Annotated in this window: 41 protein-coding genes, 2 tRNA genes and 1 other RNA gene (2 of these 44 only partly in view); 23 read left to right on the top strand and 21 right to left on the bottom strand. The window is 73.7% G+C overall.

The genetic code is table 11. The features are described from left to right. From ACSP97_RS14770 to ACSP97_RS14760, 3 genes are all read right to left on the bottom strand, one after another. Positions 1–1,844, bottom strand: partial view of a CDP-glycerol glycerophosphotransferase family protein gene (locus tag ACSP97_RS14770; protein ID WP_358681596.1) — the 5' portion only. Its footprint begins 352 nt before the window's first position; only the first 1,844 of its 2,196 coding nucleotides appear in the window; the start codon lies at positions 1,842–1,844; the stop codon falls past the left edge of the window. Positions 1,845–2,022: 178 nt separating this feature from the next. Continuing rightward, complete coding sequence (locus tag ACSP97_RS14765) at positions 2,023–2,829, bottom strand: ABC transporter ATP-binding protein (protein WP_180333373.1); 807 nt, start codon at positions 2,827–2,829, stop codon at positions 2,023–2,025. Between the two features lie 85 nt (positions 2,830–2,914). After that, complete coding sequence (locus ACSP97_RS14760; protein WP_180330795.1) at positions 2,915–3,826, bottom strand: ABC transporter permease; 912 nt, start codon at positions 3,824–3,826, stop codon at positions 2,915–2,917. 208 nt (positions 3,827–4,034) lie between these two features. On the opposite strand from ACSP97_RS14760, the gene ACSP97_RS14755 reads away from it, so the two are divergent. Beyond that, positions 4,035–4,673, top strand: coding sequence for a TetR/AcrR family transcriptional regulator (locus ACSP97_RS14755; RefSeq protein WP_355153569.1), 639 nt, complete (start codon positions 4,035–4,037; stop codon positions 4,671–4,673). On the opposite strand, the gene ACSP97_RS14750 is transcribed toward ACSP97_RS14755, so the two are convergent. The 4 genes from ACSP97_RS14750 to ACSP97_RS14735 all read right to left on the bottom strand — a co-directional run bounded on the left by ACSP97_RS14750 (position 4,645) and on the right by ACSP97_RS14735 (position 9,907). Then, the gene (locus ACSP97_RS14750) at positions 4,645–5,601 is read right to left on the bottom strand and encodes an ADP-ribosylglycohydrolase family protein (RefSeq protein WP_440557860.1); all 957 of its coding nucleotides are present in this window, start codon (positions 5,599–5,601) and stop codon (positions 4,645–4,647) included. The two genes, ACSP97_RS14755 and ACSP97_RS14750, sit on opposite strands and share 29 nt — an antisense overlap. A gap of 260 nt (positions 5,602–5,861) precedes the next feature. Further along, entirely contained in the window at positions 5,862–6,857 is a 996-nt protein-coding gene (gene galE / locus ACSP97_RS14745) for a UDP-glucose 4-epimerase GalE (protein WP_070022679.1), read from the bottom strand. 78 nt (positions 6,858–6,935) lie between these two features. Next, positions 6,936–8,591: a glycosyltransferase family 2 protein gene (locus ACSP97_RS14740; protein ID WP_355325039.1), complete on the bottom strand. Its 1,656-nt coding sequence runs from the start codon at positions 8,589–8,591 to the stop codon at positions 6,936–6,938. 44 nt (positions 8,592–8,635) lie between these two features. Next, a complete protein-coding gene (locus ACSP97_RS14735; RefSeq protein ID WP_440557857.1) occupies positions 8,636–9,907 on the bottom strand; it encodes a glycosyltransferase 87 family protein in 1,272 nt (423 codons plus the stop codon). A gap of 202 nt (positions 9,908–10,109) precedes the next feature. Here ACSP97_RS14735 and ACSP97_RS14730 point away from each other — a divergent pair, with 202 nt between their 5' ends. Next, positions 10,110–11,600, top strand: coding sequence for a glycosyltransferase family 39 protein (locus ACSP97_RS14730; RefSeq protein ID WP_440557855.1), 1,491 nt, complete (start codon positions 10,110–10,112; stop codon positions 11,598–11,600). On the opposite strand, the gene ACSP97_RS14725 is transcribed toward ACSP97_RS14730, so the two are convergent. Beyond that, positions 11,548–12,030 carry a MarR family winged helix-turn-helix transcriptional regulator gene (locus ACSP97_RS14725; RefSeq protein WP_355153562.1) on the bottom strand — a complete coding sequence of 161 codons (483 nt, stop codon included), beginning with the start codon at positions 12,028–12,030 and terminating at the stop codon, positions 11,548–11,550. The genes ACSP97_RS14730 and ACSP97_RS14725 overlap by 53 nt on opposite strands. 112 nt (positions 12,031–12,142) lie before the next feature. On the opposite strand from ACSP97_RS14725, the gene ACSP97_RS14720 reads away from it, so the two are divergent. Then, positions 12,143–12,556 carry an organic hydroperoxide resistance protein gene (locus ACSP97_RS14720; protein ID WP_382010506.1) on the top strand — a complete coding sequence of 138 codons (414 nt, stop codon included), beginning with the start codon at positions 12,143–12,145 and terminating at the stop codon, positions 12,554–12,556. A 22-nt stretch (positions 12,557–12,578) separates the two neighbouring features. Here the strand turns inward: ACSP97_RS14720 and ACSP97_RS14715 are convergent, their stop codons facing one another. The 7 genes from ACSP97_RS14715 to ACSP97_RS14685 form a co-directional block, all read right to left on the bottom strand. Beyond that, positions 12,579–14,786, bottom strand: a complete 2,208-nt coding sequence (locus ACSP97_RS14715; RefSeq protein WP_440557853.1) for a bifunctional glycosyltransferase/CDP-glycerol:glycerophosphate glycerophosphotransferase — start codon at positions 14,784–14,786, stop codon at positions 12,579–12,581. Beyond that, the gene (locus ACSP97_RS14710) at positions 14,768–16,990 is read right to left on the bottom strand and encodes a bifunctional glycosyltransferase/CDP-glycerol:glycerophosphate glycerophosphotransferase (RefSeq protein WP_440557851.1); all 2,223 of its coding nucleotides are present in this window, start codon (positions 16,988–16,990) and stop codon (positions 14,768–14,770) included. The genes ACSP97_RS14715 and ACSP97_RS14710 overlap by 19 nt, the downstream gene beginning before the upstream one ends. Before the next feature lie 115 nt (positions 16,991–17,105). After that, positions 17,106–19,346 (bottom strand): bifunctional glycosyltransferase/CDP-glycerol:glycerophosphate glycerophosphotransferase, encoded by a 2,241-nt coding sequence (locus ACSP97_RS14705; protein ID WP_355153556.1) that lies wholly within the window; start codon positions 19,344–19,346, stop codon positions 17,106–17,108. Between the two features lie 154 nt (positions 19,347–19,500). Beyond that, the gene (locus tag ACSP97_RS14700; protein ID WP_355153554.1) at positions 19,501–20,403 is read right to left on the bottom strand and encodes a carbohydrate ABC transporter permease; all 903 of its coding nucleotides are present in this window, start codon (positions 20,401–20,403) and stop codon (positions 19,501–19,503) included. Continuing rightward, entirely contained in the window at positions 20,400–21,743 is a 1,344-nt protein-coding gene (locus ACSP97_RS14695; RefSeq protein ID WP_355325018.1) for a carbohydrate ABC transporter permease, read from the bottom strand. Before ACSP97_RS14695 ends, ACSP97_RS14700 begins: the two co-directional genes overlap by 4 nt. Before the next feature lie 7 nt (positions 21,744–21,750). Further along, positions 21,751–23,142 carry an ABC transporter substrate-binding protein gene (locus tag ACSP97_RS14690; protein ID WP_440557848.1) on the bottom strand — a complete coding sequence of 464 codons (1,392 nt, stop codon included), beginning with the start codon at positions 23,140–23,142 and terminating at the stop codon, positions 21,751–21,753. 165 nt (positions 23,143–23,307) lie between these two features. Then, positions 23,308–26,487, bottom strand: a complete 3,180-nt coding sequence (locus ACSP97_RS14685; RefSeq protein WP_440557846.1) for an FHA domain-containing protein — start codon at positions 26,485–26,487, stop codon at positions 23,308–23,310. A 369-nt stretch (positions 26,488–26,856) separates the two neighbouring features. Here ACSP97_RS14685 and ACSP97_RS14680 point away from each other — a divergent pair, with 369 nt between their 5' ends. From ACSP97_RS14680 to ACSP97_RS14665, 4 genes are all read left to right on the top strand, one after another. Further along, complete coding sequence (locus ACSP97_RS14680) at positions 26,857–28,545, top strand: serine/threonine-protein kinase (RefSeq protein WP_440557845.1); 1,689 nt, start codon at positions 26,857–26,859, stop codon at positions 28,543–28,545. 135 nt (positions 28,546–28,680) lie between these two features. Continuing rightward, a complete protein-coding gene (locus tag ACSP97_RS14675) occupies positions 28,681–29,907 on the top strand; it encodes a serine/threonine-protein kinase (protein ID WP_355153544.1) in 1,227 nt (408 codons plus the stop codon). Between the two features lie 297 nt (positions 29,908–30,204). Continuing rightward, complete coding sequence (gene prfB, locus ACSP97_RS14670; protein WP_070022692.1) at positions 30,205–31,311, top strand: peptide chain release factor 2; 1,107 nt, start codon at positions 30,205–30,207, stop codon at positions 31,309–31,311. A gap of 303 nt (positions 31,312–31,614) precedes the next feature. Further along, entirely contained in the window at positions 31,615–32,415 is an 801-nt protein-coding gene (locus tag ACSP97_RS14665; protein ID WP_440557843.1) for a hypothetical protein, read from the top strand. Between the two features lie 146 nt (positions 32,416–32,561). On the opposite strand, the gene ACSP97_RS14660 is transcribed toward ACSP97_RS14665, so the two are convergent. Then, positions 32,562–32,753 carry a hypothetical protein gene (locus ACSP97_RS14660; RefSeq protein ID WP_070022694.1) on the bottom strand — a complete coding sequence of 64 codons (192 nt, stop codon included), beginning with the start codon at positions 32,751–32,753 and terminating at the stop codon, positions 32,562–32,564. A gap of 239 nt (positions 32,754–32,992) precedes the next feature. Between ACSP97_RS14660 and ftsE the strand changes: the two genes are divergently transcribed. The 5 genes from ftsE (at position 32,993) to ssrA (ending at position 36,940) form a co-directional block, all read left to right on the top strand. Then, the gene (gene ftsE / locus ACSP97_RS14655) at positions 32,993–33,682 is read left to right on the top strand and encodes a cell division ATP-binding protein FtsE (protein ID WP_070022695.1); all 690 of its coding nucleotides are present in this window, start codon (positions 32,993–32,995) and stop codon (positions 33,680–33,682) included. Positions 33,683–33,725: 43 nt separating this feature from the next. Next, positions 33,726–34,643: a permease-like cell division protein FtsX gene (gene ftsX / locus ACSP97_RS14650; protein ID WP_355153539.1), complete on the top strand. Its 918-nt coding sequence runs from the start codon at positions 33,726–33,728 to the stop codon at positions 34,641–34,643. A gap of 67 nt (positions 34,644–34,710) precedes the next feature. Next, on the top strand, positions 34,711–35,877 hold the full coding sequence (locus tag ACSP97_RS14645; protein WP_355153537.1) for a S41 family peptidase: 1,167 nt from the start codon (positions 34,711–34,713) through the stop codon (positions 35,875–35,877). A gap of 57 nt (positions 35,878–35,934) precedes the next feature. Beyond that, positions 35,935–36,477, top strand: a complete 543-nt coding sequence (gene smpB / locus ACSP97_RS14640; protein WP_440558433.1) for an SsrA-binding protein SmpB — start codon at positions 35,935–35,937, stop codon at positions 36,475–36,477. A 94-nt stretch (positions 36,478–36,571) separates the two neighbouring features. After that, positions 36,572–36,940, top strand: a transfer-messenger RNA (tmRNA) gene (gene ssrA / locus ACSP97_RS14635). 61 nt (positions 36,941–37,001) lie between these two features. On the opposite strand, the gene ACSP97_RS14630 is transcribed toward ssrA, so the two are convergent. Together ACSP97_RS14630 and ACSP97_RS14625 are read right to left on the bottom strand one after the other, a co-directional pair. Beyond that, positions 37,002–38,471: a glycosyltransferase family 39 protein gene (locus ACSP97_RS14630; RefSeq protein WP_440557840.1), complete on the bottom strand. Its 1,470-nt coding sequence runs from the start codon at positions 38,469–38,471 to the stop codon at positions 37,002–37,004. Between the two features lie 175 nt (positions 38,472–38,646). After that, positions 38,647–39,474: a class I SAM-dependent methyltransferase gene (locus ACSP97_RS14625; RefSeq protein WP_440557839.1), complete on the bottom strand. Its 828-nt coding sequence runs from the start codon at positions 39,472–39,474 to the stop codon at positions 38,647–38,649. 163 nt (positions 39,475–39,637) lie between these two features. Between ACSP97_RS14625 and ACSP97_RS14620 the strand changes: the two genes are divergently transcribed. The 4 genes from ACSP97_RS14620 to ACSP97_RS14605 all read left to right on the top strand — a co-directional run bounded on the left by ACSP97_RS14620 (position 39,638) and on the right by ACSP97_RS14605 (position 45,095). After that, positions 39,638–40,204 (top strand): CGNR zinc finger domain-containing protein, encoded by a 567-nt coding sequence (locus tag ACSP97_RS14620; RefSeq protein WP_355153531.1) that lies wholly within the window; start codon positions 39,638–39,640, stop codon positions 40,202–40,204. A 121-nt stretch (positions 40,205–40,325) separates the two neighbouring features. After that, a complete protein-coding gene (locus ACSP97_RS14615) occupies positions 40,326–42,686 on the top strand; it encodes a HelD family protein (protein ID WP_440557837.1) in 2,361 nt (786 codons plus the stop codon). Between the two features lie 420 nt (positions 42,687–43,106). Then, a complete protein-coding gene (locus ACSP97_RS14610) occupies positions 43,107–44,522 on the top strand; it encodes an NAD-dependent malic enzyme (RefSeq protein ID WP_355153527.1) in 1,416 nt (471 codons plus the stop codon). Between the two features lie 291 nt (positions 44,523–44,813). Continuing rightward, a complete protein-coding gene (locus ACSP97_RS14605; RefSeq protein ID WP_023550134.1) occupies positions 44,814–45,095 on the top strand; it encodes an HU family DNA-binding protein in 282 nt (93 codons plus the stop codon). A 214-nt stretch (positions 45,096–45,309) separates the two neighbouring features. Here the strand turns inward: ACSP97_RS14605 and murA are convergent, their stop codons facing one another. Further along, positions 45,310–46,650: a UDP-N-acetylglucosamine 1-carboxyvinyltransferase gene (gene murA / locus ACSP97_RS14600; RefSeq protein WP_440557836.1), complete on the bottom strand. Its 1,341-nt coding sequence runs from the start codon at positions 46,648–46,650 to the stop codon at positions 45,310–45,312. Positions 46,651–46,921: 271 nt separating this feature from the next. Here murA and ACSP97_RS14595 point away from each other — a divergent pair, with 271 nt between their 5' ends. From ACSP97_RS14595 to ACSP97_RS14565, 7 genes are all read left to right on the top strand, one after another. Then, positions 46,922–47,494: a YqgE/AlgH family protein gene (locus ACSP97_RS14595; RefSeq protein WP_355153522.1), complete on the top strand. Its 573-nt coding sequence runs from the start codon at positions 46,922–46,924 to the stop codon at positions 47,492–47,494. Between the two features lie 28 nt (positions 47,495–47,522). Beyond that, the gene (locus tag ACSP97_RS14590; protein ID WP_070022705.1) at positions 47,523–47,813 is read left to right on the top strand and encodes a DUF3039 domain-containing protein; all 291 of its coding nucleotides are present in this window, start codon (positions 47,523–47,525) and stop codon (positions 47,811–47,813) included. 230 nt (positions 47,814–48,043) lie between these two features. Continuing rightward, positions 48,044–49,717 carry a beta-N-acetylhexosaminidase gene (locus tag ACSP97_RS14585; protein ID WP_440558432.1) on the top strand — a complete coding sequence of 558 codons (1,674 nt, stop codon included), beginning with the start codon at positions 48,044–48,046 and terminating at the stop codon, positions 49,715–49,717. A gap of 292 nt (positions 49,718–50,009) precedes the next feature. Next, positions 50,010–50,903, top strand: coding sequence for an FAD binding domain-containing protein (locus ACSP97_RS14580; RefSeq protein WP_440557833.1), 894 nt, complete (start codon positions 50,010–50,012; stop codon positions 50,901–50,903). Continuing rightward, complete coding sequence (locus ACSP97_RS14575; protein ID WP_440557831.1) at positions 50,900–53,542, top strand: 2Fe-2S iron-sulfur cluster-binding protein; 2,643 nt, start codon at positions 50,900–50,902, stop codon at positions 53,540–53,542. Before ACSP97_RS14580 ends, ACSP97_RS14575 begins: the two co-directional genes overlap by 4 nt. Next, a complete protein-coding gene (locus ACSP97_RS14570) occupies positions 53,539–55,848 on the top strand; it encodes a xanthine dehydrogenase family protein molybdopterin-binding subunit (protein ID WP_440557829.1) in 2,310 nt (769 codons plus the stop codon). Before ACSP97_RS14575 ends, ACSP97_RS14570 begins: the two co-directional genes overlap by 4 nt. A gap of 224 nt (positions 55,849–56,072) precedes the next feature. Further along, positions 56,073–57,230 carry an SUKH-4 family immunity protein gene (locus ACSP97_RS14565; RefSeq protein ID WP_355153514.1) on the top strand — a complete coding sequence of 386 codons (1,158 nt, stop codon included), beginning with the start codon at positions 56,073–56,075 and terminating at the stop codon, positions 57,228–57,230. Between the two features lie 306 nt (positions 57,231–57,536). On the opposite strand, the gene ACSP97_RS14560 is transcribed toward ACSP97_RS14565, so the two are convergent. Both ACSP97_RS14560 and ACSP97_RS14555 read right to left on the bottom strand, forming a co-directional pair. After that, positions 57,537–57,611, bottom strand: a tRNA-Cys gene (locus ACSP97_RS14560). Positions 57,612–57,631: 20 nt separating this feature from the next. Next, a tRNA-OTHER gene (locus ACSP97_RS14555) sits at positions 57,632–57,671 on the bottom strand (it continues 58 nt past the right edge of the window).

The raw sequence follows: 57,671 nt of genomic DNA, 5'->3' as shown, positions 1-57,671 counted from the left end.
ATCGACGAGTAGTCCGTGACCAGCGCGTCGGCGGCCAGGCACAGCTCCTCGACGGGGTCGTAGGAGGAGACGTCGATGATCCGGCCGGAGCGGCGCAGACCGGTCAGCGGGGAGGTGGCGCCGCCGTAGAAGTAGTGGGCGCGCACCAGCAGGACCGTGTCCTCGCCGAGCCGGTCGGCGAGTTCGGCGAGGTCCAGGCGCGGGGTGAAGCCGGCCTCGTAGTCGCGGTGGGTGGGGGCGTAGAGCACGGCCGTCTTGCCGGGCGCGATGCCGAGCCGTTCGCGGGCGGCGCGCACCGCGGCGGCGTCGCTGGTGTAGAAGACGTCGTTGCGCGGGTAGCCGTAGTCCAGCGAGGTGTAGCGGGCCGGGTAGGCGCGCTCCCACATCCGGGTGGAGTGGCTGTTGGCGCTGACGCTGTAGTCCCAGCGGTCGATGCGGGCCAGCAGCGCGGCGAAGTCCAGGCCCTTGGCGGCGGCCGGGTGCTCGATCTGGTCCAGGCCCATGCGCTTGAGCGGGGTGCCGTGGTGGGTCTGGAGGTGGATCGCGTCGGGCCGCTTGACCACCGCGTTGGGGAAGTTGACGTTGTTGACGAGGTACTTGGCGGTGGCCAGTACCTCCCAGTAGCGGCGGGTGCCGGGGACCACGTGGTCGGTGCCGGGCGGCAGCAGGGCCGTGTTGTCCTTGGACACCACCCACACCGGGTGGATGTGCGGGGCGAGTTCGGTCAGCTTGGCGGCGATCGCGGCCGGGTTGCAGGCCACCCCGCGCTCCCAGTAGGCCGCGAACACCGCGAGGTGGGGATCGACGGGCCGGCTCAGGGCGCGGCGGTACTGCTGGTCGCGCAGCTTGGTGCCGACCTGGCGCTTGCGGGTGCGCACGGCCTTGCGCGCGGCGCGCCGGGTGCGGTTGGCGGCCTGGAACGCGCGGTACTTGGTGTACGCGCCCTCCTCCAGCAGCGCGTGCCGCACGCCCTCCACGCCCGAGGGGCGCTCGTACCGCTCGGGGCGCCAGCGCACCGCGGCGAGGGAGGCGCGGCGGAAGAACTCGCGGGCGACCGCGTCGGGCAGGTTCTCGCCGGCGAAGGTGCGCACCAGGTCGCGCATCATCAGGTCGTAGAGCACCACGCGGGGGGCGCGGCGGTCCTTGGCGAGCGGCATCAGCGACTCGTAGCGCTCGATCAGCCCGTAGCGGTCCTCGGGGGCCAGCGGCGGCAGGCTTTCGGGCCGCAACTCGCGGTTCTCGTAAGCCACTTGGTTCAGGCAGGCGACGCGGCCCGCGTGCAGCAGGGCGGCGCGGGCGGCGCGCGGCTCGTCGTCGGTGGTGAGCTGTTGCTCGTGCGCCTGCCAGAACTCCCGGCGCAGGGCGCGGTTGCCGAGCAGCGGGGTGAGCCGCAGCAGGTCGGCGGCCTCGTCCAGGGGCAGGGCGGCGCGGCCCACGGCGGCGAGGAAGCGGCCGTCGCGCGAGGGGCGGGCGGCGCTCTGCCAGGTGGTGGTGAGGTGGTCGAGCAGGAGGACGTCGACGGAGTCGTCCAGTTCGGCGGCGCGTTCGGCGATCAGCCGGGGCGCGCCGGCGGGCAGGCCGTCCTTGGCGTGCACGAAGTGCAGCCAGCGGCCGGAGGCGCGGGCGGCGCCGGCGGACCGGGCCTGGGCGTCACCGGTGCCGTCCGGAAGCGGCACGACGATCGTCTCGGGGGCGTGGCCCGCGGCGGTCTCCCGTGCCCAGTCGCCGACCGCGGCGACGATGATCTCGGCGTCGGACAGCGGATGCGCTTCGAGCGTGTCGAGCAACTCCGTCAGATGCCCCTGCGCGTTGGGTCCGTAGACGATGACGCTGAGTTGGGGCATCGCGGAGGACTCCTTCGGCTCGTGGTGGAGGGTCACCCTTCATAACATACTGTCACTAAGAGGATGAATGGGGTGACCACGTTCGGGGTAAGAGGAGGACCCTGCTGATGAGAGCGACTTCCCGGCCTCCTGGTTTCACGCCGCGCCGTTTTTACGGCGTGACATGTTTCATGGTGCGTTACGCGGCCTTCTTCTGTGCGGGCTTCTTCCCCGTCTTGTCCGACTTGTCACCGGTGAAGGCCTCGTACTCCTTCATGACCTCCTCGGTGGGGCCGTCCATGCGCAGCTCGCCGCGCTCCAGCCACAGTGTGCGCTCGCAGGTGTCGCGGATCGACTTGTTGTTGTGGCTGACCAGGAAGACGGTGCCCGCCTTCTCGCGCAGCTCGCGGATCCTGTCCTCGGAGCGCACCTGGAACCTGCGGTCGCCGGTGGCCAGGGCCTCGTCGATGAGCAGGACGTCGTGGTCCTTGGCGGCGGCGATGGAGAAGCGCAGCCGGGCGGCCATGCCGGAGGAGTAGGTGCGCATCGGCAGGGTGATGAAGTCGCCCTTCTCGTTGATCCCGGAGAAGTCGACGATGTCCTGGTAGCGCTCCCTGACCTGCTCGCGGGACATGCCCATGGCGAGGCCGCCGAGGTAGACGTTGCGCTCGCCGGTGAGGTCGTTCATCAGGGCCGCGTTGACGCCCAGCAGGGAGGGCTGGCCGTTGGTGTAGATGTGGCCGCTCTCCACCGGCAGCAGGCCGGCGACGGCCTTCAGCAGGGTGGACTTGCCGGAGCCGTTGGTGCCGATGAGCCCGATCGCCTCGCCCTTGTAGGCGATGAACGACACCTTCTTCACCGCGTGCACCCGGCGCACGCCGGCCGCCTTCTCGGCCTGCTCGCGGCGCAGGATGCGGTTGAGGGCGGCGGTGGCGGAGCCGCGGCCGGCGCCCGTGCCGTTGACCCGGTAGACGATGTCGACGCTGTCGGCGACGACGGTCGGGATCCGGTCGGCCGGTGCGGCGGGCGTGGTGTACGCGGTCCGCCCGTGCCCCTCGGGACCTTCGTTCAGCGGGGTGTGCTCGTTGTGCTCAGCCACGGCCGTACGTCTCCTCAGCCTTCCAGAAGTAGATGAAGCCGCCGATGCCGGCGAGCAGCGCCCAGCCGGTCGCCGCCGCCCACACGTGCGGGGGCAGCTGCTTGGCGTGGAAGCTGTCGATCAGCGCGAACCGCATGAGGTCGATGTAGACCGCGGCCGGGTTGGTCTCCAGCGCGACGGTGACCAGGTGCGGCAGGTGGTCCTTCGCGGTGAGCTTGTCGATGCTCCACATGACGCCGGACACGTACATCCAGGTGCGCAGGATGAACGGCATCAGCTGGGCGATGTCCGGGGTCTTGGCGCCCATCCGCGCCATGATCATCGCCATGCCGGCGTTGAAGGTGAACTGCAGGACGAGCGCGGGGATCACCAGCAGCCAGGAGGCGGAGACCGGTACGCCGAAGCAGAGCAGGATGACGACCAGCGCCGCCATCGAGAACAGCAGCTGCTGGAGCTGCTGGAGGCAGAAGGAGATCGGCAGGGCGGCGCGCGGGAAGTGCAGGGCGCGCACCAGGCCGAGGTTGCCGGAGATCGCCCGGGTGCCGACCTGGATCGAGCTCTGCGTGAACGTCCACACGAACACGCCGGTGACCAGGAACGGGATGTAGTCCGGTACGCCGCGCTTGGTGCCCAGCAGCACGCCGAAGATGAAGTAGTAGACCGCCGCGTTCAGCAGCGGGGTCATGACCTGCCAGACCTGGCCGAGCTTCGCCTGGCTGTACTGCGCGGTGAGCTTGGCGGTGGCGAAGGCGGTGATGAAGTGGCGCCGGGCCCACAGCTGGCGGATGTACTCCGGCAGCGAGGGGCGGGCGCCGCTGACGGTCAGGCCGTGCCGGGCGGCCAGCGCCTTGAGGTCGTCGGCCGGGGCCTGGGTCGGGGGCGGTGTGTCGAGGACCTGGCTCACATCCGCTGCTTTCGCTCGGGGGGAGGGGGGTGCCACGTCTTCCGACTGTGGCCGGATCGGTGGCGGGCCGGTCCCGTCGTCCGGCGTTTCCTTACGGTTCTCTTCACATTCTCTTACGTCGGGACGGGACCGTATCGTCGCAACGTGAGCGTAGAACCAAGTGACGTCGCAACGCAACCGTTTCGTCGTAACGCCCTATGCTGGAGCCATGACCACGAACGCCGCCGAGCCCGCCGACGAATCGCCGACGCGTGCGCGCCGCCGGGCCCCTGCCGGGGCCGCGGTGCTGCGTGAGGATGTGACCGAGGCCATCCGGGCGGCGGTCTTCGAGGAACTGGCCGCGGTCGGGTACGCCCGCATGAGCATCGAGGGGATCGCGCGGCGGGCCGGTGTCGGCAAGACGGCGGTGTACCGGCGCTGGCGCTCCAAGCTCCACCTGGTCCTCGACGTGGTCTCGGCGATGGCGGTGCTCGGCCTGCCGGTGCCGGACACCGGCTCCCTGGAGGGCGACCTGCGGCTGCTCTACGAGGTGACCTCCCGCGCCCTGCGCCACCCCGTCGCCTCGCAGGTCATCCCCGACCTCCAGGCCGAGGCGGCCCGCAACCCCGACATCGCCGAGGCCTTCCAGAGGGCGCTGCGCGACGGCCAGGAGAGCGTGGCCAGCAGGATCGTCGCCGCGGCGGCGGAACGCGGCGAGGTGAGCCCCGGGCTCGACCCCGACCTCGCTCTCGACCTCATCTCCGGGCCGCTGTACTGGCGCTCGGTGGTCATCCGCTCCCCGAAGCCGCCCAAGGGGTACCTGGAGCGGCTGGCACGGGCTACCGCGGGGGCGCTGAAGGCACTGTGAGCCGGCGGCCGAGGTCGGCCGGCTCCGGGGCGCGCAGCACCCGCCCGCCGAAGCCGGGCAGCGGGACGCGCAGGGCGCCGGACCACCGCTCGGGCACGGCGCCGATCCCGTACACGGCGCCCGCCGGCGTCCCGGTGACCGCGGCCACGGTGTCCGTGTCGCCGCCCAGGTCGACGGCCGCGCGGACCGCCGCCTCGTAGGACGCCGTCGTCCGCAGCGCCCAGACCGCCGAGCCGAGGCAGGGCCAGACCGCGCCGTTGAACTCGGTGGCCAGGTCCGGGTGCCAGTCCGGGGCGAGCACCGCGGCGTACCGCGCGCGGTGCTCCGGGCGCAGGGCCGCCAGCGCGCCGGGTACGGCGGCCAGCGGGTCGGCGCCCGCCAGCGCGACCCGGACCAGTTCGTGCAGCATGGCCGTGCCCTCGCCGGCGGCCGGGTCGCCGTGGGTGAGGGCGGACAGGCGGCGGGCGGCGTCCAGGGTGGCGGCGCGGCCGTGCCGGGCGAAGTAGACGGCCGAGGGCGCGGCGCGCATCAGGGCGCCGTTCCCGGCGGCCCGCTGGTTCACCCGGAAGTGCTCGGCGGCGGTGTCCCACGGGTCCCCGCCGGTCAGCACCGCCTCCGTCTGCAGCCCGATGTCCTTCGGACCGGCCGCGGCCCAGCGCCGGAAGCGGCGGAAGACGTCGGGAAGGTCCAGGCCGCCGTGCGCCGGCAGCGACTCGGCGACGAGCACGGCCATCTGCGTGTCGTCGGTGGCCTCGCCGGGGTCCCAGCCACCGCCGCCGCACATCTCGGCGGCGGCCCCCGGGACCGGCAAGCGGGCCGAGAAGGCGCCCTCGGGCCCGAACGCGAAGGGTGCGCCCAGGGCATCCCCGACGGCGGACCCGACGACGGCACCGACGGCTCGGTCGACGGGGGACGGGGACGGGGCCATGGGCGCAGGTTACCGGGACGGCCGGGGGCCGGGGCGGGAGCCGGTTCGGTTCAGGGGGTGCGCCCACGGCGGCACGGCCTGCCGGGGCCAGCGGACGGCCCGGACCCGTGACAGGGGCGGGACCCGTGCCGAGAATCGGCCCCCCCCGCCGGGCGCATGGGTCCGTGGATGGAGCCGGCTCCCTGCGCGGGAGCCCCCGGGGGGCGACGGCCCTCGGCAGGAGCCGGCCCCCGGACCGAGGGCCCCTGGCGGGAAGCGGCTCAGTCCTTCAGCATCTCGTCGCGTACCGGGATCCAGTCCAGGGCCGAGCGGATGCCCTCCTCCAGGGACAGCTTCGGCGTCCAGCCGAGCAGTTTCGCCGCGCGGTCGCTCGTGGTGTAGCCGCCGGCGACGTCGCCGGGGCGGGGATCGGTGTCGACGGTCCGCAGGGGCGTGCTGACGACGTTGTTGAACGCGGCGCACAGCTCGCGGACCGTGGTGCCGGACCCGGTGCCCAGGTTGATCGCGATCGACGGCGCCGACGCGGTGAGGACGGAGTCGAAGCGTTCGATCGCCGCGACGTGGGCCGCGGCGAGGTCCCAGACGTGCACGTAGTCCCGGATGCCCGTGCCGTCGCGCGTCGGGTAGTTCACGCCGGTGACCGGGAACGCCGTGCCCTCCTGGTGGGCCTCGATCAGCTTGCCCAGCGCGTGGCTGGGCCGCTTGAGCTGGAGGCCGGTGCGCAGCAGGGGGTCGGAGCCGACCGGGTTGAAGTACCGCAGGGACAGCACCCGCAGCTGCCCGGCCGCGGCGATGTCGGCGAACATCCCCTCGCAGACCGCCTTGGTCCGCGCGTAGGGGCTCTGCGGCGCCAGCGGCGACTCCTCGGTGACGGGGGAGCCGTCCTCGGCCCGGTAGATGGAGGCCGAGCTGCTGAAGATGAGCCGGTCGCAGCCGTTGCGGTGGAGGTGGCGGACGAAGGCCAGGCTCTTGGTGACGTTCGCCTCGTAGTAGCCGATCGGGTCCGCCACCGACTCCGGCACCACGATCAGCGCCGCGCAGTGCACCACGGCGGAGATGTCCGGGTGCTCCGCGAAGATCCGGTCGACCAGGGCGCCGTCCGCGATGTCACCCTCGTAGAAGATCCGCCCGTCGGTGAACTCGGCGCGGCCGCGCACGAGGTTGTCGAGGATCACCGGGGTGATGCCCGCGTCCAGGCAGGCGGACGCCACGGTGCTTCCGATGTAACCGGCTCCACCGGCGATAAGGACAGACACGATGTTTCTCTTCCCGGCCTCGTTGCAGACCCAGTAGTTCCCGACGCAGTGGTTCCCGATGCGGCAGCGGCGGCCGTCTCAGTGCAGCAGGCGCCGCAGCCGGTTGCGCAGCACCCGGGTGACGCCCCGGACGCCCGTCGCCACGCGCAGCGCCAGCGCGCCGGAGTGCGTCGCGTACGGCTGCACCAGCAGGACGCCGTACCGCACGCTCGGTACGGCGCGACGGCGCAGCCGGCCGGCGCCCGTGCGGGCGTGCGCCGTGACCTCCCGCTCCGCGCCGTCCGCGAAGCGCACGGTCAGCCGCAGGTCCCAGGTGCCCGCGCCGAGCGCGCCCAGGTCGACGGGCAGCTCGGCCGTCCAGAGGTCCGCGCCCGCGGGCGTGAGGGCGGCCGTCGCGTGCCCCCGCACCCGGTCGTCGTTCCGCGACGCCCAGAGCACGTCCAGCTCCCGGGGGCCCGCCTCGGCGACCTTGCCGTACAGCTCGTGCAGCCGCAGTGTCAGGGGCGTGGCGCGCGCCTGGGGGCGCAGTTCGGCGTCCAGCGCGAGCGGCAGCGCCCGGGTGGGGCTGGTCAGGAACGGGGTCAGGGCGAGCTGAGGGAGGTCCTCCGACCAGACCGGCACCCCGTCGGGAGTGCGGGCGTACGGCGGCAGCAGCCGGGCCGGGCGGGCGGCCAGGTCCCGTATCCGGGGCAGGTCGCGCGGCTCCGGGGACTCCAGGATCAGCCGGCCCAGCAGCCGGCCGGGCGCGGCCGGGTTCAGCTCCCAGTCGGCGGCGTCGTAGCGCGCGAGGTGTTCCCGGGTGTGCGTCCACCACGCGCGCCGGTACTGCGCGTCGCGCAACCCCAGTTCGCGCGCGTACATCCGCACCTCGTGCTCCAGGAACTTGGCGCGGGCCGCCCGCGCCAGCTCCTTCTGGCCGGCGCCGAGCAGGATGTCGTACGCCAGCGTGCACGCCCGCGTGCGCGCCTTCCAGTTGTCGATGTGCTCCCGGTCGAGGGAGAGCGACAGCCGCTCGGCCGACCGGCGCACGTGCCACACGTACACCCGGTCCGGCACCAGCGCGATGCGCGGTGCGGCGGCCAGCACCCGCGCGGTGAAGACGAAGTCCTCGTAGAGGAACCGGCCTTCGGGGAAGCGGATGTCGTGCTCGCGCAGGAAGTCGGTGCGGTACAGCTTGTTGACGCACAGCGTGTCGTGGACCAGCCGGGGGCGCTGTGCGGGGCGCGCGAGCACGGCGTGCGCCGTGTAGAGGGCATCCTGCCAGGGCTGTTCGCGGCCCGAGGGCAGCTCCCGGCGCACACACAGCCCGCTCGCCACCTCGGCGTGCGCCCCCGTGGCCGCCGTCAGCAGCGCGTCCACCGCGCCCGGCGGCAGTACGTCGTCGCTGTCCAGGAACATCACGTACGGCGCCGTCACCGCGTCGATGCCGGTGTTGCGCGGGCTGCCGCAGCCACCGCTGTTGTCCTCCCGGCGGACCACCCGCAGCCGGGGCTCGTCGGCGGCCAGCCGGTCGAGCAGTTCGGCGCTGCCGTCGGTGGAGCAGTCGTCGACCGCGACCACCTCCGCGACCGCGGGGCCCTGGGCGAGCGCCGAACGCACCGCGTCGGCCACGTGGGCACGGTCGTTGTATCCGATCACGACGACACCGACCTGGGCCGGGCGGTGCGCCTCGGACTGCTCGGCGCGCTCTGGGGTCTGGATGTTCTCTGGCGGGTCAGACGAGTCTGGAAGCATGGGGTCCACGGGCCGGGAGCGTAGAAATGTTCGGTAATACCCGGTTAAGAGGGGCTTAGTGCTCGCTCCGGAAGACGGTCGGAATCCGGGTGGGGTTCCGTCGTTTGCCCGCTCTTTGCCCGAGGCGGCCCACAGGAGCGCCACAGCCGCAGGAAAGACAGTAGCGCGGCGGCCGCCAGCATGCCGTTGCGGCCCAGCATCAGCAGGCATCCGGTCCAGCTGCCCGCGATCACCTCTCCGTAACACAGCGGGTACACCACGGTACTCAACGCGCACGCCGCGAGGACCAGTACGGCCACCGGGCGCTGGCCGGTCCGCCGTGAGGTCAGGCACACGGCGGCGAGCCCCAGCAGCCACACCATGTACTGGGGGCTGATGACCCGGCTGGTCACGGTGAACAGCAGCACCGCGCACAGCGCCGCGTCGTACGGGGTCGCCTCGTTCCAGTGCCGCGCCCGCAGCCGCCACAGCACCAGCAGCCCGAACGCGGCGGCCGTCAGCGCGAGGGAGCAGTCCGCGACGACGGACACGTACGGGCCCACCAACTCGATGGCGCCGTACTGGTAATGGGGCCGGCCGGACCAGCCCGCGTGCCGGGCGAGGTTGAGTGCCGTACCGCCGAGCGACTCGATCTGCACACCGCGCCCGCCCTGCCCGGCGAGGAAGGACAGCGGATGCCGCAACGTCAGGGAGAGCAGCCCCAGTACGACTGTCCCGGCGCCCGCCGCCCACGCCCACGCCGTGCGCGTCGGCCGGCCCCTGGGGGTGCCGAGGAGGACCAGCGCGGGCCAGCCCTTCACCAGGGCGCCGAGCGCCCCGAGCACACCGCTCGCGCGCGGGGAGCGCGCCAGTGTCAGCAGGGAGAGCACGGCGAGGGCGGTGACCTGCACGTCGTACCGGGCCAGCGGCAGGTGCAGCAGCAGCGGCAGACCGCCCGTCCACAGGGCCGCGCCCAGCAGGCTCCGGCCCTGCTGGCGGCCCGCCCGCACCAGCGCCCCCGCGATCAGCGCGTCCGCCGCCAGCGTCAGCGCCACGAACGCCTGGAAGTACGTCAACCCCGGTACCAGGCCCGGGAGCAGCAGCACCGCGCCCGCGCCCGGCGGGTACTGCCACAGCGTGTCGTGCTCGGGGAACGACCCCTGCGCGAGCACCCCGTACCAGTGGAAGTACAGCCGCCACACCTCCCGCGCCACCGAACCCCCGCCGAGCAGCGGAGAACCGTCGTGCGCGAGCAGCCACAGCATCAGGGCACGGGTGGCGAGCCAGGCGGTGGCGAGCGCGGGGACCGGACCGGGGGTGACACGGAGGCGGTTCATCGCGTTGGAGCCTAAGCCGGGTGGATGGTGTATCGGCGGCGATACACCGTAAACACCTCGGAAACGTTGTCCCAGCACAAAAGATCGGGCCGTGGTGAACGTCGGGCTCCCTGGGGAAGTTCGCGCAGCTCCGTCGCGGAAACCGGCGCGGGCGCCGGCGCGGGTACGGCGCGCTGCCCTGGCGGGCACGCCCGCGCTGGCGATGCTGGTGCTCGGGCTGTGGCGGGTGGACCGGGGCGGGATGTGGCGCGACGAGGCCGTCACCTTCCAGGTGGCGCGCCGCACGCTGCCGCAGATCTGGCGGTTGCTGCACGGGGTCGACGCGGTGCACGGGCTCTACTACCTGCTGATGCACTTCGTGCTCGCCGTCCGCGCCGACGAGGTGGTGCTGCGGCTGCCGTCGGTGGCCGGGGCCGCGGTGACGGCGGGCCTGGTGGCGCGGGTGGGGGCGCGGCTCGCGCGGCCCCGGGCGGGGCTGTGGGCGGGGCTGCTCTACGCGGTGAACCCGATGGCCGGGCACTACGCGCAGGAGGGGCGGTCGTACGCGCTGGTGGCGGCCGGGGCGATGGGGGCGACGCTGCTTCTGCTGCGGGGGGTGGAGAAAGGGTCCTGGTGGGGGTACGGCCTCGTCCTCGGCGTCACCTGCTGGCTGCACGAGTTCGCGGTGCTGCTGGTGCTCGCCCACGGGGTGACGCTGGCGCTGGCCCGGGTGGGGGCCCGGGTGTGGCGGGGGTGGGGGTGCGCGGCGGTGGCGGCCGGCGCCGCTCTGGTGCCGATGGTGCTGGTGTCGCGGGCGCAGGCGGCGCAGGTGGCGTGGCTGCGCAGGCCGACGATCGAGACGGCCGAGGGGTTGCTGCGGTCGTTCTTCGGGGTGTCGCCGGGGGTGTACTGGGTGTGCCTGGGGCTCGCGGTGGTGGGGGCGGCCGGGGTGTCCGGGGGCCGGGGGAAGGTCACCCTCGCGGGAGTGGCGCTGCCGTTGACGCTGGTGGGGCCGGGCGTGCTGATGCTGGTGTCGCTGTCCTCGCCGCCGCTGTACGTCGACCGGTACGTGCTGTACGCGCTCGCGGGGGCGCCGCTGGCGGTCGCCGCCGGGGCGGAGCGGGTGGTGGCGCTGCCGGCCCGGATCGGCCGGCCGGGCGGGCGGGTCCGGCCGCGCCCGCCATCTGTCGCCGTGACCCTGCTCGGTCTGCTCGCCGTCGCCCTCGTCCTCCTCCAGCAGTTCCCCGTGCTGCGGCAGGACCGTGACCCCGCGCGCCGTCCCGACGACCTCGCGTCGGTCGCGCGGGCGGCTGCGCGCGGGGTGCGGGCCGGGGACGCGGTGCTGTACCTGCCGGGCTCCGCGCGGAACACGGCGCTGGCCTATCCGGGGGCGTTCCGCGGGACGCGGGACCTGGCGCTGGCCGAGCCCGGGGCCGGGTCGGGGACGCTGTACGGGGTGGAGGCCCCGGCCGGGCAGGTGCGGCGGCGGCTGGCCGGGGTCGCGCGGGTGTGGGTGGTGGCCGACCGGGCCGTGCTGACCGGACGCCGGACCCCGCGCAGCCCCGTCGTGCGCACCGAACTGGCGGTGCTCCGGCAGGAGTTCAGGGTGGCCGGCGAGGCCGTGCGGGGCCGGGACGCCGTACGGCTCTATGTACGGCCCGTCAGTCCCCGGAGTGGGCCTGTTCCGTCGCCGCCGCGTCCAGCGCGCTGGTGAGCCGGTCGAGGCGGGCGTGCAGATCGGCGATCTCCGCGACGTCGAACCCGGTCGAGCGCATGATGCGGCGCGGCACCTCCAGTGCCCGCTCGCGCAGCCGCGTGCCCTCCTCAGTGAGGTGCACCCGCACCGAACGCTCGTCCCGCGCGCTGCGCTCGCGCCGTACGAGACCCGCCGCCTCCAGCCTCTTGACCAGCGGGGACAGCGTGCCGGAGTCGAGCCGCAGCTGTTCGCCGAGCTTCTTGACCGGCAGGTCGCCCTGCTCCCACAGCACCAGCATCACCAGGTACTGCGGATAGGTGAGGCCGAGGTCCTTGAGGACCACGCGGTAGACGCCGTTGAAGGCGCGGGAGGCGGCGTGCAGGGCGAAGCAGATCTGGCGGTCCAGGCGGAGCCAGTCCGCCTCGGTGCCGGCGGGGGAAGCGGTCATGAGAACCAGGGTAGCTTGGCGCCCCGCGATTTGATTGTGCACAACTTAATTGTGTGCTTCACTTGTGCTCGCAAGGCAACACCGCAGGACACATCGAGAGGGATGGTTCGTCATGGACGCGCTCTACACCGCCGTCGCCACCGCAACCCACGGCCGTGAGGGCCGTGCCGTCACCTCCGACGGAAAGGTCGACGTCAAGCTGGCCCCGCCGGTGGAGCTGGGCGGCAACGGCGAGGGCACCAACCCCGAGCAGCTGTTCGCCGCCGGGTACGCCGCCTGCTTCGGCGGCGCCCTCGGAGTCGTCGGCCGCAAGGCCAAGGTGGACGTCTCGGACGCCGCCGTGACCGCCGAGGTCGGCATCGGCAAGCAGGGCGAGGGCTTCGGTCTGAAGGTCACCCTGCGCGTCGAGCTGCCCGACACCGTGGACCGCGAGACCGGCAGCCGGCTGGTCGAGGCCGCCCACCAGGTCTGCCCCTACTCCAACGCCACCCGCGGCAACATCGAGGTCGACCTCGTCGTCGAGTAGCCCGCGGCCCCTCCGGCCGCCCTCACGCCGGCGCCGGCGCCTCCCGCCCGGCCGTCGGCCGACCCGGCAGCCGGACCGGACCGGCCGGCATCGGCTCGCCCAGCAGCAGCGTGCGCACCACCCGCTCGGCCGCCCGGCCGTCCTCGAACTCGCAGTAACGGGAGCGGAAGGCGGCCCGCAGCCGCGCCGACTCCTCGTCCCGCCAGCGGCCCGAGGCGAACAGCCGGGCCAACTCCGGGTAGGAGCGGGCGACATGGCCGGGCGGCTCGGCGGTGATGTCGACGTAGGCGCCCCGGCTCGCCCGGAACGCGGGCCAGTCGTCGGCGAGCAGCGCGATCGGCCGGTCCAGGTTGGCGTAGTCGAACATCACGGACGAGTAGTCGGTGACCAGCGCGTCCGCCGCCAGCAGGACGTCCGGCAGGTGCGGCTCGTCCGTCGCGTCGAGCACGACGCCGCGCCGGGCCAGCTCGGTCAGGCCCATGCCCCGCGCGGGGCCCGCGGCCAGCGAGGGGTGCAGCCGCACCACCAGGGTGTGGCCCTCGCCGAGATCGGCCGCGAACCGGGCCACGTCGATCCGGTCCACGTGCCCGCCCCTGCGGTAGTCCCGGCGGGTCGGCGCGTACAGCACCACCGTGTGGTCGTCGGGGATGCCGTGCCGGCGCCGGAAGTCGCCGGCTCCGCCGTTGACCAGCACGTCGTTGCGCGGGCTGCCGGTGCGGGCCGAGGCGAAGCGGCAGGGGTAGGCCCGCTCGTACACCAGCTCGGAGTGGCGGCTGGCGACCAGGCTGTGGTCCCAGCGGTCGGCGCGGCGCAGCAGCCGCGGCACGTCGACGCCGAGCCGGGCGCCCGGCTTGTCCCGCAGATCGGCGCCCAGGAACTTCAGCGGCGTGCCCTGGTGGGTGTGGATGTACACGCTGCCGGGCCGCTTGGCCAAGGTGGCGGGCCAGTCGACGTCGTTGACGAGGAACGCCGCCCGCGCCATCACCTGCGCGCAGCGGCGGCTGCCCGCGAGCACGTGCTCCACGTCCGGCGGCAGCAGCGCGGCCGTCTCGGCGTCCCGCACCACCCACACCCCGCGCAGATGCGGGGCGATCCGCCGGGCCGCGTGGTAGACGGCCGCCGGGTCGCCCAGCAGGCCCCGGTGCGCGGAGGCCGAGTACACCACCAGGTGGGGGTCGGGGGAGCGGCGCGCGGACAGGGCGGCCCAGCCGGTGCGGGCGCGGCCGGCCACCGCCTGCCGCGCCGCCTTTGCCAGCCGGGCCGCCCCGCGGCCGGCCCGCGCCGCCTGCCGCCGCAGCCGGTAGCCGGTCCAGGTGCCCGCCGGCACGGCGACCTCGCCGTCCACCCGTGCGCCCCGCGGCTTCAGCCGGGCGGACAGCTCGGCCGTGCGCCGGAAGAACTCGGCCCGGTCGGCGGGCGGCAGCCGGTCCGGCTTGGCCAGGATGTCCAGGCAGTGCTCGCCCATCTTCCGGTGCAGGTACGGCCGCCAGTGCGCGAGCCGGGGCCGCGCGTCCAGGAACGCGAACACCCGCTCGTACTGCTCGTGCACGTCGAAGTGCCTGCGGCTGGTGGTGGACAGGATGCTGCCCTGTCTGCGCTGCCGGTAGTGCAGGCAGATCCGGTCCAGCGCGGCGATCCGCCGGGCGCTCAGCAGCACCGGGAAGGTCCAGGGGGTGTCCTCGTAGTAGCCCGGCGGGAACTCGAAGCCCTCCGCCGCCACGAACTCCCGGCGGTAGACCTTGTTCCACACCACCATCAGCAGGTCCAGGATCCGCGGGTACCCGGCCGCCGTGAAGGTGTCCGGGCCGGCCTGCGCGAGCACCCCGGCCAGCGCGTTGCGCCGGGTGCCGCCCCACCAGTAGGTGCGCGCGTAGTCGTACACGAGCACGTCCGGGTCGCCGGTCTCCGCCAGCCGGTCGGCGACGGCCCGCAGCGCGCCCGGGGTGAGCGTGTCGTCGCCGTCCAGGAAGAGCAGGTAGTCGCCGCGCGCATGTGCCAGACCGGCGTTGCGGGCGCGGCCGAGCCCCACGTTCTCCGGCAGGTGCAGCACCCGCACGCGCGCGTCGCGGGCGGCGTACTCGTCCAGGATCGCGCCGCAGTCGTCCGGCGAGCGGTCGTCCACGGCGATCACCTCGACGTCCCGGTACGACTGCCCGAGCACCGAGTCCAGGCACTCGGGCAGATACGCCTGCACCCGGTGGCAGGGCACGATCACGCTGAAGCGGGGCACGGCCGGCTCCTCACGAGGGTCGTGGCGGCGGGGGCGGGGACGCGCTCGGCGAGCGGGCGCACCGGCGCGATCGCCTCCGGCGGCTCGCCGAGCAGCACCCGCCGTACGACGCGTTCGGCGGCCCGGCCGTCGTCGAACTGGCAGAAGCGCGCGCGGAACGCGGCCCGCAGCGCCGCCGACCCGGCGTCCGCGTACGAGCCGTCGCGGAAGACGGCGGCCAGCTCCCCGGGGGTGCGGGCCACCGGCCCGGGCGGCTCGGCCGGCAGGTCGAAGTAGACGCCGCGGGTGTGCCGGTAGACGTCCCAGTCGTCGGCGTAGACGACGATCGGCCGGTCCAGGTTGGCGTAGTCGAACATGATCGACGAGTAGTCCGTGACCAGTGCGTCCGCGGCCAGGCACACGTCCTCGGCGCAGCGGTGCGCGGTGACGTCGATGATCCGGTCCGAGTGGCGGGCGCCGCCCCGGTCGTAGAAGTAGTGGGCGCGCAGCAGCACCACGACGTCCTCGCCGGCCGCCGCGCAGAACGCCTCCAGGTCCAGGCCCGGTTCGAAGCCGGTGTGGTGGTCGCGGTGGGTGGGCGCGTACAGCACGGCGAGCCGGCCCTCGGGGACGCCCAGCTCCCGCCTGACCCGGGCCACGTCGTCGGCGGTCGCGGTGTAGTAGACGTCGTTGCGCGGATAGCCGTACTCCAGGGCCTCCCAGGAGCCCGGGAAGGCCCGCTCCCACATCCGGGTGGAGTGGCGGTTGGCGGACAGGTTGAAGTCCCAGCGGTCGACCCGGCCGAGCAGCCGGGTGAAGCTGCCGGAGCGCGCGGCCACCACGGGGTACGTCGACTGGTCCACGCCCATCGTCTTCAGCGGTGTGCCGTGCTGGGTCTGCAGGTGCACGCTGCCGGGCCGCTTGACCACGCGCTCGGCGAAGTTGGCGTTGTTGATCAGATAGGTGGCGCGGGCCAGCAGCTCCCAGGCGCGGTGCGAGCCGAGCACCGCGTACTCCACGTCCTTCGGCAGGGTGTGTTCCCGGCCGGCCTCGACCAGGAACACCGACCGGATGTGCGGGGCGAGTTCGCGGGCCTTGGCGTGGATCGCGGCCGGGTTGCAGGCGTAGCCGCGGCCCCAGTAGGCGCAGTACACGGCCAGCTCGGGATCGAGGGGGCGGCGCAGGGCGGCGCGGTAGCGCAGCCGGGTGCGCACCGCGTGCGGGCGGGGCAGGGCCCCGGCGGCCCTGCCGGTCAGCCGGTCGACCTCGCGCAGCGCGCGGAACGCGTCGTAGGCGCCCACCGCCAGCAGCCGGTGCTGCACCCCGAGGCTGCCGCGCGGCATCGGGTGCCCGGCCGGCCGGAAGCGCCGGTACAGGCGGGCCGCGCGGCGGAAGAACGCCCGGTGTCCCGAGGGCAGCCGCTCCGGCCGGGACGCGGTCTTCAGCACCACCGCGAACAACTGGTCGAACAGGGGCCCGAAGCGCTCGGCGGGCAGGGCGTGCCCGGCCGCCCGGTCCAGCACCAGCTCCACCTGGTCCAGCAGGGCGAGCTGCCCGGGCCCGGGCTCGTTCAGCCGGCTGCCCTGCCGGCGCAGCCGGTGGCGTACCACCACCCGGCGCAGCACCGCGATCCGCTCGGCGGCGAGCGAGGTCAGCCCGCCCCAGCCGACATCGGTGAAGTGGCCGTCCGGGAAGGCCAGCCGGTGCTCGGCGAGGAAGGCGCGGCGGTACACCGCGCTCCAGGCGGGCAGCCGGACGCCGGTCAGGTGCGGCAGCTCGGCGGGGGCGAAGGCGCCCTCCGGAGCCCGGGCGAGCAGCGGCGCCACCGGGTTGGCCGGCTCGCCCTCCCACCAGGGGGCGCGTTCGTGCTCCACGTACAGCACGTCCACCCCGGCGGTCTCGGCCAGCCGGGCGTCCAGGGCGGCGAGCGCGCCCGGCAGCAGCAGGTCGTCGCCGTCCAGGAAGAGCAGATAGGTGCCGCTCGCCGCCCGTGTCCCGGCGTTGCGCGCCCCGCCGAGCCCGGCCGACGGCGGTGAGTGGACCGGGGCCACCCGGGGGTCCCGCCCGGCGTACCCGGCGGCCACCTCGGCGGCCGGGGCGTCGGGCCCGTCGCAGACCGGGATCAGCTCCAGGTCGCCGAAGGACTGGCCGAGGACCGAGTCCAGGGCCTCGGACAGCCGGCCGGCGACCCCGTGGGAGGGGACGATGATGCTGAAGCGGGGCATTCTGCTCTTTCTGTCGTCTTGCGGACCCGGCCGGGCCGTCCCGCCGGACGCCAGGTGGACGGCCGGCTCGGAGCGGGCCGCGTCGAGCCGCGGGGCATGGGAACTCCCGGTGGGATCAACGGTGTTCGGCGGCCTCGGTGACGGGACGCGGGCCCTTGGGGTGCGGCACGGTGGCCAGCGCGGACCGGGCCGTGGCCGCGGCGGCGGACGGCACCGGCCGCCGCTCGGCGGGCGGCACCACCGGCGCCGGGTCGGTGCGGCCCAGCACCACGTGCCGGACGACCCGCTCGGCGGCGCGCCCGTCGTCCCACGGGCAGAACCGCTCCCGGAACGCGGCCCGCAGCAGCGCGGCCCGCGCGCCGTTCCAGGCGCCGCCGGTGAAGACGTCAGCCAGCCCCTCCTCGTCCCACCCCGCCTCGCCCGGCGGCACGGCCCGCAGGTCGACGTAGGCGCCGTGCACGGTCTCGTACGCCGCCCGGTCCCCGGTGTGCAGCACGATCGGGCGGTCCAGGGCCGCGTACTCGAAGACGAGCGGCGCGTGGTCGGTGAGCAGCGCGTCCGAGGCGAGGCACAGCTCCTGGACGCAGGGGTGCGCGGAGACGTCGACGACCCGGGTGCCCTCGACGGGCGCGTCCCCGGGCACGCGGGCCAGCAGCACGAAGCGCGGGCCCAGCCGGTGTGCGAGCAGCGCCAGGTCCAGCGGCGATCGCTGGGTGCGGCGGTGCTCGCGGCGGGCGGGCGCGTAGAGGATCGCGACGGCGCCCGCGGGGACGCCCAGCCGGGCGCGCAGCCGGGCCACGTCCTCCCGGGTGGCGCGCTGGAAGACGTCGGTGCGCGGGCTGCCGTACTCCAGGGCGGTGTAGCGGCCCGGGTAGACGCGCTCCCAGGTCAGGGTGGAGTGCCGGTTGCCGGAGATCACGTGGTCCCACTGGTCGACGTCCCGCAGCAGCGCCTCGAAGTCCGTGCCGCGGGCCGCCGCCGGGTGCTCCCGGAGGTCCAGGCCGGTGTGTGCGAGCGGGGTGCCCTCCAGGGTACGGACGAGGACCTGCCCCGGGCGCTTGCGCAGTCCGCGGGTGAGCTGGTCGTCGCCGATCAGGTAGCCGGCGCGGGCGAGCGCCGTCCAGTGGGCGGCCGTGCCGGGGGTGATGCGGCGCGCGCCGGGCGGCAGCGGGCCCCGGTAGGCGGGGTCGGCGAGCCAGGCGGTGCGCACGTGCGGGGCGTACCGCCCGAAGGCCTCCTCCAGCGCGGCCGGGTCGCCGCCGTACCCGCCCCCGGCGGCGAACACCGCACGGTCGGGGCGCAGCGGCAGGCGCCGCTGGATCCGGTAGTGCAGCGCGAGCGCGCCGCGGCGCACGGCGCGCGCCGGCCCGGTCAGGGCGCGCCGCGCGCGCCGGCGGGCGGCCGCGGTCAGCAGGAGCGCCCGGAAGGTGCGGTGCAGCCCGAACCGGATCAGGACGTGCCGCCGCCGCAGCCGGGTCCCCGGCACCCGGTAGCGGCGGTGGTGGGCGCGCGCCCGGTGCAGGAACTCCCGGTGGCTGCCGCGCGGCAGCCGGTCCCGCCGGGTGAACACCACCCCGTAGTGGTCGATCATCCGGCGGAACAACTCCGGCTTCCAGTGACCGAGTTCGGGGTGGTCGGCGACATAGGCGAAGACCCGCTCGTACTGGTCGAACAGATCGAAGTGCTTGCGGCTGGTGGTGGACAGGATGTTGCCCCGGCGGCGCTGCCGGTAGTGCACGCAGACCCGGTCCAGGGTCGCGATCGACCCAGCCGTCATCAGCACCGGGAAGGTCCAGGGGGTGTCCTCGTAGTAGCCCGGCGGGAACACGAAGCCCCGCTCGGTCACGAACTCCCGCCGGTACGCCTTGTTCCAGGCCACCATCAGCACCCGGAGCAGCCCCGGCCGGTCGGTCAGCGGGAAGGGAGCCGGGCCCCGCTCGGCCAGCTCGGCCCGGAGGTGGTTGCGCACCCGCCGGCCGTCCCAGTACGTGCGCTCGTAGTCGTACACCAGCACGTCCGGGTCGCCGGTCGCCCCGATCCGGTCGGCGATGGCCCGCAGCGCGCCCGGGGTGAGGGTGTCGTCGCCGTCCAGGAAGACGAGGTAGTCGCCGCTCGCCTCGGCCATGCCCGCGTTCCGGGCCCGCCCGAGCCCCCGGTTCTCGGCCAGGTGCACCGGCCTCACCCGGGCGTCGCGGGCCGCGTACTCGTCGATGATCGCCCCGCACGCGTCCGGCGAGCGGTCGTCCACGGCGATCAGTTCGAGATCCGTGTACGACTGGGAGAGCACCGAGTCCAGGCACTCGGAGAGGTACGCCTGGACCTGGTACGCGGGGACGATGACACTGAACCTGGGCACGGGACATCCATGGGTGTTCGGCGCGGGGCGTTGTGCCCGGCAACGGCCGATGGAGTGAATTGGTTACGTCCCGTGCGGCATTCGGGGGACAGCGGGCGAACGACGGGGGCGGGCCCTTCCCGGACCCGCCCCCTCAACATTCCTTCCCCGGTGCCTACTTGACGGCGCCCGCCATCACACCGGAGACGAACTGCCGCTGGAACGCGAAGAACACGGCCAGCGGGATCACCATGGAGATGAACGCGCCGGGCGCCAGCACGTCGATGTTGTTGCCGAACTGGCGTACCTGCGTCTGCAGGGCGACCGTGATCGGCTGGGTGCCGGACTTGGTGAACACCAGGGCCACCAGCATGTCGTTCCACACCCACAGGAACTGGAAGATGCCGAGACTGGCGATGGCCGGCCCGCCGAGCGGCATCACCACCCGGGCGAACAGCCGCAGTTCGCCGGCGCCGTCGAGGCGGGCCGCCTCCAGCAGTTCGCGCGGGATCTCCGCGAAGAAGTTCCGCAGCAGGAACACCGCGAACGGCAGACCGAAGCCGGTGTGGAACAGCACCACCCCGAGGATCGACCCGAACAGGCCGATCTTGCCGAACAGTTCGGCGATCGGGATGAGGGCCACCTGCACCGGCACCACCAGCAGGCTCACCACGCCGAGGAACCACCAGTCCCGGCCCGGGAACTCCAGCCACGCGAACGCGTACCCGGCGAGCGAGCCGATGATCACGACCAGGACCGTCGCCGGGACCGTGATCAGCACCGTGTTCAGCAGGGAGTGGGTGATGTCGCCGTTCTCCAGCAGCCTGCGGTAGCTGTCGAAGGTCAGCTGGGAGGGCTTGGTGAACACCGTCCACCAGCCGCTCGCGCTCATGTCGTCGGGCGAGCGCAGCGAGGAGATCAGCAGCCCGATGGTCGGCACCAGCCAGAACAGGCCGACCAGGAGGAGGAAGACGCGGACGACCCCGCCGCTCAGCCGTTCCGTGATCCTCGCGCCGAGCGAGGGCCGGGCCCGGACGGCGGGCGCCGGTGCGCGCACCTCGGTGGCGGTCGCCGTCATCGCCGCACCTCCCGCCGCAGCCGTCGGACGTTGAACAGCATCACCGGGATCACCAGCAGCAGCAGGAACACCGCGATCGCGCTCGCCACGCCCGGCTGACCCTCCGCGAAGCCCCTGCGGTACAGCTCCAGGGCGAGCACGTTGGCGTCGTCCTGGGAGGAACCGGGGGCGATGATGTAGACGAGGTCGAACACCTTCAGCACATTGATCATCAGGGTGACGGTGACGACCGCGAGGACCGGTGCCAGCAGCGGCACGGTGACCCGGCGGAACACCTGCCACTCGTTGGCGCCGTCCACCCGCGCGGCCTCCAGCAACTCCCGTGGCACGCCCGCGAGTCCGGCCGCGATCAGCACCATCGCGAAACCCGCCCACATCCAGACGTACGAGCCGATGATCGCCGGGGTGACCAGCGCGGGCCCCAGCCACTGCACACCGTTGTACGGCTCCCGGAAGTTGGCGGCCGGCAGCCGCAGCCGGGCCCCGTCCGCCGCCGCGGGCAGCGTGAAGGTGCCGTCGCCGGCCGCCTTCGCCGAGGCCACCACCTTGCCGTCCTTCACCGCCTCGATCCGCATCCCCGGGTAGCCCAGCTCGCTCGGGTCGGGCGCGCCGAGCCGGCCGACGCCCTTGCCGCGGGTGAAGTCCTGCCAGGTGCTGCCGGTCACCTTGCCCGGTTCGGCCTTCGCGGCCGCCGCCCGCTTCGCGCCGCCCGGCATCTTGTCGGGGGCGACGCCGACGAGCGGCAGGGCGACCGGCCGCCCGGCGTGCACCACGTCCTTGGTGACGAAGCCGCCGCCCTGGGCCACCAGCGGTGACCTGCGCCCCGGGTGCGCCATGGGAAAGGCCGAGGACTGGGCGAAGCTGTCGTGCACCGACACCCACACCGCGTTGGCGACGCCCTTGCCGGGGTCCTGGTCGTACACCAGCCGGAAGATGATCCCGGCCGCGAGCATCGAGATCGCCATCGGCATGAAGACGACCAGCTTGAACGCCGTTCCCCAGCGCACCCGTTCGGTCAGCACCGCGAAGATCAGCCCGAGCGCGGTGGACACGGTGGGCGCGAACACCACCCAGATGACGTTGTTCTTCAGCGCCGTGAGGATGCCGTCGTCGGTGAAGACCGTCTTGTAGTTGTCGAGACCGGCGAAGCCGTGCCCCGAGTTCGTACCGAAACTGCGGACAATCGAGTACCCGATCGGGTAGACCACGAGCGCGCCCAGCAGCACCAGGGCGGGCAGCAGGAACAGCACTGCCACGGTCTTGCGGGTGCCGGTCACGCTCTTGCGGGGGCGGGACGCGGCGGGACCCGGTGGGGCCCCGGCCGCCGCTGCCGTCGCCATCGCCGGATCAGCTCCCGCTTCCGTACGCGGCCGCCGCGTCCTTCTCCAGCGCGGCCTGGGCACCCGCCACGTCGCCGGGGTTGCGCAGGAAGTCCTGGAGGTCCTTCCACTCGCCCTTGCCCGGGGTGCCGCCGAACGCCTGCGGCGCCTGGTCGGACATGTCGAAGCGGAAGTCGTCGCCGGACGCGATCAGCGCCTTGGCGATCTTCTGCTGGACGCTGTTCGGGTACGCCGACAGCGGGACGTTCTTGTTCGGCGAGAGGTAGCCGCCCAGCTTCGCCTGGATGGTCGCCGCGTCCGGGGAGGCGAGGAAGGTCATCAGGGCCTGGGCCGCCTTGGAGTCCTTCAGGACCACCGCCGCGTCGCCGCCGGAGACCACGGGCGCGGCCGAGCCGACGGCCGGGAACGGGAACACCTTGGCGTCCGTGCCCACCTTCGCCTTGGTCTCACCGATGTTGACCTGCGCGAAGTCGCCCTCGTAGACCATCGCCGCCTTCGGCTGGTCGCCGCCGGTGAAGGTCTGGGTGACCGAGTTGGGGAACTCCGTCTGGAGCGCGCCCTTCTGGCCGCCCGCCAGGTAGTCCTTCTTCCCCCAGATCTGCGCGAGCGTCTGCAGCGCCTGCTTCACCGAGGGATCGGTCCACTTGATCTTGTGCTGGGCGAGCTGGTCGTACTTCTCGGGCCCCGCCTGCGACAGGTAGATGTTCTCGAACCAGTCCGTCAGCGGCCAGCCGTCCGCGCCCGGCACCGAGAAGGGCGTGACCCCGGAGTCGTACACCGCCTGCGCCGTGGTCAGCAGGTCCTTCCAGGTGGCGGGCTCCTTGGCGCCCGCGTTCTCGAAGACCTTGGCGTTGTACCAGACCAGCGACTTGTTGGCGGCCTTGTAGTAGATGCCGTACTGCTTGCCGCCGACCTTCCCGATGTCCTGCCAGCCCTGCGAGTAGTTCTTCGCCAGCTCCTTCTGTGCCTGGGGCCCGACCGGCTTGGCCCATCCCTTGTCCACGGCCTGCTTGATCGCACCGGGCTGCGGCAGCAGCGCCACGTCCGGCGGCTGGCCGCCCGCGATCTTCGAACCGAGGAAGTTGATGATCGGGTCCTGGGCGGGCACGAAGGTGACCTTGGCACCGGTGCGCCGCTCGAACTCGGCGAGCACCTTCTTGAAGTTCGCCTGCTCCTGCCCGGTCCACACCGCGGAGATCTCCAGCTGCGCGCCGTCCAGTCTGGGCAGGGCGACCGTGTTCCCGGCGGGCGCCGAACCCCCGCCGTCCTTGCCGCCCTTGCCGCCACCGTCGTCCTTCTCCCCGCCGGAGCAGGCGCTGAGCGCCAGGCCCCCCGCGAGCAGGGCGGCGAGCACGGTGGTGGCCCTGCCGGTCCGGATGGTGCTGCTCTTGCTGCGCATCACTTCCCCGTTCGTCGTTCTCCGTTGAACATCGTTGAACGTCAGAACACTGTCCGATGCGCTCCGGTGTACGCCGGGCCGCTCGGGCTGGGCAAGAGCACCTACGGTCCTGTGCGGGTGATCGTGACCGGCTCGTGACCATGGCCGTATGCGCCGTCCGGCCGCCTACAGCAGGGAGGGCACCCGGGAGGCCGAGACCTGGCGGGCGGCGCGTTCCACGGCGCTGGCCAGGAGGGCCAAGTCGGTGGGGCCGTTGCCGAGTTCGCGGACCGGCCGGCGGGCCGGCGGATCGCCCATGCGCTGCCAGTCCAGCGGGACGACCGTGGGCCGCTGGGTCGCGGTGCGGGGGATGCGGCCGGTCACCCGGCCGCCCTGGAACTCCACCGACGCGCCGTCCGGATGCGTCAACCGCCCACGGCCGGGCTCCGGTTCGTCGGGACCCTGCCTCACCGCGGCCAGGGTGACGCGCAGCGCGGCCCGGCGGGCCGGCTCGCTCTCCGCGGTACGGCCCCCGGGGGCGGCCGCCGCGACCAGGTGCACGCCCAGCCGCTCGCCCTCCCGGGCCACCGCCTCCAGGGCCCGCGTCACCGACCCGGCGGCGGGCCGGCCGGGCGCGCCGAGGGCGGGGGAGACCAGCGCGTCCAGGTCGTCCACGACCACCACCAGACGGGGCAACGGCGGTACCTCCTCGGCACGTTGCCGTGCCGCCGCGCCCGGCCGCAGCCGCAGCGTGGAGCTGGGCGGCGCCTCGATGTCCCCGGCACCGGCCGGGGTGCGCTGCGCGACGATACGGCCGGACACCGCGCGTCCCGCGTGCCAGTGCGCGAAGTCGGTCCGGCCCAGCAGCTCCGCCCGCCGCTTCAGCTCCGCGCTCAGCGACTGGGCGAACTCCCGCATGCGCATCGGGTCGTTGGCGATCAGATGGGTCGTGACGTGGGGTATCTCCACACAGACCCGCAGGCCCTCGGTGCGCCCGCCGCCCGTGCCGACGCCGTCCCGTCCGTCGATGAGCACCATGCCCAGCCGGTCCGGCCGCTCCGCCGCGGCCAGCGAGGCCACCACGGACCGCAGCAGCTCCGTACGGCCGCTGCCGGGCGGCCCCTCGATCAGCAGATGCGGTCCGTCGGCCACCAGGTCCGCGGCGACCGGGCCGTGCGGTCCGGCACCGAGCACCGCGCGGGCCCGGCCGCCCAGCGCCTCCGTGTCGTCGGCCGCGTCCGCCCAGCGGGCCATCAGCGAGGCCGGGGTGGCGCGGGCCAGCCCCAGCTCGTCCAGCAGCCGGGCCGACCGCGGCAGCGGCGTGGCCACCCGGGCCTGCCCCTCGGCGGCCGGGCCGTCCGGCCGCAGCGGCGCCAGCGCCCGCGCGAACCGCTCCGCCCACGCCGGGGACACCGCGTCCACCGTGGCGAGCACACCGGGCTCCACCGGGCCGCCCGGCGCCACCCGCATCAGCTGGAGGGCGCTCGCCACGTCACCGCTGAGCAGCGCCACGGCACCGCAGTGCCGGAACGTCGGCGCCACCGTGCAGGCCGCCGCGTACGTCCGCCCCACCGGCGACGCGGCCGAGGCGGCCGGCACCTCGGCCAGGCACACCACGTGCACACCGACCCGCGGGCCCACCGCGGCCAGCCGCGCCAGGGCCTCCTGGAGCGCGGTGCCGCCGGGGTCGCCGTCCACCACCACGACGGTGTAGGGACCGGGGAAGCCGCCCGTGGCGCCGAGTTCGGAGTCGTCCTTGGCCCAGGAGGGGCGGCGGGCGGAGGGGAGGGGAGCGGCGGGCGCGGGCGGCTGCCGCCGGGGGTGGGGGGACTGTGCCTGCGCCGGGATGCGCGGGGTGTTGACCGCCGTCGCCGTGTTGCCGCCGGCCGCGGTGAAGTCGTCGACCCGGCGCAGCAGTTCCTCGGTGCGCGCGGCGGCCTGCTCACGGTCGTGCGCGAGCAGCAGACGGCAGTCCTGGCCGTGGTTCGGGCGGACGTGCGGGAGCCAGCCGAGCCAGGACCACTCGGCCGCGCGCTCCTCCACCGGGCGGGAGCCGTCGGCGCTGATCAGCACGATCTCCAGCAGGTCCGGCGAGTGCAGCGCGGCGAGCTGGGCCAGCACCGCGCGGGCCAGCCCGGACAGCCGGGGCCGCGGGCCCGCGAGTCCCAGCGCGCCCGCCTCCCGCAGGGCCGCGGTCATCGGCACGGCGGGCAGCAGGCCCGAGCCGTTCGGGGTGCTCCGGTCGGCGGTGCCGAGCCGTACGGTCAGGGCCTCCGGGTGTCCCGGACCGCGCTCCCACAGCCGGGGCCCGGGGCCGAGCGCGGTCAGCAGCAGCGCGGCGGGGTCGGGCCAGGTCTCGGGCCGCCGGGCGGCATCGGCGTCCGGGCCGCCGCCGGCCGGGCCCGCCTCGCCGTAGGCCCGCGCGTCGGCCTCCGGCTGCTCCGTGCGCGAGCCGGCCAGCCGCCGGGCCCAGGCGCCGAGCCCCCGCCGCCGGACCGGCTGCGCCCCGACGCCGACGCCGAACCGGCCCGCGTGGGTGTCCCCGCCGCCCGCCGCCGCGCCCTCGTACCCGGCGCCGGCGGTCCCCCACGAGACGGAGCCGTAGGCGTGCGCGGTGCCGTCCGCGCCGGCGCCGCCGGGAACGGGAGGATCGAGGGGAGGGGCGGTGTCCGCGCCGGCACCGGAGGACGTCCCCGGCGCGACCCGGACGCAGCCCTCGCCGTCGGCGACGACCCGCAGCCGGTCCTCGCCGGGAACCCCGCCGGCCGCGACCCGCAGCGCGGACTCGCCGACCCGCAGCAGACTCCCGGCGGCCACCCGTACCGGGCGCTCGCCCACCCGCGTGCCGTCCAGCGTCGTGCCGTTCGTGGAACCGAGGTCGGCCACGAAGACCCGGCCGTCCGCGCCCACCGTCACCGCGCAGTGCAGGCGGGACACGTCGGGGTCGTCCAGCGGTACGTCCGCGTCGGCGGAGCGGCCGACGGTGATCCGCCCGCCGTGCAGCAGGTGCACCCCGCCCGCGTCCGGCCCGGCCACCACGTGCAGCCGGGTGGGCGCGTCGTCCGGTCCGGGGTGGGGTTCGGCGGCCGCGGGCGCGCCCAGGGACAGGACGGCGCCGTCGACCAGCGGGGGCTCGCCGAGGACGGCGCGGCGCGGGTCGAGACGTACCGTGTCGGCGTAGAACACGACGGCCGCGCCACCCGCGTCCCGTCCGGCGCCCTCCCCGGTGACCGCCCCGGCCAGCGCGGACGCGACCGCGGCGAGGTCGGTGCCCGCGGGCGCCGTGACCAGCACGTCGCGGCTCGCGGCACGGCCCCGCTGCGCGGGCGGGCCCAGCGGGTCTACGACGGTCAGCCGGATCTGCATCGGCGTCAGCGGTCCCTTCTGCGCGGGTCTGCGCGGGCGCGGACTACCCCCCACCCCACACGAGCACGTCGGCCAGTACGGGGAGCATCCTCGCACCTGCCGTCGACGGTGTGCCCGCCACCCGACGAGAAGTGATCTTGAATGGTCGGCTCTGCCCCCAAAAGTGCCTGACCAGGAGTACGTCATTGATCAGTTGAGATCGGTCACGTACACCGTGCGGCAACCACCTGTCGAAGTGACGCGTCTTTCCTTCGAACATGGTCCGGAACGCTTGCCTGGTGCCCCCCGGGGCGGCACTACAGTGGGTCGGAACAACCGGAACAACCGGAACGCAAGGCAAGCGACAGCAACCAGCAGGGAGCGCGTGACGTGCGGCCAGTCGGCAGCAAGTACCTGCTTGAGGAGCCGCTCGGACGCGGCGCCACAGGCACCGTCTGGCGTGCCCGCCAGCGCGAGACCGCGGGCGAGGAGGCGGCCGTACCCGGCCAGCCGGGCGAAACGGTCGCCATCAAGGTCCTGAAGGAGGAGCTGGCGAGCGACCCGGACATCGTGATGCGCTTCCTGCGCGAGCGCTCCGTCCTGCTCCGGCTCACCCACCCCAACATCGTCCGGGTCCGCGACCTGGTGGTGGAGGGCGAGCTGCTGGCGCTGGTCATGGACCTCGTCGACGGCCCCGACCTGCACCGCTACCTGCGCGAGAACGGCCCCCTGACACCGGTCGCCGCCGCCCTGCTGACCGCGCAGATCGCCGACGCGCTCGCCGCGAGCCACGCCGACGGCGTCGTGCACCGCGATCTCAAGCCCGCCAACGTGCTGCTCAAGCAGCAGGACGGCGAGATGCACCCGATGCTGACCGACTTCGGCATCGCCCGCCTCGCCGACTCCCCGGGCCTGACCCGCACCCAGGAGTTCGTCGGCACGCCCGCGTACGTCGCGCCGGAGTCCGCCGAGGGCCGCCCGCAGACCTCCGCCGTGGACGTCTACGGCGCCGGCATCCTGCTGTACGAGCTGGTCACCGGCCGCCCGCCGTTCTCCGGCGGCACCGCCCTCGAGGTGCTGCACCAGCACCTGAGCGCCGAGCCGCGCCGCCCCTCCACCGTCCCGGACCCGCTGTGGACGGTGATCGAGCGCTGCCTGCGCAAGAACCCCGCGGAGCGGCCCAGCGCCGAGAACCTGGCGCGCGGCCTGCGGGTCGTCGCCGCGGGCGTCGGGGTGCACGCGAACGCCGCCGCGATCGCCGCGGCCGAGGGCGTCGGCGCGCTGCTCGCCCCCGACCCGGCCCCGACCGCCGTACCGGGCGAGCCCGGCGTGCCGGGGGCCGCCGACCCCACGCAGGTGCTGCCGACGAACGCGCCCCAGGGCGCGTACGACCCGAACGGCGCCACCAGCGTCCTGCCGCACACCGCGGGACCCGCGGGCGCCGCCGACCCCACCGCCGTCCTCCCGCACACCGGTGCCGCCGACCCGACGACCGTGCTGCCGAGCACCGGGCCGGGTCAGCCGGGGCAGCAGGGGCCGGGGCCCGAGCAGCCGCACCCCTGGCAGAACCAGCTGCGCGCCGCCCGCGACCGCAACGAGCAGACGCAGGTCCAGTACCTCTCCCCGGAGGACGACCCGCTGCACCACCGGCCGCATCGGCAGGCCGCCCGTCCCCAGCAGCCGCCGCGCCAGGCCCCGCAGCCCCGGCCGCAGCAGCCGCAGCCGCGCGGCCGGCAGCAGCAGGGGCAGGGGTACCAGCAGGGCTACGGCTACGCCCCGCAGCAGCAGCCCCGGCAGCACGCCCCGCAGCCCCAGCAGTACGCGCCGCCGGAGCCGCAGCGGCCCGCGCGCGAGCCCCGGCCGCCACGGCAGCGCAGCGCCAACCCGATGAAGATCCCCGGGCTCGGCTGCCTCAAGGGCTGTCTGTTCACGATCGTCATCCTGGTCGTGGCGAGCTGGCTGATCTGGGAGCTGACCCCGCTGCACACCTGGGTCGGCCAGGGGCGCGGCTACTGGCACGAGGTGACGCACTGGGCGGGCCAGGTGAGCGGCTGGATCAAGGACCTGGGCGGCAACTGAACCGGCGGCGCGCCCGCAACCCACCCGTGAGGTAGGGGATTTGTCGACATCTGGCGGGTGATTTCCGTCGCCGCGGTGAACGTTGGCTCGCCGGACGCGTAGTTTTAACGACAACACGCGTCTGTAGGAGCAGTCTTGGCACGGAAGATCGGCAGCCGGTACACCGCGAACCAGATCCTGGGGCGGGGCAGCGCCGGCACGGTGTGGCTGGGCGAGGGACCCGAGGGCCCCGTCGCCATCAAGCTGCTGCGGGAGGACCTCTCCTCCGACCAGGAGCTCGTCGGGCGCTTCGTGCAGGAGCGCACCGCCCTGCTCGGACTGGAGCACCCGCACATCGTCACCGTGCGCGACCTGGTGGTCGACGGCAACGACCTGGCCCTCGTGATGGACCTGGTGCGCGGCACCGATCTGCGCACCCGCCTGGAACGGGAGCGGCGGCTCGCCCCCGAGGCGGCCGTGGCGATCGTCGCCGACGTGGCGGACGCGCTGGCCGCCGCCCACAAGGCGGGGGTCGTGCACCGGGACGTCAAGCCGGAGAACGTACTGCTCGACATGCAGGGCCCGCTCGGCCCCGGCGGTGCCCACCCGGCGCTGCTCACCGACTTCGGCGTGGCCAAGCTGATCGACGCTCCCCGCCGGACCCGCGCGACGAAGATCATCGGCACGCCGGACTACCTGGCTCCCGAGATCGTCGAGGGCCTGCCGCCGCGGGCCTCCGTGGACATCTACGCGCTGGCCACCGTCCTGTACGAGCTGCTGGCCGGCTTCACCCCCTTCGGCGGCGGCCACCCCGGCGCGGTCCTGCGCCGCCATGTCACCGAGACGGTCGTGCCCCTCCCCGGCATCCCCGAGGAGCTGTGGCAGCTGATCGTGCAGTGCCTCGCCAAGGCGCCCGCGTCCCGGCTGCGCGCCTCGGAGCTGGCGGCGCGGCTGCGCGAGCAGCTGCCCACGCTGGCCGGGCTGCCGCCGCTGGACGTGGACGAGCCGGAGCCGGCCGAGCCGCCCGCCGAGGCGGAACCGGCCTCCGCGCCCCCCGAGCGGGCCGAGTCGGTGCGCCGCCGGGGCGCGGTCTCCCTCGTGCCGGGCGCCCGCCCCGACTCCAACCGCGACACCCACACCTCGATGCGCGTCCCGGCCCCGGACGAGCTGGCCGGCGGCGCCCACGGCACGGCCCGCGCCCCCCGCACGCCCGGCGCCCCACGCCCCGGCTCGGCCCGGCACCGCGCCGCGGTACGCCGCCGCCGGATCACCCTGGGCGTGGCCGGGGCGGCGGTCGCGGCGATCGTCGCCGTCGGCGGCTGGTGGGCCTCCGGCTCGGACGACCAACCACCCCAGGACACGCACAGCACGTCGACGCCGTGACTCGCCGTGAGGGCGGCGGAACGGCTTCGCCACTCGGCGGAACGGCTTCGCCTCCCCTCCGACCGCGACGGCTCGCCCCCGGTGGCGGCGGCCGTGCCCGCCGACGCGGCCACGGCCGTCCGGCCGGGGCGCCGGCCACGCACCGACGACCACACGGGCCGGGGGCCGCGGGGAACCGCCTGAGCGGCCACGACGCGCCCGCACCCGCCGGAGCGCCGCCGGCCCGGCCCGCTGCCCGGTGACGGCGGCCCCCCGAGGCCGGAGCAGGTCGCTTGCCACAGCCGTTACGCTGGTTGCGTGGCAGTCGTCGATGTTTCCGAAGAGCTGAAGTCCCTCTCCTCGACCATGGAGTCGATCGAGGCCGTCCTGGACCTCGACAAGATGAGGGCAGATATCGCCGTGCTTGAGGAGCAGGCGGCGGCGCCGTCCCTGTGGGACAACCCGGACGAGGCGCAGAAGATCACCAGCAAGCTCTCCCACCTCCAGGCCGAGGTCAGGAAGGCGGAGGCGCTGCGCGGCCGCATCGACGACCTCGCGGTCCTCTTCGAGATGGCCGAGGAGGAGGACGACCCGGACACCCGCGCCGAGGCCGAGTCCGAACTCACCGCGGTGCGCAAGGCGCTGGACGAGATGGAGGTCCGCACCCTCCTGTCCGGCGAGTACGACGCCCGTGAGGCCCTGGTCAACATCCGCGCCGAGGCCGGTGGCGTCGACGCCGCCGACTTCGCCGAGAAGCTCCAGCGCATGTACCTGCGCTGGGCCGAGCAGCGCGGCTACAAGACGGAGATCTACGAGACGTCGTACGCCGAAGAGGCCGGCATCAAGTCGACCACCTTCGCCGTCCAGGCGCCCTACGCCTACGGCACCCTCTCCGTCGAGCAGGGCACCCACCGCCTCGTGCGCATCTCGCCCTTCGACAACCAGGGCCGCCGCCAGACCTCCTTCGCGGGCGTCGAGGTGCTCCCCGTCGTCGAGCAGTCCGACCACGTCGAGATCGACGAGTCCGAGCTGCGCATCGACGTCTACCGCTCCTCCGGCCCCGGCGGCCAGGGCGTCAACACGACCGACTCCGCGGTCCGCATCACGCACCTCCCCACGGGCATCGTCGTCTCCTGTCAGAACGAGCGCTCGCAGATCCAGAACCGGGCCACCGCGATGAACGTCCTCCAGGCCAAGCTGCTGGAGCGCCGCCGCCAGGAGGAGCAGGCCAAGATGGACGCCCTCAAGGGCGACGGCGGCAACTCCTGGGGCAACCAGATGCGTTCGTACGTGCTGCACCCCTACCAGATGGTCAAGGACCTGCGCACCGACCACGAAGTGGGCAACCCCGAGGCCGTGTTCAACGGTGAGATCGACGGTTTCCTGGAGGCCGGCATTCGCTGGCGCAAGCAGCAGGAGAAGTAACTTTGTCGACATGACAACTGCCGCCCGAGAGGCGGCAGTTGTCGTTTCGCCCCAGTTTTACGACACACTCACAGCTTCCAATTCCCCTTGAAAAACCCTTATCGGACAATGCGCTCGCAACGCCCTTGACGTTGCTTTGAAAAACCGAAAAGGTGACTGTGGCATGCGTGTCTCTGGGGCGCATGTGAACCGGGGGGACCGAATCACTCGACTTCGATTCGGACATCGTCAGCTGCCTCCGTCGATCACGGCCGGCCCCACGCGCTGCCTCATTGACGAATCGCTACTGGGGGTAGCAAGTACATGACTAGGAAGACGCGGATCCGGATCGCCCGGGTCGCCGCGGGTGCCGTGGTCGCGGCCGGTGCCTCGCTGTGTGTCGCGGGTGTCGCCTCGGCCGACCCCGGTCCCATTTGTGACATCATCGTCACCCCTGACTGCCCGGACCCCGGCACGGGCGACCCCGGCACCGGTGACCCGGGCACGGGCGACCCCGGTACGGGCGACCCGGGCACGGGTGACCCCGGCACCGGCATCCCCGGTGACCCGGGCACGGGCGACCCCGGCACCGGTGACCCGGGTACGGGTGACCCGGGCACGGGCGACCCCGGTACCGGTGACCCGGGCACGGGTGACCCCGGTACGGGTGACCCCGGCACCGGCGACCCCGGCACCGGCGACCCGGGCAACGGCAACCCGGGTGACCCGGGCAACGGCAACGGCGGCGGTCACGGCAACGGTGGCGGCCACGGCAACGGCGGCACCGGCAACGGCGGCGGCTCCCACCACGGTGGCGGCACCGGCGGCAGCGGCAACGGCGGCGGTCACGGCACCGGCGGCAGCGGCTCCGGCACCGGCGGCAACAACGACACCCCGCAGGGCGGCGGCAACGACAACGTCTCCCAGGAGGCGGGTTCCTCGGCCCTCACCGACACCGGCTCGGACTCCCCGAAGCCGCAGGGCGGCGGCAGCGGCAAGCAGCTCGCCGAGACGGGTGCCGGCCAGACCACCTTCCTGGTGATCGGCGCCGCGACGATGATCGCCGGCGGCATCGGCTTCCGCGTCCTGCCGCGCCTGGCGGGCCGGGGCGGCGCGGCCGCCTGATCGCGGCCACGGCGTGACGACACGCGTACGGCGGTCACCGACCGTACGCATGTCGCACACGGCAAGGGCCCGGAGCGTCACGCTCCGGGCCCTGACGGCTTTCCGGGGGCCTTCGCCGGCCCCTGGCTACGGTTGCCCGTCCGTGCTCACGCGGTCTGGTGCGCCAGCAGCACCAGCGCGGCGACCAGCACCGCCAGCAGCGCGATCAACGCCATCGGGTTGACCCCGCCGAGGAAGCCCTCCTGCTGAAGACGCTCGCGGTTGGCGCGGCACACCGGGCACCGGCCCTCGCTCACGGGCGCCGCACAGTTCGCGCACACCAACCGGTCGTACGTCATGCGCTCGCCCTCCTTGCACCGGCCCTATCGCTTCGTACAACGCTCACGGGAACCCGAACGTTCCCCTCCCACTGTGCCAGTTTCCGCCGGGGCGTGCGCGAGGCCCCCGTCAACGCGGTCCATACAAAGGGCGGTGCAAAAGCGTACAAGTCTTGCCCAACCTCAGCCTGCGCCTGCGCTTGCGCACCCGGTTCGCGTATGGTCACGCTCATCTACCCCCGGCGACCCGTGGTGCATCCGTGATCCGATTCGACAACGTCTCCAAGGTCTACCCCAAGCAGACCCGTCCCGCACTCAGGGATGTCTCCCTGGAAGTGGAGAAGGGCGAGTTCGTCTTCCTCGTGGGGTCCTCCGGCTCCGGAAAGTCCACCTTCCTGCGGCTGATCCTCCGCGAGGAGCGGTGCAGCCACGGACAGGTGCACGTGCTGGGCAAGGACCTCGCGCGGCTGTCCAACTGGAAGGTGCCGCAGATGCGCCGCCAGCTGGGAACCGTCTTCCAGGACTTCCGCCTGCTGCCCAACAAGACGGTCGCGGAGAACGTGGCCTTCGCGCAGGAGGTGATCGGCAAGTCCCGTGGCGAGATCCGCAAGTCCGTGCCCCAGGTGCTCGACCTCGTCGGCCTCGGCGGCAAGGAGGACCGGATGCCCGGCGAGCTGTCCGGCGGTGAGCAGCAGCGCGTGGCCATCGCGCGCGCGTTCGTCAACCGGCCCAAGCTGCTGATCGCCGACGAGCCCACCGGCAACCTCGACCCGCAGACCTCCGTCGGCATCATGAAACTGCTCGACCGGATCAACCGGACGGGCACCACCGTCATCATGGCGACGCACGACCAGAACATCGTGGACCAGATGCGCAAGCGCGTCATCGAGCTGGAGAAGGGACGTCTCGTGCGCGACCAGACCCGCGGCGTCTACGGCTACCAGCACTGACCCGCCGCCCCAGTTCGTCCACGGAAAGGCACAACCCGACGCCATGCGCCCCCAGTTCGTCCTGTCGGAGATCGGTGTCGGTCTCCGCCGCAACCTCACGATGACCTTCGCCGTCATCGTCTCCGTCGCCCTGTCGCTGGCGCTCTTCGGCGGCTCCCTGCTGATGAGCGACCAGGTGAGCACCATGAAGGGCTACTGGTACGACAAGGTCAACGTCTCGATCTTCCTGTGCAACAAGCACGACGCCGAACAGGACGTGCACTGCGCCAAGGGCGCGGTCACCGAGGACCAGAAGAAGCAGATCCTCTCCGACCTGCACAAGATGCCCATCGTCGAGAAGGTGGCGTACGAGTCCCAGGACGAGGCGTACAAGCACTACAAGGAGCAGTTCGGCAACTCGCCGCTGGCCGGCTCCCTCACGCCGGACCAGATGCAGGAGTCGTACCGGATCAAGCTCAAGGACCCGCAGAAGTACCAGGTGATCGCGACCGCGTTCAACGGGCGCGACGGCGTGCAGTCGGTGCAGGACCAGAAGGGCATCCTGGACAACCTCTTCCAGCTGCTGAACCTGATGAACCGGGGCGCGCTCGGCGTGATGGCGCTGATGCTGTTCGTGGCGCTGCTGCTGATCGTCAACACGGTGCGCGTGTCGGCGTTCAGCCGACGGCGTGAGACCGGCATCATGCGCCTGGTCGGCGCCTCGGGCTTCTACATCCAGGCGCCGTTCATCGCCGAGGCCGCCGTCGCCGGGCTCATCGGTGGCGGTCTGGCCTGCGTCTTCCTGGTGGTCGGCCGGTACTTCACCATCGACCACGGCATGGACCTGTCCCACAAGCTCACGCTCATCAACTTCGTCGGCTGGGACGCCGTGTTGACCAAGCTGCCGCTGATCCTCGCCACCAGCGTGCTGATGCCCGCCCTGGCGGCGTTCTTCGCGTTGCGCAAGTACCTGAAGGTGTGACGCAAACCAAAACGGCGGACGGGGCAACGGGCCGTGACGAGCGGCCCGTTGTCCTAGACTCACCGCCATGTCCGGCCGCGACCCACTCTGTCCGACCTTTCGAGCCCGCCAAGGGGCCGCGCTGACCTTGGTCTTCGCCGGAGTACTCGTCGCCGGGGCGGTCACCGGGGCCTTCCCGGACCCCGACCACACGGCGCGCCGCACCACCGCCCAACCCGTGGGCGCCGCGCTCCACGAGGACGTACGGGAGGCCGCCGCACGCGCCATGGCCGACGGCACCTCCCCGATGGAGGCCGCCGAACGGGCCGTCAGCCGCAGCGGGGACCGCTGGGGCGCCGTCTACTCCGAGGGCGAGTACCAGGAGTTCCAGGACTCCCTCGACGGCCGCTACACCGGCGTCGGCCTCTCGGCGGCGCGCGAGCAGGACGGCCGGATCGAGGTGACCGGCGTCCAGCCCGGCTCGCCCGCCGCCGCGGCCGGCATCCGCACCGGCGACCGGCTGCGCAGCGTCGACGGCGCCAGGGCCGACGGCCTGCCGGTCACCGAGGTGGTCTCCCTGCTGCGCGGCGACGCCGACGACGCGCCCGCCGGTACCACCGTCACCCTCGGCCTCCAGCGCGGCGGCCGCACCTGGACCGAGACCCTGCGCCGGGCCACGCTGTCCACCGACTCCGTGACCGTGACCCGCCCGTTCGGCCGGGTCACCGTGATCCGGGTCGCCGCCTTCACCCGGGGCACGGGCGCCGAGGTCCGCGAGGCACTGCGCGCCGCCCCGGCCGGCGACGGGATCGCCCTGGACCTGCGCGGCAACTCCGGCGGCCTGGTCACCGAGGCCGTGGCCACCGCCTCCGCCTTCCTCGACGGCGGCCTGGTGGCCACCTACGACGTCGACGGCGCCCAGCGCGCCCTGCACGCCGCGCCCGGCGGGGACACCGCCCGGCCGCTGGTCGTCCTGGTCGACGGCGGCACCATGAGCGCGGCCGAACTGCTCACCGGCGCCCTCCAGGACCGGGGGCGCGCGGTCGTGATCGGCTCCCGCACCTTCGGCAAGGGCTCCGTCCAGATGCCGACGAACCTGCCCGACGGCTCGGTGGCCGAGCTGACCGTGGGCCACTACCGCACCCCGTCGGGACACGCGGTCGACGGCCGGGGCATCACACCGGACCTGGAGGCCGGGGACGGCGTCCTGCGGCGCGCCGAGACGGTTCTCGCCGGCCTGGGCGACGCCGATTAAAGGCTGGCCGCCAGGCCCCCGCGTAGTGCGAAAATGGACGGCACTATGAGCAAGGGAATGTACGTACCCAAGGAGTCCCAGCCCAAGCAGGGCGGCGGGGCGGGCAAGGCCCGGGACGGCGAGAAGGGCGGCAAGCGCAAGATCGTCGCCCAGAACAAGAAGGCCCGGCACGACTACGCGATCATCGACACCTACGAGGCCGGGCTCGTGCTCACCGGCACCGAGGTCAAGTCGCTGCGCGAGGGCCGGACCTCGCTGACCGACGGCTTCGTCCAGATCGACCGGGGCGAGGCATGGCTGCACAACGCCCACATCCCCGAGTACCACCAGGGCAGCTGGACCAACCACTCCGCGCGCCGCAAGCGCAAGCTGCTGCTGCACCGCGAGGAGATCGACAAGCTGGAGTCCAGGGCCCAGGAGACGGGTCACACCATCGTGCCGCTCGCCGTGTACTTCCGGGACGGCCGTGCGAAGGCCGAGATCGCGCTCGCCCGGGGCAAGAAGGAGTACGACAAGCGGCAGGCTCTGCGGGAGAAGCAGGACCGACGCGAGTCGGACCGCGCCATCGCGGCGGCGAAGCGGAGGCAGCGCGGCGTGTAGCCCCGCGGAATACGCTGGCATCGACCTGCGTTGTTCCCGTACGATGGAAGCAGCATCGGGCGCGAGTCCGGTGCGTACCTTGAAAAAACAACATGGGGATGATCGGTTTCGACAGCGGTTGTCGAAGCAGGGGAAGCGTGTCGAGGAAGCGGCCATGATCTCGTAAACCACAGGCCGAAAAAAATAATCGCCAACACCAAGCGCGATTCCTTCGCCCTCGCTGCCTAAGTAGCGACTCGCGAAGTGTCAGCCCGGGGCTGTTCCCGACCCGGATCCTGGCATCAGCTAGGGAACTAAACCTTGATCCCGGTCACGGGGTGAAGAGGGAAATCAAACAGTGACTGGGCCCGTCGGCGACTTGTTCGCGTGATCGCCGGGGCCGAGAAAAGCACAGCGAACTGCACACGGAGAAGCCCTGATTCCGCACCGTTGGACGCGGGTTCGATTCCCGCCATCTCCACCAACCCCTCCGGGGGTACCCCATGTGGGCCAAGGCCCCGCCGCTTCGAGCGGCGGGGCCTTCGTCATGCGCGCCCGCCGCGGGGCGCGTGGCGGGCCGGCGGTCCCTGCCGGTTCCGTTCGTACACCGTCACCCGCCGGCCGCGCGCCCGTCGGTCCGCCACCACCGTGAAGTACCGCGCCAGCACGGCGCTCTTCGCCCGGTCCCGCGGCGTCGGCCGGCCGGCCGACGCCGCGTCGGTGACCAGCAGGATCCGCCGCTGCGCCAGCATCGCCGACCGTATGCGCTCCGCAGCCGCCTCCTCGCCGCTCAGCGTGCCGGACGCCACGGGGTCCCTGGCCAGCGCGATGTCCCGGAGGCCGGCGAAGTCGTCGGGACAGACCAGCGCGGAATCACGCCGGGCGACCGGGATGAACAGCACCGCGTCGCCGGTCTGCTTCAGCCGCCGTACCTCCCCGGTCACCGCCCGGACGTCGTCCACCCGGCTGTCCCAGCTCCGGGTGGCCAGCGACTGCGGCAGCAGGGCCGCCATCGCCGTCGCGAGCGCCACCGGCACGAGCCACGGCGCCGCCCGGGGGAACCGGGGCGCGGCCGCCCGCACCGCCGCGTCAAGCGCCGCGCCGATCAGCAGGGCCAGCCCCAGCATGCTGAACAGCACATAGCGGTCCAGCAGCAGCGGCTGGACCAGGGAGAGGCCGACGAGCCCGAACTGGGGCACCGCCAGCAGCGGCAGCCCCACGGCCGCCACCGGGAGACGGCCCGCCGCCGGCCGCCCCGCCAGGGCCGCGAGCGCGCCGATCGCCACGAGGACGACGGGGCCGATCACCATGTGCCAGGTCGTCGGCGGTATCCAGGCCACCTGGGCGGACTGGGTGCGGCTGACCAGGATCAGGGGCAGCGCACCGGCCACCGCCACGGCCGAGGCGGCCGCCCACCGGGTCACCGTCCCGCGCCCGGCCCCCGCCCACAGCACCGTCAGCAGATGCGCGGGCAGGATCAGCAGCGACAGCCAGTTCAGCAGCGCGGTCACCATCACCACGCCCCCGTACGCCGGCCAGCGCCGTCCGCCGTCCTGGAGCGCGCCGACCAGCAGCAGGGTGGAGATCGCGGCCCCCGCGGCCACCAGCGCGTAGGGGCGGCCCTCCTGGAGGTGGAACTGCACGGCGGGCAGCAGTCCGAACGCCGTCCCGCCCCCGATGCCCGCCCAGCGCCCGGCCAGCCGCTTGCCCATGGCCGCGACACAGGCCGCCGCCACCGCCATGGCCAGGACCGACGGCAGCCGCAGCGTCGTGGTGCCGGCGCCGAAGCAGCCGAACAGGCCGTGCATCAACAGGTAGTACAGCCCGTGCACGGCATCGATGTGCCCCAGCATGTGCCATATCCCGGGGACGGACCGCCGGGCCACCTGCCAGGTCGCGGCCTCGTCCCGCCACACGCTGCGCTGCCGGGACAGCCCCCACAGCCCGAGCGCGAGGGTCCACGGCACCGGGACCAGCCATACGGGGACGCGGACGGCGTGCGGGCGGCGGTTCATGGGCGGCGCGGTTCCTCGGGGGCGGCGAACGGCTGTCGGGGACCGGCCGGGAGACAGGTCCGGCCCACCGGTCGACTGCTGCCGGACCGGGGGCCGTTCACTAGGACCGTGAACAGACGCTCCCGGTTGGTTCCCCGCCGCGACCGGCCTGCGCCGGCCCCCGCGTCCGGGTCGGCTACCGCAGCCGGGCCGAGGCGAGGTGCACCGTGAAGCCGCAGGGCACGGTGCCCTCGGGGGTCGTCAGGTCCGCCACGTCGGCGAAGAAGTCCTCCCGAAGCCGCGCGACGGCCGCCGCGTCGAGCGGCCCCAGCTCGTAGAACCCGGAGAGGGAGTCCCAGACCCGTGCCACGGGCCCGCCGAGATCGATGGGCACGCTCCGCCATCGCACGGGACCGAACCCCACGGGCCGCAGGACCTCGTCCAGGCCCGCACGGCTGCGGGTGCGCCGGTCCCCGAGGGACGGAACGCGCGAGGAGGCGGGCGCTTCGTCGACCGCGCGCCTCAGCAGCCGCCCGAACCGCTCGAACGCCTCCCCGCCGACGGGCCCGCCGCCGACCGCACAGGCCAGCAGTCCGCCCGGGGCGAGCACCCGCGCGATCTCCGCGGCCACCTGGTCGATCTCGTTCATCAGCATCAGCATCAGCGCGAGGTGCGACACACAGGCGTCGAACCCGCCGTCCGCGAACGGCAGTTCCTGCGCCCGCCCGACGGCCAGCCGCGCCCCGGCCGGCGCGGGCCGGCGTCGCGCGGCCGCCAGCGACTCCGGCGACAGATCCACCCCGGCGAGCAGCCGGCCCTCGTCACGGGCCAGCAGTTCGAGCAACAGCCCGTCCCCGCACCCGAGATCCAGCACGCGCCGGTACCCGGCGACCTCGTCGCACAGGAGCTGGTAACTGGACCTCCCGTCGGGCGCCCGCCCGGACCCGAGGGCCTCGGCGGTCACGGCGGGACGCTCCGTGTGGAAGGCGCGGAGGAAGTCCTCCGGCGCGGCGCTCTTCGTCATTCGCCCAACGTAGGACGCCCCGGCGCGGGCAGCACAACTGCCGTGGTGGCGAAAGACGTTCGCCGCCCGCGTCCGGCGTGGGGGGTTCCGGGGACCGCGTTGGACGGGCACTGTGGGAGGAGGGCGATGAGACCTCCCCGTATGCCTAGGCGGTGACAGGCACATGGCGCTGCGGTTCGATGCCGGACGGGTTTGTCTGGATCTTCTGGCCACCGGCCACCCCCGCGAACAGCTGGTTTCGGTCGGTGCGCTGTGCGCGTGGATACAGGGGGCGGGGATCGTCCCGGCCGGGACCGCGCTGGAGCACGCCGACGCCTCCTGGCTCGGGCAGTTCCGGGAAGTGCGCGGCCACGTCCAGCAGTTGGTGCGGTCCGGCGGCGGGGACACCGCGGCCTACCGGCGGGCCCTCGTCCGGGTCAACGAGCTGGCCGCGGCCGCGCCCCCCGCCCCCCGCGCGGTGCGCCGCCAAGGTGGGGATCTCGTAAGAGAACTGGCCGCGCCCCCCGGGCCTGCCGCGCTGCTCGCCCTCCTCGCCCGGGACGCCGTGGAGCTGATCACCGACCCGGTCGCGCGGGCCGCCGTGCGGGAGTGCGCGGGGGACAACTGCACGCTGGTCTATCTGGACACCTCCCGGGGCAGGCGCCGCCGCTGGTGCTCCAGCGAGGTCTGCGGCAACCGGGAGCGGGTCGCCCGGCACCGGCGGCGGGCCACCCTGGCCGCCCGTGCCTGAGCCGCCCGCGCCCCGCCGCGCGATCTTCGCCCTCCGATGGCGGACGCCGTGGGGCGCCGTAGCCTACCGGCCCCCCTTCGCGTACGGTTGACGGCTGCCCAGCACGTCAGAAGGGGGCCCGGTGGCCGCTCAGGTTCAGCATTCCGCGGTCGGCTCGGTACAGGACGCACCCGATTCCGCCCGTGACCGAGAGATCAGCGTCGAACAGGCACACCTGGACCGGGTGTACCGGCGGCTCGAGGAGAAGATCCACGAGGCCGAGTTCCTGATGAACGACGCGGCCAAGCGCGGCCAGGTCGGCACCCCCGGCGCGCTCGCCGAGCGGGACGCGCAGGTCTTCCGCGCCGGCATCCACCTCAACCGGCTCAACAACGAGTTCGAGGACTTCCTGTTCGGGCGGATCGACCTGCTGCTCGGGAAGGACGGCAAGAAGGGGCCCGACGGGGCCTACACGGCGGTGGAGCCGGCCGAGGGGGCCGTGCGCGAGGACAACACCGCCGACATCGCCGAGACCCTGCACATCGGGCGGATCGGCGTGCTGGACGCCGAGTACGCGCCCCTCGTCATCGACTGGCGGGCGCCCGCCGCCGCGCCCTTCTACCGGGCCACCCCCGTGGAGCCCGGACGGGTGGTGCGCCGGCGTGTCATCCGGTCCAAGGGGCGCCGGGTGCTCGGCGTCGAGGACGACCTGATGCGGCCCGAGCTGACCGCCCGCCTCGACGGCCGGGAGCTGGCCGTCATCGGCGACGGCGCCCTGATGGCCGCCCTCGGCCAGGCCCGCGGCCACACCATGCGGGACATCGTCTCCTCGATCCAGGCCGAGCAGGACCTCGTGATCCGCGCTCCCGCCGCCTCCATCACCTACGTCGAGGGCGGCCCCGGCACCGGGAAGACCGCCGTCGCGCTGCACCGCGCCGCCTACCTGCTGTACCAGGACCGGCGGCGGTACGCCGGGGGCATCCTGATCGTCTCGCCGACCCCGCTGCTCGTCGCCTACACGGAGGGCGTGCTGCCCTCGCTCGGCGAGGAGGGGCAGGTCGCGATCCGGGCGATCGGTTCGCTGGTCGACGGCGCGGAGGCGACGCTGTACGACTCCCCGTCCGTGGCCCGCGCCAAGGGGTCCCACCGGATGCTGAAGGTGCTGCGCAAGGCCGCCCGGGGCGCCCTGGAGCTGGGTCCGGCCACGCCCGCGGGGCCCGAGGACGACGACACCGAGGGGCCGCGCGCGCCCGACGGCACCCCGGGCCGCCTGCGGGTCGTCGCCTTCGGGCGCCGGCTCGAACTGGAGGCCGAGGAGCTGGACCGGATCCGCCGTACCGCCCTCGGCGGCACCGCGCCCGTCAACCTGCTGCGTCCGCGCGCCCGCAAGCTGCTGCTGGACGCGCTGTGGGAGAAGTCCGGGGCTGGCGCCCGGCACACCGACCCGGAGCTGGCCGCCGAGCTGCGGTCCTCGTTCGACGAGGACATCACCACCGAGGACGCCTTCATCGGCTTCCTCGACGCCTGGTGGCCGGAGCTGACCCCGGCGCGGGTGCTCGACGCGATGGCCGACGAGAAGCGGCTGGGCCGCTGGGCGCGCCGGATCCTCAACCCGGGGGAGGTGCGCAAGGTGGCCCGCTCGCTGAAGCGGGACGGCCACTCGGTGCACGACATCGCGCTGCTGGACGAGTTGCAGTCGATCCTCGGCGCCCCGGCGCGGCCCCGCAAGAAGCGCGAGCTCGACCCGCTGGACCAGCTCACCGGCCTGGAGGAGCTGATGCCGGTGCGCGAGGAGAGCCAGCGGGAGCGGGCCGAGCGGCTGGCGCAGGAGCGCACCGAGTACGCGCACGTGATCGTGGACGAGGCGCAGGACCTCACGCCGATGCAGTGGCGGATGATCGGCCGGCGTGGCCGGCACGCCACCTGGACGGTGGTCGGGGACCCGGCGCAGTCGTCCTGGTCCGACCCGGACGAGGCGGCCGAGGCCCGCGACGAGGCCCTGGGCAGCCGCCCCCGGCGCCGCTTCCGGCTGACGGTGAACTACCGGAACCCAGCGGAGATCGCCGAGCTGGCCGCCCGGGTGCTCGCGCTCGCCATGCCCGGCTCCGAGTCGCCCACGGCCGTGCGGTCCACCGGTGTCGAGCCGCGCTTCACCGTCGTACGGGAGTCCCTGGAGGCCACCGTGCGGGCCGAGGCCGAGCGGCTGCTCGGGCTGGTGGACGGCACCGTCGGCGTGGTCGTCGCGATGAACCGGCGCGAGGAGGCCAGACGCTGGCTGGCCGGGCTCGGCGACCGGGTGGTGGCGCTCGGCAGCCTGGAGGCCAAGGGCCTGGAGTACGACGCCACGGTGGTCGTCTCGCCCGCGGAGATCGCGGACGAGTCCCCGGCCGGGCTGCGCGTGCTCTACGTGGCGCTGACGCGGGCCACCCAGCAGCTCACGGTGGTCTCCGGGGACCGGGACGAACCGGACGCGGACGGGGTGCCGGACCTGCTGCGGGACTGATTTTCCTGTGAACTGCCCGCAGGGGGAATGGCAGTCGGCATCCGTTTGTTAGCCTGGGTACGGCACCGGCTCGATCCAAGCCCCCGGGCCCAACCTTAGTCCCTTCGAGGGACCACTTGCCGCGAGGCGAGCATGGCGGGCCGGTGTCCTGAACGTGGAGGCCCACGTCACGGAAGTGACGTGGGCCTCTTTTCGTTGTCTCGTTCTCGACGCCGCCCGCGCCACGGAAGCGGGGCGTCCCCCTTCCCATGCCCGACAGTTTCTCGTATGGTGGAAACCGTTTTCCGAAAGTATGCGGTCCTTCGGGAATCGCACGTGAACAAAACGTCCGTAACCAAGGGCGACTACCACGTACTCAGCGGTAGGTGCGACGATCGGACGGCACAACTCGCGACACGGTGAAAGCAGAGGAAGTCGGCCATGGCAACGGCGCCCAGCGTCTCCTACTCGATGACCATCCGGCTGGAGGTGCCCGCGAGCGGAACCGCCGTCTCGCAGCTCACCAACGCCGTGGAGTCCTCCGGAGGCTCGGTGACCGGCCTCGACGTCACCGCGTCCGGCCACGAGAAGCTCCGTATCGACGTCACCATCGCGGCCACTTCCACGGCCCACGCCGAGGAGATCGTCGAGAAGCTGCGCGGCATCGAGGGCGTCACCCTCGGCAAGGTCTCCGACCGTACGTTCCTGATGCACCTCGGCGGCAAGATCGAGATGCAGTCCAAGCACCCCATCCGCAACCGTGACGACCTCTCCATGGTCTACACGCCGGGTGTGGCCCGCGTCTGCATGGCCATCGCCGAGAACCCCGAGGACGCCCGCCGCCTCACCATCAAGCGCAACTCCGTTGCGGTCGTGACGGACGGCTCCGCCGTGCTCGGCCTCGGCAACATCGGCCCCAAGGCCGCGCTGCCCGTCATGGAGGGCAAGGCCGCCCTCTTCAAGCGCTTCGCCGGCATCGACGCCTGGCCGCTGTGCCTGGACACCCAGGACACCGACGCCATCGTGGAGATCGTCAAGGCGATCGCCCCCGGCTTCGCCGGCATCAACCTGGAGGACATCTCCGCGCCGCGCTGCTTCGAGATCGAGGCCCGGCTGCGCGAGGCCCTGGACATCCCCGTCTTCCACGACGACCAGCACGGCACCGCCATCGTGGTGCTCGCCTCCCTCACCAACGCGCTGCGCGTCACCGACAAGGCGATCGAGAACATCCGGGTCGTCATGTCCGGCGCCGGCGCCGCCGGTACGGCCATCCTCAAGCTGCTGCTCGCGGCGGGCCTCAAGAACGCCGTCGTCGCCGACATCCACGGCGTGGTGCACGCCGGCCGCGCGGACCTGGTGGACGCCCCGGCCGACTCCCCGCTGCGCTGGATCGCCGACAACACCAACCCGGAGGGCCTCACCGGCACCCTGAAGGAGGCCGTGCGCGGCGCGGACGTCTTCATCGGCGTCTCCGCCCCGAACGTCCTGGACGGCGACGACGTGGCCGCCATGGCGGACGGAGCGATCGTGTTCGCGCTCGCGAACCCGGACCCGGAGGTCGACCCGGCGATCGCCCGCCAGACGGCCGCCGTGGTGGCCACCGGCCGCTCCGACTTCCCCAACCAGATCAACAACGTGCTGGTCTTCCCGGGTGTCTTCCGTGGCCTGCTGGACGCGCAGTCCCGTACCGTCAACACTGAGATGATGCTCGCCGCCGCGAAGGCACTCGCCGACGTGGTCAGCGAGGACGAGCTGAACCCGAACTACATCATTCCGAGCGTCTTCAACGACAGGGTCGCGGGCGCCGTCGCGGGCGCGGTGCGCGAGGCCGCCAAGGCGGTCGGCGCGACCGCCTGACCAGGACGCGTCGTACGGGGCCGGGGCTGTGAGGATCACCACGGCGGCCCCCCGCCCCGGCGCGTCGCGGGACCACCTGGTACCGGGCGCCCTCTAGGGTGGCGCCGATCGGGCCCTTTTCGTGTGACTCCCCAGGGTGTTCTCACGACTCCTACGGGTGCCGGATTGGCTTTCCCGCCGCAGGTAGGGGCAGGATGCGTCCCTGGGCGCGAGCGCATCGGCATCGCAGTGCCTGCGGCCTGACCGCCGCGTGGCACACCCCAACGGCAAGAAAAACACGGGAGTAACAACATGAACCGCAGTGAGCTGGTGGCCGCGCTGGCCGACCGCGCCGAGGTGACCCGCAAGGACGCCGACGCCGTGCTGGCCGCGTTCGCCGAGACCGTCGGCGAGATCGTCGCCAAGGGCGACGAGAAGGTCACCATCCCCGGCTTCCTGACCTTCGAGCGCACCCACCGTGCCGCTCGTACCGCGCGCAACCCGCAGACCGGCGAGCCGATCAACATCCCCGCCGGCTACAGCGTGAAGGTCACCGCGGGCTCCAAGCTCAAGGAAGCGGCCAAGGGCAAGTAAGCGCGTAGGCGCTCCGCTGTGCGGCTCCGGTCCGCCGGAGCGCCGTCGGCGCGCGGGTCCGCGGGTGGCCGCGGGCCCGTCGTGGCCGATCGCGCGGCTTCCCGCGCCCCGCGGGGCGCGGCCCGGCGGGCGGCGCCGCGAAGAGCCGACGATGCCAGCAGGGCGGCCCCCCTCGAACCGAGGGGGGCCGCCCTGTTTGCCGTTTGCTCCGGGGTCAGCCGAGCGCCTTGCCCGGCAGCTCGACCTTGGCGCCGAGCTCCACGAGCTTCTCCATGAAGTTCTCGTAGCCGCGGTTGATCAGGTCGATGCCGTGGACCCGGGAGGTGCCCTCGGCCGCGAGCGCGGCGATCAGGTAGGAGAAGCCGCCGCGCAGGTCGGGGATGACCAGGTCGGCGCCCTGGAGCCGGGTCGGTCCGGAGACGACCGCGGAGTGCAGGAAGTTGCGCTGCCCGAAGCGGCAGTTTGAGCCGCCCAGGCACTCGCGGTAGAGCTGGATGTGGGCGCCCATCTGGTTGAGGGCCGAGGTGAAGCCGAGCCGGGACTCGTAGACCGTCTCGTGGATGATCGACAGGCCCGTGGCCTGGGTGAGGGCCACCACCAGCGGCTGCTGCCAGTCGGTCTGGAAACCGGGGTGTACGTCCGTCTCCAGGGCGATCGACTTCAGCTGGCCGCCCGGGTGCCAGAAGCGGATGCCCTCGTCGTCGATCTCGAAGGCGCCGCCCACCTTGCGGTAGGTGTTCAGGAACGTCATCATCGAGCGCTGCTGGGCGCCGCGGACGTAGATGTTGCCGCCGGTCGCGAGCGCCGCCGAGGCCCAGGAGGCGGCCTCCAGGCGGTCCGACAGGGCCCGGTGGGTGTAGCCGCTCAGCTTGTCCACACCGGTGATCCGGATGGTCCGGTCGGTGTCCATCGCGATGATCGCGCCCATCTTCTGCAGTACGCAGATGAGGTCCTCGATCTCCGGCTCGACCGCCGCGTTGGACAGCTCCGTGACGCCCTCGGCCAGCACGGCCGTCAGCAGCACCTGCTCGGTCGCGCCCACGGACGGGTACGGCAGCCGGATCTTCGTGCCCCGCAGCCCCTTCGGCGCCTCCAGGTACTGGCCGTCCGCGCGCTTCTCGATGGTCGCGCCGAACTGCCGCAGCACGTCGAAGTGGAAGTCGATGGGACGGCCGCCGATGTCACAGCCGCCGAGACCGGGGATGAACGCGTGCCCGAGCCGGTGCAGCAGCGGGCCGCAGAACAGGATCGGGATACGGCTGGAGCCGGCGTGGGCATCGATGTCAGCCACGTTGGCGCTCTCGACATGGGTCGGGTCCAGCACCAGCTCGCCGGGCTCGTCGCCCGGACGGACCGTCACCCCGTGCAACTGGAGCAGGCCGCGTACGACGCGCACGTCACGGATGTCCGGAACGTTGCGCAGCCGGCTCGGCGCGCTGCCGAGCAGCGCGGCGACCATGGCCTTCGGTACGAGGTTCTTCGCACCGCGGACACGGATCTCGCCCTCAAGCGGGTTTCCGCCGTGGACAAGCAGGACATCGTCGTTGACGGTCATGAATCTCGCGTTCCGATCAGATGGGCAGGGGACCGCCGATCACCGGGCGGGCCGTGGGACAGGGTAATCGCCGATCACCCCCCGCCCGTAAGTCCGCGTACCGCCCCGCCGTGTCATGGGTGTGTCACAACACGAAACGTCCATGATCGGGCACATGGGGTCACCGCTCGCCCGCGTGCGCCGGGGCCGCTTCCGTGCTCCCTGAGCTGCGTTCACTCCCCCACTCCGATTGGCTCCCCACTCCCGGGGAAGATGCGGGATCATGTCTGGCATGACCGAGGTGTCCTCGCTCACAGGGCGGCTGCTCGTGGCCACCCCCGCCCTGGCGGACCCGAACTTCGACCGCGCGGTGGTGCTCCTCCTCGACCACGACGAGGAGGGTTCCCTCGGCGTCGTCCTCAACCGCCCCACCCCCGTGGGCGTCGGCGACATCCTGGAGGGCTGGGCCGAGCTCACCGGCGAGCCCGGCGTCGTCTTCCAGGGCGGTCCCGTCTCGCTGGACTCGGCGCTGGGCGTCGCGGTCGTCCCGGGCGGGGCGAACGGCGAGGGGACCCCGCTGGGCTGGCGGCGGGTGCACGGCGCGATCGGCCTGGTCGACCTGGAGGCGCCGCCCGAGCTGCTCGCCCCGGTCCTCGGCTCCCTGCGCATCTTCGCCGGGTACGCGGGCTGGGGCCCGGGCCAGCTGGAGGACGAACTGGCCGAGGGGGCCTGGTACGTCGTCGAGTCCGAGCCGGGCGACGTCTCCTCGCCGGTCCCGGAGCGGCTGTGGCGCGAGGTGCTGCGCCGCCAGCGCAGCGAGCTGGCGATGGTGGCCACATATCCGGACGACCCTTCGCTCAACTGATGGCCGGGCGCTTCAGTACCCTGGCGGTATGAGCACTCTTGAGCCCGAGCGCGGGACTGGTACGGGGACCCTCGTAGAGCCGACGCCACAGGTGTCCCACGGCGACGGCGACCACGAGCGCTTCGCCCACTACGTCCAGAAGGACAAGATCATGGCGAGCGCCCTCGACGGCACCCCCGTGGTGGCGCTGTGCGGCAAGGTCTGGGTGCCGGGCCGCGACCCGAAGAAGTACCCCGTGTGTCCCATGTGCAAGGAGATCTACGAGTCCATGGGCAGCGGCGGCGACGACAAGGGCGGCGACAAGGGCAAGGGCAAGTAACGCCCCGCCCCCCGTTGTGACCTGCGAGGGCCCCGGTGCGCTTCGGTGCGCGCCGGGGCCCTTCGCCGTGCCGGCGCTTGCTCGTGTCACGCGTCCGAGTGGTCGAGACCTCTTGTGGGTGGGAACCAGGGGTCCTAGCCTCCCTGTCCATCGACTGGTTGTACGGAGCGAAACGGCCGTTGCGCACAGTGCAACGCGAGCGTGGAGGTGCGGCGGACCACATGAGTGAGATGAGCGACAAGGGGCCGGTTCCGGCCGATTCCCCGCAGTCCGGGGCGGTGGCGCTGATTCCGGCGCCGGTCCGGGTCTCGGTGCCCGGCGCCCGCTGCGTGATCGACGCGGGCACGGAGATCGACGCCGGCGAGGGCACCGAACCGGTGGCGCGCTGGCTGCGCTCGGCCGTCGGCGCGGCGACCGGGCTGCCGCTCGCGCCGTACCGCGACGGCACCGGCCGCGTCCGGCTGCGGATCGTGCCCGCGCTCGCGGACGAGCTCGGCGGCCCCGAGTCCTACCGTCTGCGCGCCGAGGGCCGGCGGGTCACCCTCGACGGGGCGAGCCCGGCCGGACTCTTCCAGGGCGCGCAGACCCTCCGGCAACTGCTCGGGCCCGACGCCTTCCGGCGCGCCCCGATCGGCGACCGCGCCGCATGGGAGTTCCCCGCCGTCACCGTCGAGGACAGCCCCCGGTTCGCCTGGCGCGGGCTGCTGCTCGACGTGGCGCGGCACTTCATGCCCAAGGACGGGGTGCTGCGCTATCTCGACCTGATGGCCGCGCACAAACTCAACGTGCTGCACCTGCACCTGACGGACGACCAGGGCTGGCGGATCGAGATCAGGCGCTACCCGAGACTGACCGAGACCGGCTCCTGGCGGTCCCGGACGAAGTTCGGCCACCGGGCCTCACCGCTGTGGGAGGAGAAGCCGCACGGGGGTTACTACACCCAGGACGACATCCGGGAGATCGTCGCCTACGCGGCCGAGCGGCACATCACCGTCGTACCGGAGATCGACGTGCCCGGCCATTCGCAGGCCGCCATCGCCGCGTACCCGGAACTCGGCAACACCGACGTCATCGACACCACGGCCCTCTCCGTCTGGGACACCTGGGGGATCAACTCCAACGTACTGGCTCCCACCGACAACACCCTGCGGTTTTACGAAGGGGTGTTCGAGGAGGTCCTGGAGATGTTCCCCTCACGGTTCATCCACATCGGTGGCGACGAATGCCCGAAGGACCAGTGGCAGAAGTCGTCGGCCGCCCAGGAGCGCATCGCCGAGCTGGGGCTCGCCGACGAGGACCAGCTCCAGTCCTGGTTCGTGCGGCACTTCGACACCTGGCTCGCCGCGCGCGGACGCCGGCTGATCGGCTGGGACGAGATCCTCCAGGGCGGCCTGGCGCCGGGCGCCGCGGTCTCCTCCTGGCGCGGCTTCGAGGGCGGGGTCACCGCCGCCCGGGCCGGACACGACGTGGTCATGTGCCCCGAGCAGCACGTGTACCTGGACCACCGCCAGGCCCCCGGCGACGACGAGCCGGTGCCGATCGGCTTCGTGCGCACCCTGGAGGACGTCTACCGGTTCGAGCCCGTTCCGGCCGCCCTCACCGAAGCCGAGGCGCGGCATGTGCTCGGCACCCAGGCCAACGTGTGGACCGAGGCCCTGGAGGACGCCGGGCGCGTGGACTACCAGGCGTTTCCCCGGCTCGCCGCCTTCGCCGAGGTCGCCTGGAGCCGGCTGCCGGCCCCCGCGGACCGGGACTTCACCGAGTTCGAGCGCCGGATGACCGCGCACTACCGGCGACTTGACGCCCTGGGCGTCGCCTACCGGCCGCCCGCCGGGCCCCGGCCGTGGCAGCGGCGCCCGGGCGTGCCGGGCCGCCCGATCGACGGACCGCCGCCCAACAGGTAGCCGCGGGCGGCCGGATCCCGGCGGGTGTACCCAACGGGCCTGCCGGGCAACGCGGATAGAACAGATAGCGGAGAAACCCCGTCAGCATCACCGAAGAGTGGCAATTCGCCCTCTTCGGTGATGCTCCGCCAAACCGGCCCATCTCCCCGATGAGGTGGGCGAATGCCTCCTAGCGGACCCCCGCGTTCGGGCCCTGCGAAGATGTGCCAGAGTTGCCACGTCCGCCCTGTCAGCACGTACCGTACGGCGCAACAGGCGGGACCAGGTGGGGCAGCGGGAAGGGGCAGCCGGTTTGACCACGCACGCACCGCAGGCGGGGCAGGCCGTCACGCTGCCCACGACGTTGGACGAGGCGGTGGCGGCGCTCGCCGCGATGCCCACCGCGGTCCCCGTCGCGGGCGGTACCGACCTGATGGCCGCCGTCAACTCCGGGCAGCTCAGGCCCGCGGCCCTGGTCGGCCTCGGCCGGATCAGCGAGATCCGCGGCTGGCAGTACCAGGACGGCCACGCGCTGCTCGGCGTCGGCCTCACCCACGCCCGCATGGGCCGACCCGACTTCGCGGCCCTCATCCCGGCGCTCGCCGCCGCCGCGCGCGCCGCGGGCCCCCCGCACATCCGCAACGCGGGCACCCTGGGCGGCAACATCGCCTCCGCCGCGCCCACCGGGGACGCGCTGCCGGTGCTCGCCGCCCTGGAGGCCACGCTGATCGTCGCGGGCCAGGGCGGGGCGCGCCGGGAGGTCCCGGTCTCGCACCTGCTGGCGGGCGTGGAGATGCTGGGCGGCGGCGAACTCATCGGCTTCGTGCGGGTGCCGCTGCTGCACGCCCCGCAGGTCTTCCTGAAGGCCACCGCGCGCACCGGCCCCGGCCGCGCGCTCGCCTCCGTGGCGCTCGTCCTCGACCCGGCCCGGCGCGGCGTGCGCTGCGCCGTCGGGGCCATCGCGCCGATGCCGCTGCGGCCGCTGGAGGCCGAGCAGTGGGTCGCGCAGCTCATCGACTGGGACAACGACCGCAGGCTCGTCCCCGAGGCACTGAGTGCCTTCGGCGAGTACGTCGCCGCGGCCTGCATCCCCGACCCGGCGCCGGAGGCGGACGGCTCGGTGCCGTCGCTGCCGCCCGCCGTACTGCACCTGCGGCGCACCGTCGCCGCGCTGGCCCGACGAGCACTGGGGAGGGCGCTGTCGTGACCGACGACCAGCACGGAGAGGGCACGCCCGAGGGCGGCGGGCGCTGGAACCCGCTGCCGGGCGACTACGACGACGGCGCCACCGCCTTCGTCAAGCTCCCCGAGGGCGGCATAGACGCCCTGCTGTCCGGCGACAGCCCGCTGGCCGCGCCCGGCCACGGCTATGTGCCGCCGCGCATCCGGCAGGCTCCCGCGGAGGGCGCCGCCGGGGGCTGGCCCGCCGCGGACGGCGGTGGGTGGCCCGACCCGGGCACCACGCACGGGGGCACGGACGACCGGTTCACGTACGACCCGGCCGCCACCCAGCACTGGACCTTCGAGGAGCCCGCGGCTCCGGCCGCGCCCGGCCACGACGTCACCGGGCAGTGGTCCATCCCCGTCGCCGGGGGAGAACTCCCGGACGAGTCGGGCGAGTTCACGACGTCGTCCCTGGTGGAGCAGTGGGGCGGCACCCCGCCGGCCACCCTGCCGGGCGGCGCGCCGGCCCCCTGGGCCACCAACGCCGGCCAGCCCTGGGGGCAGGCGGCCGGGGCGGCGGCCCCGGTGGCGGACGGGTACGCGACCGGCGAGGGGTACGGTACGGAGGCCGGGCACGCGCCGGGGGAGACGTACGGCGGCGTGAGTGGGGAGACGTACGGCGGGCCCGGCGGCGTGCCGGGAGAGGCGTACGGCGCGGGGGCCGGGGAGCACCCGGGCGACGAGGACTTCGGCGCGGGGCGTGCGCAGGGCGCGTACGCCGGTCCGGTGCCGGGCGTGGACACACACGACGGGTACGGCCACGCGCCGGGCGCGGACCAGCGGGTCGGTCACGCCCAGGCCGAGCAGACGCAGACCGGTCATCCGCAGGCCGGGCACCCGCAGGACCTGCACGCCGGAGCGCACGGCGGGGGCCCGCAGGACGGTTCCGCGCCGGGCGCGTACGGCCAAGGGGCGTACGAGCAGCCCGCCCCACCGGACGGCGCGCCCGCGCACGACCCGCATGGCCAGGGTGCGCGGGAGCACGCCGGGCACGGACACGACGACCGGATAGAGGGCCCGCTCGGCCGGGCCGGGCAGGGACAGCCGGGACACGCGGAGGCCGTGCACCGGCACGACGCCGCTCACGATCCGTCGGCGCACGGCGAGTCGCCGTACCCCACCCCCGACGCCTACGCGCAGGACGGGCGCGCGGCGGAGGCGCACCACACGCCGCCCGCCGGTGTCCCCCTGGAGCAGACCGCGCACGACCCCGCGACGGCCCCTGAGCGGCCCGTCGACGGCCCGGCGGACCACACGGCTCCCGCCGAGCCGGGTGCCGCGCCCGAGGCCGCCACGGAACCCGGCACGGCCCCCGCCGCGTCGGACGGGGCGGAGGGTGCGGCGGACGCCGCGGGCCGGGAGGCCGACGCCGTCCCGGCGGCACCGGTCGTACCGGAGCAGCGCACCGGCGCGCCCGCGCCCACCGTGCCCGAACAGCGGTCCGACACGCCCGCACCCCCCGTCGGCGTCCCCACCGTCCCCGCTCCGGCGCGCGACGGCGACACGCCGGTGACCGCGTCCGGCACCCCGGAACACGCCGTCCAGGACGCCCCGGAGCCCGCGGACGGCGCCCGCCCGGAACCCGACGACCGGGCCGAGCGGCCCGAACACCCGGACCGGCCGGAACAGACCGAGCCGTCCGAGCCGTTCGAAGGGCCCGAACAGCCCGCGGAGTCCGCCGCGTCCGCCCTCGGTGCCCCCGAGGCTCCCGGCACCCCGGACGCCTCGAACGCGCCGGACGCCTCGAACGCGCCGGACACGGCGGACACCGCGGACGTCCCGGAGGAGCCCGCCCCCCTCCCGCCCCACGACGACCACCCCCTCGCCTCCTACGTCCTGCGGGTGAACGGTTCCGACCGCCGGGTCGCCGACGCCTGGATCGGCGAGTCGCTGCTGTACGTGCTGCGCGAGCGGCTGGGGCTCGCCGGGGCCAAGGACGGCTGCTCGCAGGGCGAGTGCGGGGCCTGCAACGTGCAGGTGGACGGCCGGCTGGTGGCCTCCTGCCTGGTCCCCGCCGTCACCGCGGCCGGCACCGAGGTGCGCACGGTGGAGGGCCTGGCCAAGGACGGGCAACCCTCCGACGTGCAGCGGGCGCTGGCCCGGTGCGGCGCCGTGCAGTGCGGCTTCTGCGTGCCCGGCATGGCGATGACGGTGCACGACCTGCTGGAGGGCAACCCCGCGCCGACCGAACTGGAGACCCGGCAGGCCCTGTGCGGCAACCTGTGCCGCTGCTCCGGGTACCGGGGCGTCGTCCAGGCCGTCCAGGAGGTCGTCGCCGAGCGCGAGGCCGCGCACGCCCCCGAGCCGGAGGCGGACACGGCCGGCGAGGCACGCATCCCGCAGCAGGCGGCCCCCGGCTCCGGCGGCGTCGGCCCGTCGGCGTTCGAGGCACCGGGTGCCTTCGACACGCCGCCGCCCACGCCGGACGGCTACGGCGACGTGCCGGACGGGTACGGCGACGTGCCGGACGGCTACGGCGACATGCCGGGCGGCTACGACGCGCCCGATGGCTACGAGGCGCCCGACGGCTACGACGCGCCCGACGGTTACGGCGACACGCCGCCCTACGGCACGCCGGGCCCGCACGACCAGCACTACGGCCAGGACGGAGGCCAGGCGTGAGCAACGAAGCCGCCACCGCGACCCCCGCCGGGGAGTCCGCCCCCGAGCCCGAGGGCGCCCCGCACGGCCTCGGCGTCTCCCTGCCGCACGCCGACGCCCGCGCCAAGACCGAGGGCACCTTCCCCTACGCCGCCGACCTGTGGGCCGAGGGCCTGCTGTGGGCGGCCGTACTGCGCTCCCCGCACGCGCACGCGCGGATCGTGTCCATCGACACCCGGCACGCCCGCGAGATGCCCGGCGTGCGCGCCGTCATCACCCACGAGGACGTGCCCGGCACCCCGCGCCACGGCCGGGGCACCCCCGACCGGCCGGTGTTCGCCTCCGAGGTCGTACGGCACCACGGCGAGCCCATCGCCGCCGTCGCCGCCGACCACCCCGACACCGCGCGGATGGCCGCGGCCGCGATCATCGTCGAGTACGAGATCCTCGACCCGGTGACCGACCCCGAGCGGGCGTTCGAGGCGGAGCCGCTGCACCCCGACGGCAACCTGATCCGGCACATCCCGCTGCGCCACGGCGACGCGGAGGCGGTCGGCGAGGTCGTGGTCGAGGGCCTGTACCGCATCGGACGGCAGGACCCGGCCCCGATCGGCGCCGAGGCCGGACTCGCCGTGCCGCGCCCCGACGGCGGTGTGGAGCTGTACCTGGCCTCCACCGACCCGCACCACGACCGCGACACCGCCGCCGCCTGCTTCGCCCTGTCCCCCGATCAGGTGAAGATCGTGGTCACCGGGGTGCCCGGCGCCACCGCCGACCGCGAGGACCAGGGCTTCCAACTCCCGCTCGGCCTGCTCGCGTTGCGCACCGGCTGCCCGGTGAAGCTCACGGCGAGCCGCGAGGAGTCCTTCCTCGGCCACGCCCACCGTCATCCCACCCTGCTGCGCTACCGCCACCACGCCGACGCCGAGGGCAGGCTGGTCAAGGTGGAGGCGCAGATCCTGCTGGACGCGGGCGCGTACGCCGACACCTCCGCCGACGCGCTGGCGGCCGCGGTCTCCTTCGCGTGCGGCCCGTACGTCGTCCCGAACGCCTTCATCGAGGGCTGGGCCGTGCGCACCAACAACCCGCCCTCCGGCCATGTGCGCGGCGAGGGTGCGATGCAGGTGTGCGCCGCCTACGAGGCCCAGATGGACAAGCTGGCCAGGAAGCTCGGCGCGGACCCGGCGGAGCTGCGGCTGCGCAACGCGCTGGCGACGGGCGACGTGCTGCCCATCGGCCAGACGGTGACCTGCCCCGCCCCGGTCGCCGAACTCCTCCAGGCGGTACGGGACTTCCCGCTGCCGACACTGCCCAAGGACACGCCCGAGGAGGACTGGCTGCTGCCCGGCGGCCCCGAGGGCGCGGGCGAGCCGGGCGCGGTGCGCCGGGGCGTCGGCTACGGCCTCGGCATGGTGCACATGCTCGGCGCGGAGGGCGCCGACGAGGTGTCCACGGCGACGGTCAAGGTGCACGACGGCATGGCGACCGTGCTCTGCGCGGCCGTCGAGACCGGCCAGGGCTTCACCACGCTGGCCCGGCAGATCGTCCAGGAGACCCTGGGCGTCGAGGAGGTCCGGGTCGCCCCGGTCGACACCGACCAGCCGCCGTCCGGCCCGGGCTGCCGGGGCCGGCACACCTGGGTGTCCGGCGGCGCGGTGGAGCGGGCGGCGAAGATGGTCCGCACTCAGCTGCTCCAGCCGCTGGCGCACAAGTTCGGCATGTCGACCGAGCTGCTCCAGATCAACGACGGCAAGATCACGTCGTACGACGGGGTGCTGTCGACCACCGTCACCGAGGCGCTGGACGGCAAGGAGCTGTGGGCCACCGCGCAGTGCCGCCCGCACCCCACCGAGCCGCTGGACGCCGCGGGGCAGGGCGACGCCTTCGTGGGACTCGCGTTCTGCGCGATCCGCGCGGTGGTGGACGTGGACATCGAGCTGGGCTCGGTCCGGGTGGTGGAGCTGGCGGTCGCCCAGGACGTCGGCCGGGTGCTCAACCCCGCCCAGCTGACGGCCCGGATCGAGGCGGGTGTCACGCAGGGCGTCGGTATCGCGCTCACCGAGAACCTGCGCACCCCGCGCGGGCTGATCCGCCATCCCGACCTGACCGGCTACGCCCTGCCGACCGCCCTGGACGCGCCGGACATCCGGATCGTCAAGCTGGTGGAGGAGCGGGACGTGGTCGCGCCCTTCGGCGCCAAGTCGGTCAGCGCGGTTCCGGTGGTGACGGCCCCGGCGGCCATCGCCTCCGCCGTCCGCGCGGCCACCGGCCGCCCGGTCAACCGGCTGCCGATCCGCCCCCAGGCCGCGGTCGTCACCACGCGGTGAACGCCGCGGTTGCCGCGATCCGGTGAGCGTGGTGGTCGTCCCGGCCCGGTGAGTGCGACGGCCTTCCCGACCCGGTGAGTGCCGCCGGGCAACGTGCCCGGGTCGTCCGGCGTCCTTTCAGGCGAGGGGCGTTGTCAGTGGGGCGGCGTAGTGTGCACAGCGGTGGGGGAGCCGGGCAGCGGCGCCGGCCACACTGTCACGCAGTGGGAGATCGCGGGGGAGCGATGAGTACGACGGATGCCGGGACGGCGGCGATCACACTGACCGAGGCGGAGCTGGACCGCCATGTCACCCACGCGCCGACGCGCGGACTGCTCACGGGCCCGGGGCTGCCCGCCGTGACCGACGTGCTGACGTTCTCGCCGCTGCGCGCCCACGGCCTGCGCACCCTCGCGGACGCGGCCGAGGGCCCGCTCCACCTGGCGGAGGAGCTGCGCGACCGCCTGGTGATAGGCGAGCTGCTCAACCCGCCGGGCACGGCGCGCGAGTCGATCCTGCTCGACGGCGACACGGGCGAGGTGACGACGGCCTACCTGCGCGACCCGTCCGAGTCCCGCCCCTTCGCACCCTCCCTGGCCACGCTGCTGCGGTTCGCCGCGGTCACCGAGGAACTGACCGGCCTGCGGGGCCGGTTCGCCTCCCTGGCGGGCCAGTACGGCCCGAGGGCGGTCGCCGAGGCCTCGCGCCGCCTCCTCGCCCTGTTCGAGGAGGGCACGGACGGCGTGGTCCCCCGGTACTGGAAGGTGGCGGCCCTGATCCGCCCGCTGTCCCTGGTCGCGGGCCCTGGTACGGCCTCCGGTCTCACCCTCGACCTGCCCGCCCGCGTCCTGGACCAGGAGTTCGGACACGGCCGGGTGGTCCGCTTCGAGGAGGTCGACTTCCCGGCCACGCTCACCCACGAGCCGACCCGCCGCTTCCTGCGCGAGACCGGCCTGCCGGAAGAGGCGGTCCTCTTCTTCGCCGACCCGGACGCCCCGCTGCCGACCCTGCGCGAGCACTTCACCCGGGACCACCCCGACTACCCGCTGTCCGAACTCCCGGCCCACTGCGACCACTTGATCCGCCTGGGCTACCTGGTCGAGGACAACAGCCTGGTGGTGGACGGCCGCACCGGCGCGGTCCTCACCTTCAGCGAACCGGAGGCGGCGCTCTACCCCCTCAACACCGACGTCTCCACCCTCGCCTTCACCCTCTGGCTCCTGCACCACGAACGCACCATCGACCAGCACCTCTCCCACGAACTCAGCACGGCCTCCTACGAGCAACTGGCCGCCGCCATGCTGCACACCCTGACCACCCTCGACCCGACGGCCACACTGCCGGGCACGACGTGGCACTACTGGACCGAGACGTTCCAGGACGAGGCGGGCGGCGTCCTCTGACCCCAGCCACCCCGCGGCACCCGGCCCGGGTCGCGGTACCGGTTCGGCTCCTTCGACGGGAGCCGCCGACGGCGACGCGGTCGATCTTTGGAGGCCGTGACGGGAATCGAACCCGTGTAACTCCCCGCGGGCGGAGCCCGCTGGTCGATGCTGCGCAGGCGAGCCCCTGAACCGCGCGGGTACGGGCGGTCGATCTGTGGAGGCCGTGACGGGAATCGAACCCGTGTAACTCCCCGCGGGCGGAGCCCGCTGGTCGATGCTGCGCAGGCGAGCCCCTGAACCGCATGGGTACGGGCGGTCGATCTGTGGAGGCCGTGACGGGAATCGAACCCGTGTAACTCGCTTTGCAGGCGAGCCCCTAAGCCACTCGGGCACACGGCCGTGTTGAGTTGTCGTCCGCACGGCCGTGGCGGGAATCGAACCCGTGCAACTCCCCGCGAG

This window comes from Streptomyces sp. SCPE 10 (assembly GCF_051980735.1).
Classification (GTDB): Bacteria; Actinomycetota; Actinomycetes; order Streptomycetales; family Streptomycetaceae; genus Streptomyces; species Streptomyces misionensis.
This window is presented reverse-complemented; position numbering and strand designations above follow the sequence as displayed.

What these genes read in the sequence shown, in the direction of transcription:
- ACSP97_RS14585 (WP_440558432.1), top strand. Translation starts at nt 48,044, where the DNA reads ATGAGCGACAAGGGGCCGGTTCCGGCCGATTCCCCGCAGTCCGGGGCG.
- ACSP97_RS14750 (WP_440557860.1), bottom strand. Translation starts at nt 5,601, where the DNA reads ATGGCCCCGTCCCCGTCCCCCGTCGACCGAGCCGTCGGTGCCGTCGTC.
- ACSP97_RS14755 (WP_355153569.1), top strand. Translation starts at nt 4,035, where the DNA reads ATGACCACGAACGCCGCCGAGCCCGCCGACGAATCGCCGACGCGTGCG.
- ACSP97_RS14700 (WP_355153554.1), bottom strand. Translation starts at nt 20,403, where the DNA reads ATGACGGCGACCGCCACCGAGGTGCGCGCACCGGCGCCCGCCGTCCGG.
- ACSP97_RS14740 (WP_355325039.1), bottom strand. Translation starts at nt 8,591, where the DNA reads ATGCTTCCAGACTCGTCTGACCCGCCAGAGAACATCCAGACCCCAGAG.
- ACSP97_RS14690 (WP_440557848.1), bottom strand. Translation starts at nt 23,142, where the DNA reads ATGCGCAGCAAGAGCAGCACCATCCGGACCGGCAGGGCCACCACCGTG.
- ftsX (WP_355153539.1), top strand. Translation starts at nt 33,726, where the DNA reads ATGCGCCCCCAGTTCGTCCTGTCGGAGATCGGTGTCGGTCTCCGCCGC.
- ACSP97_RS14625 (WP_440557839.1), bottom strand. Translation starts at nt 39,474, where the DNA reads ATGACGAAGAGCGCCGCGCCGGAGGACTTCCTCCGCGCCTTCCACACG.
- ACSP97_RS14630 (WP_440557840.1), bottom strand. Translation starts at nt 38,471, where the DNA reads ATGAACCGCCGCCCGCACGCCGTCCGCGTCCCCGTATGGCTGGTCCCG.
- ACSP97_RS14710 (WP_440557851.1), bottom strand. Translation starts at nt 16,990, where the DNA reads ATGCCCCGCTTCAGCATCATCGTCCCCTCCCACGGGGTCGCCGGCCGG.
- ACSP97_RS14605 (WP_023550134.1), top strand. Translation starts at nt 44,814, where the DNA reads ATGAACCGCAGTGAGCTGGTGGCCGCGCTGGCCGACCGCGCCGAGGTG.
- murA (WP_440557836.1), bottom strand. Translation starts at nt 46,650, where the DNA reads ATGACCGTCAACGACGATGTCCTGCTTGTCCACGGCGGAAACCCGCTT.
- ACSP97_RS14610 (WP_355153527.1), top strand. Translation starts at nt 43,107, where the DNA reads ATGGCAACGGCGCCCAGCGTCTCCTACTCGATGACCATCCGGCTGGAG.
- ACSP97_RS14665 (WP_440557843.1), top strand. Translation starts at nt 31,615, where the DNA reads ATGACTAGGAAGACGCGGATCCGGATCGCCCGGGTCGCCGCGGGTGCC.
- ACSP97_RS14590 (WP_070022705.1), top strand. Translation starts at nt 47,523, where the DNA reads ATGAGCACTCTTGAGCCCGAGCGCGGGACTGGTACGGGGACCCTCGTA.
- ACSP97_RS14645 (WP_355153537.1), top strand. Translation starts at nt 34,711, where the DNA reads ATGTCCGGCCGCGACCCACTCTGTCCGACCTTTCGAGCCCGCCAAGGG.
- ACSP97_RS14735 (WP_440557857.1), bottom strand. Translation starts at nt 9,907, where the DNA reads ATGAACCGCCTCCGTGTCACCCCCGGTCCGGTCCCCGCGCTCGCCACC.
- smpB (WP_440558433.1), top strand. Translation starts at nt 35,935, where the DNA reads ATGTACGTACCCAAGGAGTCCCAGCCCAAGCAGGGCGGCGGGGCGGGC.
- ACSP97_RS14730 (WP_440557855.1), top strand. Translation starts at nt 10,110, where the DNA reads ATGCTGGTGCTCGGGCTGTGGCGGGTGGACCGGGGCGGGATGTGGCGC.
- ACSP97_RS14565 (WP_355153514.1), top strand. Translation starts at nt 56,073, where the DNA reads ATGAGTACGACGGATGCCGGGACGGCGGCGATCACACTGACCGAGGCG.
- ACSP97_RS14660 (WP_070022694.1), bottom strand. Translation starts at nt 32,753, where the DNA reads ATGACGTACGACCGGTTGGTGTGCGCGAACTGTGCGGCGCCCGTGAGC.
- ACSP97_RS14720 (WP_382010506.1), top strand. Translation starts at nt 12,143, where the DNA reads ATGGACGCGCTCTACACCGCCGTCGCCACCGCAACCCACGGCCGTGAG.
- ACSP97_RS14595 (WP_355153522.1), top strand. Translation starts at nt 46,922, where the DNA reads ATGACCGAGGTGTCCTCGCTCACAGGGCGGCTGCTCGTGGCCACCCCC.
- ACSP97_RS14725 (WP_355153562.1), bottom strand. Translation starts at nt 12,030, where the DNA reads ATGACCGCTTCCCCCGCCGGCACCGAGGCGGACTGGCTCCGCCTGGAC.
- ACSP97_RS14620 (WP_355153531.1), top strand. Translation starts at nt 39,638, where the DNA reads ATGGCGCTGCGGTTCGATGCCGGACGGGTTTGTCTGGATCTTCTGGCC.
- ACSP97_RS14685 (WP_440557846.1), bottom strand. Translation starts at nt 26,487, where the DNA reads ATGCAGATCCGGCTGACCGTCGTAGACCCGCTGGGCCCGCCCGCGCAG.
- ACSP97_RS14695 (WP_355325018.1), bottom strand. Translation starts at nt 21,743, where the DNA reads ATGGCGACGGCAGCGGCGGCCGGGGCCCCACCGGGTCCCGCCGCGTCC.